The sequence below is a fragment of the Bradyrhizobium altum genome, assembly GCF_020889705.1.
Classification (GTDB): Bacteria; Pseudomonadota; Alphaproteobacteria; order Rhizobiales; family Xanthobacteraceae; genus Bradyrhizobium; species Bradyrhizobium altum.
Genome location: NZ_JACMYP010000043.1, coordinates 1 through 41963, shown reverse-complemented (window position 1 = coordinate 41963; position 41963 = coordinate 1). Strand labels below are relative to the sequence as shown.

At 64.9% G+C, this 41963-nt stretch carries 37 protein-coding genes and 2 pseudogenes; 23 read left to right on the top strand and 16 right to left on the bottom strand.

Going from position 1 to position 41963, the window contains the following annotated elements; all coding sequences use genetic code 11:
- Nucleotides 1-581 precede the first annotated feature (581 nt).
- Nucleotides 582-2024 (top strand): annotated as a pseudogene (locus tag H8B02_RS14190) (catalase).
- Between the two features lie 237 nt (nucleotides 2025-2261).
- Here H8B02_RS14190 and H8B02_RS14185 read toward each other — a convergent pair.
- From H8B02_RS14185 to H8B02_RS14170, 4 genes are all read right to left on the bottom strand, one after another.
- Nucleotides 2262-4601 (bottom strand): Tex family protein, encoded by a 2340-nt coding sequence (locus H8B02_RS14185; RefSeq protein WP_229166812.1) that lies wholly within the window; start codon nucleotides 4599-4601, stop codon nucleotides 2262-2264.
- Nucleotides 4602-4720: 119 nt separating this feature from the next.
- A complete protein-coding gene (locus tag H8B02_RS14180) occupies nucleotides 4721-5575 on the bottom strand; it encodes an amidohydrolase family protein (protein ID WP_229166811.1) in 855 nt (284 codons plus the stop codon).
- Nucleotides 5572-6621 carry an aldo/keto reductase gene (locus H8B02_RS14175; protein ID WP_229166810.1) on the bottom strand — a complete coding sequence of 350 codons (1050 nt, stop codon included), beginning with the start codon at nucleotides 6619-6621 and terminating at the stop codon, nucleotides 5572-5574. The genes H8B02_RS14180 and H8B02_RS14175 overlap by 4 nt, the downstream gene beginning before the upstream one ends.
- A gap of 150 nt (nucleotides 6622-6771) precedes the next feature.
- Nucleotides 6772-7089, bottom strand: a complete 318-nt coding sequence (locus H8B02_RS14170; protein WP_229166809.1) for a monooxygenase — start codon at nucleotides 7087-7089, stop codon at nucleotides 6772-6774.
- A gap of 113 nt (nucleotides 7090-7202) precedes the next feature.
- Here H8B02_RS14170 and H8B02_RS14165 point away from each other — a divergent pair, with 113 nt between their 5' ends.
- Entirely contained in the window at nucleotides 7203-7748 is a 546-nt protein-coding gene (locus H8B02_RS14165; protein WP_229166808.1) for a TetR/AcrR family transcriptional regulator, read from the top strand.
- A gap of 9 nt (nucleotides 7749-7757) precedes the next feature.
- Here the strand turns inward: H8B02_RS14165 and H8B02_RS14160 are convergent, their stop codons facing one another.
- The 9 genes from H8B02_RS14160 to H8B02_RS14125 form a co-directional block, all read right to left on the bottom strand.
- Entirely contained in the window at nucleotides 7758-8354 is a 597-nt protein-coding gene (locus H8B02_RS14160; RefSeq protein ID WP_312000895.1) for a class I SAM-dependent methyltransferase, read from the bottom strand.
- Nucleotides 8287-8598: a methyltransferase domain-containing protein gene (locus H8B02_RS48505; RefSeq protein WP_312000893.1), complete on the bottom strand. Its 312-nt coding sequence runs from the start codon at nucleotides 8596-8598 to the stop codon at nucleotides 8287-8289. The genes H8B02_RS14160 and H8B02_RS48505 overlap by 68 nt, the downstream gene beginning before the upstream one ends.
- A gap of 47 nt (nucleotides 8599-8645) precedes the next feature.
- A complete protein-coding gene (locus H8B02_RS14155) occupies nucleotides 8646-9578 on the bottom strand; it encodes an alpha/beta fold hydrolase (RefSeq protein WP_229166807.1) in 933 nt (310 codons plus the stop codon).
- A 9-nt stretch (nucleotides 9579-9587) separates the two neighbouring features.
- Complete coding sequence (locus tag H8B02_RS14150; protein WP_229166806.1) at nucleotides 9588-10631, bottom strand: hypothetical protein; 1044 nt, start codon at nucleotides 10629-10631, stop codon at nucleotides 9588-9590.
- A 239-nt stretch (nucleotides 10632-10870) separates the two neighbouring features.
- A complete protein-coding gene (locus tag H8B02_RS14145) occupies nucleotides 10871-11992 on the bottom strand; it encodes a branched-chain amino acid ABC transporter substrate-binding protein (RefSeq protein WP_229166805.1) in 1122 nt (373 codons plus the stop codon).
- 234 nt (nucleotides 11993-12226) lie between these two features.
- A complete protein-coding gene (locus H8B02_RS14140; RefSeq protein ID WP_229166804.1) occupies nucleotides 12227-12724 on the bottom strand; it encodes a hypothetical protein in 498 nt (165 codons plus the stop codon).
- A gap of 36 nt (nucleotides 12725-12760) precedes the next feature.
- The gene (locus tag H8B02_RS14135) at nucleotides 12761-13978 is read right to left on the bottom strand and encodes an acyl-CoA dehydrogenase family protein (RefSeq protein WP_229166803.1); all 1218 of its coding nucleotides are present in this window, start codon (nucleotides 13976-13978) and stop codon (nucleotides 12761-12763) included.
- A gap of 169 nt (nucleotides 13979-14147) precedes the next feature.
- Nucleotides 14148-15167 (bottom strand): DUF4424 domain-containing protein, encoded by a 1020-nt coding sequence (locus H8B02_RS14130; protein ID WP_229166802.1) that lies wholly within the window; start codon nucleotides 15165-15167, stop codon nucleotides 14148-14150.
- Nucleotides 15168-15204: 37 nt separating this feature from the next.
- Entirely contained in the window at nucleotides 15205-15645 is a 441-nt protein-coding gene (locus tag H8B02_RS14125; RefSeq protein WP_229166801.1) for a hypothetical protein, read from the bottom strand.
- Nucleotides 15646-15770: 125 nt separating this feature from the next.
- Between H8B02_RS14125 and H8B02_RS14120 the strand changes: the two genes are divergently transcribed.
- Entirely contained in the window at nucleotides 15771-16106 is a 336-nt protein-coding gene (locus H8B02_RS14120; RefSeq protein WP_229166800.1) for a hypothetical protein, read from the top strand.
- 39 nt (nucleotides 16107-16145) lie between these two features.
- On the opposite strand, the gene H8B02_RS14115 is transcribed toward H8B02_RS14120, so the two are convergent.
- Nucleotides 16146-17126, bottom strand: coding sequence for an AraC family transcriptional regulator (locus H8B02_RS14115; RefSeq protein WP_229166799.1), 981 nt, complete (start codon nucleotides 17124-17126; stop codon nucleotides 16146-16148).
- A gap of 370 nt (nucleotides 17127-17496) precedes the next feature.
- On the opposite strand from H8B02_RS14115, the gene paaG reads away from it, so the two are divergent.
- Nucleotides 17497-18288, top strand: coding sequence for a 2-(1,2-epoxy-1,2-dihydrophenyl)acetyl-CoA isomerase PaaG (gene paaG, locus H8B02_RS14110; protein WP_229166798.1), 792 nt, complete (start codon nucleotides 17497-17499; stop codon nucleotides 18286-18288).
- Between the two features lie 115 nt (nucleotides 18289-18403).
- A complete protein-coding gene (gene paaZ / locus H8B02_RS14105) occupies nucleotides 18404-20431 on the top strand; it encodes a phenylacetic acid degradation bifunctional protein PaaZ (RefSeq protein WP_229166797.1) in 2028 nt (675 codons plus the stop codon).
- Between the two features lie 8 nt (nucleotides 20432-20439).
- Here the strand turns inward: paaZ and H8B02_RS14100 are convergent, their stop codons facing one another.
- Nucleotides 20440-21093 (bottom strand): TetR/AcrR family transcriptional regulator, encoded by a 654-nt coding sequence (locus H8B02_RS14100; RefSeq protein WP_229166796.1) that lies wholly within the window; start codon nucleotides 21091-21093, stop codon nucleotides 20440-20442.
- A gap of 174 nt (nucleotides 21094-21267) precedes the next feature.
- A complete protein-coding gene (locus H8B02_RS14095; protein WP_229166795.1) occupies nucleotides 21268-22188 on the bottom strand; it encodes a LysR substrate-binding domain-containing protein in 921 nt (306 codons plus the stop codon).
- A gap of 112 nt (nucleotides 22189-22300) precedes the next feature.
- On the opposite strand from H8B02_RS14095, the gene H8B02_RS14090 reads away from it, so the two are divergent.
- The 18 genes and pseudogenes from H8B02_RS14090 to H8B02_RS14005 all read left to right on the top strand — a co-directional run.
- On the top strand, nucleotides 22301-23062 hold the full coding sequence (locus H8B02_RS14090; protein WP_229166794.1) for an ABC transporter ATP-binding protein: 762 nt from the start codon (nucleotides 22301-22303) through the stop codon (nucleotides 23060-23062).
- A complete protein-coding gene (locus tag H8B02_RS14085; RefSeq protein WP_229166793.1) occupies nucleotides 23059-23781 on the top strand; it encodes an ABC transporter ATP-binding protein in 723 nt (240 codons plus the stop codon). Before H8B02_RS14090 ends, H8B02_RS14085 begins: the two co-directional genes overlap by 4 nt.
- Before the next feature lies 1 nt (nucleotide 23782).
- Nucleotides 23783-24697 (top strand): branched-chain amino acid ABC transporter permease, encoded by a 915-nt coding sequence (locus H8B02_RS14080; RefSeq protein WP_229166792.1) that lies wholly within the window; start codon nucleotides 23783-23785, stop codon nucleotides 24695-24697.
- 3 nt (nucleotides 24698-24700) lie between these two features.
- Nucleotides 24701-25774: a branched-chain amino acid ABC transporter permease gene (locus tag H8B02_RS14075; protein ID WP_229166791.1), complete on the top strand. Its 1074-nt coding sequence runs from the start codon at nucleotides 24701-24703 to the stop codon at nucleotides 25772-25774.
- 30 nt (nucleotides 25775-25804) lie between these two features.
- Nucleotides 25805-26992, top strand: a complete 1188-nt coding sequence (locus H8B02_RS14070; protein WP_229166790.1) for an ABC transporter substrate-binding protein — start codon at nucleotides 25805-25807, stop codon at nucleotides 26990-26992.
- 88 nt (nucleotides 26993-27080) lie between these two features.
- A complete protein-coding gene (locus H8B02_RS14065; RefSeq protein WP_229166789.1) occupies nucleotides 27081-27809 on the top strand; it encodes a LamB/YcsF family protein in 729 nt (242 codons plus the stop codon).
- A 38-nt stretch (nucleotides 27810-27847) separates the two neighbouring features.
- Complete coding sequence (locus tag H8B02_RS14060) at nucleotides 27848-28090, top strand: acetyl-CoA carboxylase (RefSeq protein WP_229166788.1); 243 nt, start codon at nucleotides 27848-27850, stop codon at nucleotides 28088-28090.
- A 14-nt stretch (nucleotides 28091-28104) separates the two neighbouring features.
- Nucleotides 28105-29505, top strand: coding sequence for an acetyl-CoA carboxylase biotin carboxylase subunit (locus tag H8B02_RS14055; protein ID WP_229166787.1), 1401 nt, complete (start codon nucleotides 28105-28107; stop codon nucleotides 29503-29505).
- A 43-nt stretch (nucleotides 29506-29548) separates the two neighbouring features.
- Nucleotides 29549-30424, top strand: a complete 876-nt coding sequence (locus tag H8B02_RS14050) for a 5-oxoprolinase subunit B family protein (protein WP_229166786.1) — start codon at nucleotides 29549-29551, stop codon at nucleotides 30422-30424.
- Nucleotides 30414-31391: a 5-oxoprolinase subunit C family protein gene (locus tag H8B02_RS14045; protein ID WP_229166785.1), complete on the top strand. Its 978-nt coding sequence runs from the start codon at nucleotides 30414-30416 to the stop codon at nucleotides 31389-31391. Before H8B02_RS14050 ends, H8B02_RS14045 begins: the two co-directional genes overlap by 11 nt.
- 210 nt (nucleotides 31392-31601) lie before the next feature.
- Nucleotides 31602-32567, top strand: coding sequence for a LysR family transcriptional regulator (locus H8B02_RS14040; protein WP_229166784.1), 966 nt, complete (start codon nucleotides 31602-31604; stop codon nucleotides 32565-32567).
- 106 nt (nucleotides 32568-32673) lie between these two features.
- Nucleotides 32674-33633, top strand: a complete 960-nt coding sequence (locus H8B02_RS14035) for an AraC-like ligand-binding domain-containing protein (RefSeq protein ID WP_229166783.1) — start codon at nucleotides 32674-32676, stop codon at nucleotides 33631-33633.
- 193 nt (nucleotides 33634-33826) lie between these two features.
- Nucleotides 33827-35851, top strand: coding sequence for a hydantoinase/oxoprolinase family protein (locus H8B02_RS14030; protein ID WP_312000894.1), 2025 nt, complete (start codon nucleotides 33827-33829; stop codon nucleotides 35849-35851).
- 3 nt (nucleotides 35852-35854) lie between these two features.
- Nucleotides 35855-37816 carry a hydantoinase B/oxoprolinase family protein gene (locus H8B02_RS14025; RefSeq protein ID WP_229166781.1) on the top strand — a complete coding sequence of 654 codons (1962 nt, stop codon included), beginning with the start codon at nucleotides 35855-35857 and terminating at the stop codon, nucleotides 37814-37816.
- A gap of 115 nt (nucleotides 37817-37931) precedes the next feature.
- Entirely contained in the window at nucleotides 37932-39038 is a 1107-nt protein-coding gene (gene torT / locus H8B02_RS14020; protein WP_229166780.1) for a TMAO reductase system periplasmic protein TorT, read from the top strand.
- Nucleotides 39039-39105: 67 nt separating this feature from the next.
- Nucleotides 39106-40644 (top strand): sugar ABC transporter ATP-binding protein, encoded by a 1539-nt coding sequence (locus H8B02_RS14015; RefSeq protein ID WP_229166779.1) that lies wholly within the window; start codon nucleotides 39106-39108, stop codon nucleotides 40642-40644.
- Nucleotides 40641-41657 carry an ABC transporter permease gene (locus H8B02_RS14010; protein WP_229166778.1) on the top strand — a complete coding sequence of 339 codons (1017 nt, stop codon included), beginning with the start codon at nucleotides 40641-40643 and terminating at the stop codon, nucleotides 41655-41657. The genes H8B02_RS14015 and H8B02_RS14010 overlap by 4 nt, the downstream gene beginning before the upstream one ends.
- Nucleotides 41650-41963 (top strand): annotated as a pseudogene (locus H8B02_RS14005) (ABC transporter permease); the annotation flags it as partial. The gene H8B02_RS14010 and the pseudogene H8B02_RS14005, both read left to right, overlap by 8 nt.

The window sequence follows — 41963 nt, the reverse complement described above, 5'->3', positions numbered from 1 at the left end:
GCCACCGCCGTGGCCGCCACCGAAGCCACCACCGCCACCATGTCCGCCACCGCCACCGCCGCCGCCTCTGGCCAGGGCTGCGGGTGCAAGCGCGACGCTGACTGCGAGCGTCGCCGCCGTGAGACACGTGAGAAGCCTGTTCTTCATGAAATCCTCCCTGATTGGGACCGCGGCAAAACCTCGTATCGCCGCACGCGAGCACGATCAGAAGACGCAAGCGGACCGCCGACTTCAACTTACAAATGCGCCAGATTCTGACGCAGGATTTAGGATTGGCGAACGGGCGCGGCCATGCGGCAATCACCATGATCGGAGCCAGGATTTCGTTGGCCGAGATCGACGGAAATTTGGCCGGAATCAGCGGATAGCGCTCGTTGAAGCGATCCGCCCGGTTTCTTAATCGTGAAGCTCTCGAGGAATGACGGCGTCCTGGAGAGATCGCAGATCCGGTTCACAATTTGTCGATCAAAGGGTCTCCCCTCCTCGCCGGCCGTAACCCAACCACGATGCAATCGCCTTTCACCCGGCTTCGGGGCCGGCGCCGGGAAGGCGAAGTGCCGACCTTCAGCAAGGGGCTTTCGATGAGCGACGAGATCAAAAGACCGTTTCTGACCCACGCCTCCGGCGCACCTGTTGCCGATAATGTGAACATCCTGACGGCGGGGCCGCGCGGGCCGGCGCTGCTGCAGGACGTCTGGCTGATCGAGAAGCTGGCGCACTTTCATCGCGAAGTGATCCCCGAGCGACGCATGCACGCCAAGGGCGCGGGCGCGCACGGCACCTTCACCGTCACCCACGACATCACGCGCTACACCAAGGCCAGCATCTTCCCGGAGATCGGCAAGCAGACGCCGATGTTCGCGCGGTTCTCGACCGTTGCCGGCGAGCGCGGCGCGGCGGACGCGGAGCGCGACATCCGCGACTTCGCGCTGAAATTCTATACCGACGAAGGCAATTGGGACGTGGTGGGCAACAACACGCCGGTGTTCTTCTTTCGCGATCCCCTGCGCTTCATCGACCTCAACCACGCGATCAAGCGCCATCCGCGCACGGGCGTGCGCGACCCCGACATGAACTGGGACTTCTGGACGCTGCTGACGGAAGCGCTGCACCAGGTCACCATCGTCATGAGCGAGCGCGGCATCCCGAAGAGCTTCCGCCATCAGCACGGCTTCGGCAGCCACACCTACAGCATGATCAACGCGAACAACGAGCGCGTCTGGGTGAAATTCCATTTCCGCACCCGGCAGGGTGTGCAGAACCTGACCGACGCCGAGGCCGAAGCACTGATCGGCAAGGACCGCGAGAGCCACCAGCGCGATCTGTTCTACAGCATCGAGCGCGGCGATTTCCCGCGCTGGACGCTGTTCATCCAGGTGATGACGGACGCGCAGGCCAAGGCCTTCCCGTTCAACCCGTTCGATCTGACCAAGGTGTGGCCGAAGGCGGATTATCCCCTGATCGAGGTCGGCCATTTCGAGCTCAACCGTAATCCGGAGAACGTCTTCGCCGAGGTCGAGCAGGCGGCGTTCACGCCGGCCAATGTCGCCCGGCATCGGCTATTCGCCGGACAAGATGCTGCAGGCCCGCCTGTTCTCCTATGGCGACGCGCAACGCTACCGGCTCGGCGTCAACCACCACCAGATCCCGGTCAACGCGCCGAAATGTCCGTTCCACAGCTATCACCGCGACGGCGCGATGCGCACCGACGGCAATCTGGGCGCACGCTGACCTATTGGCCGAACAGCCATGGCTAGTGGACCGACCAGCCGTAGCCGAACGAGCCGCCGCTCGAGATCTCCGGCGCGGCGGCACATTGGGATCACCGCGTGGACGACGACCACTGGCAGCGGCCGGGCGATCTGTTCCGCAAGATGAATGCCGCACAAAAGCAGGCGCTGTTCGACAACACGCCAGGTCGGCCAAGCGTCGAAGCACATGTTGCGAATTGCAGCAAGGCCGATCCCGCCTACGGCAAGGGCGTGGCGGACACGCTCGCGCGGCTTCCCGACGGAGAGCTGTAGCCGGGACAGCCCATCCGCCCCGTCATCCTCGCGCAATGGCGTAGCGATTGTCGCTGGAGGTGCGAGCTCTTGCGAGCCTCGAAGGATGCACGGCCCCGTCTCCGGCCGATTCATCCTTCGAGGCCCGCTCCGCGGGCACCTCAGGATGACGGGGACGGCTTAGACACCTCGGTCAGACGCGTCACGTGGTCGATTTTCGAACGGGGCCGGCAGCCTTGGCTGCCGCGCTCACCTCGCTCAGGTCGGCTTGCCGCGCCCGCTCTTCTCGGCCGCGCGGCGCAGCGCCTCGGCGAGCGCGCCGCCGCCGGACTGCTCCTGCGGACGGCGCGGAGCCGACGACGTCATCTTGGCCGAGCCGCGCGAGAAGTCGCGCGACGGTCCCGCATTGTCCTTCTTCGGCCCGATCTCGTCGTCAAGCCGCAGCGTCAGCGCGATGCGCTTGCGTGCGACCTCGACGTCCAGGACCTTGACCTTGACGATGTCGCCCGGCTTCACCACCTCGCGCGGGTCCTTGATGAAATTCCTCGACATCGCCGAGATATGCACCAGGCCATCCTGGTGCACGCCGATATCGACGAAAGCGCCGAAGGCGGCGACATTGGTCACGGTGCCTTCGAGGATCATGCCCTTCTTGAGATCCTTGACTTCCTCGACGCCGTCCTTGAACACCGCCGCCTTGAACGCCGGACGCGGGTCGCGGCCGGGCTTCTCCAGCTCGCGCAGAATGTCGGTGACGGTCGGCAGACCGAACGAGTCGTCGACGAACGATTGCGGCCTGAGCCCGCGCACCACGTCGGCATTGCCGATCAGCGCCTTGATGTCGCTCTTGGTCGCCTCGAGGATACGGCGCACCACGGGATAGGCTTCAGGATGCACGCCGGATGAATCGAGCGGGTCCTCGCCGTTGCTGATGCGCAGGAAGCCGGCACACTGCTCGAACGCCTTCGGTCCGAGCCGCGGCACCTCCTTCAGTGCCTTGCGCGACTTGAACGGGCCGTTGGCGTCGCGGTGCTGCACGATGCTCTGCGCCAACCCCTGCCCGATGCCCGACACCCGTGAGAGCAGCGGCACCGAGGCGGTATTGGCATCGACGCCGACCGCGTTCACGCAGTCTTCCACCACGGCATCGAGCGAGCGCGCTAGCTTGGCCTCGCCGAGATCGTGCTGGTACTGGCCGACGCCGATCGCCTTCGGATCGATCTTGACGAGCTCGGCCAGCGGATCCTGCAGGCGCCGCGCAATCGAGACCGCGCCGCGAATGGTGACGTCGAGGTCGGGCAATTCGTTCGAGGCGAAGGCGGAGGCCGAGTAGACCGACGCGCCGGCTTCGGAGACCACGATCTTGGTCATCTTGCGCTCGGGCAGCCGCTTCACGAGCTCGGCGGCGAGCTTGTCGGTCTCGCGCGAGGCCGTGCCGTTGCCGATCGCGATCAGCTCGACGCCGTGCTCGATCGCGAGCTTGCCGAGAATGGCCAGCGCCTCGTCCCAGCGCCGTTGCGGCTCGTGCGGAAAGATTGCCGTATGCGCCACCACCTTGCCGGTGGCATCGATCACCGCGACCTTGACGCCGGTGCGATAGCCGGGATCGAGCCCCATGGTGGCGCGCGGGCCGGCCGGCGCCGCCAGCAGCAGGTCGCGCAGATTTGAGGCGAACACGCGCACCGCCTCGGTCTCGGCCGCGGTCCACAGCCGCATCCGCAGGTCGATGTTGAGATGGATCTGGATCTTGGTGCGCCAGGCCCAGCGCACCGTCTCCGTCAGCCACTTGTCGCCCTTGCGGCCCTGGTTGGAAATCGCAAAGCGGTTCATGATCCTGAGTTCGTAGAGGCCAGGCACGCCGACCACCGGCTCCTGGGCCTCCGGCTTGATCGCGAGGTCGAGGATCTCTTCCTTCTCGCCGCGGAACAGCGCCAGGATGCGATGCGACGGCAGCTTCGGCAGCGGCTCGGAGAAATCGAAATAGTCCTTGAACTTCTCGCCTTCGGTCTTCTTGCCGGTGCGGACGGTCGAGGCCATGACGCCGTTCGACCACATCTCCTCGCGCAGCGCGCCGATCAGGTCGGCATCCTCGGCGAAGCGCTCGACCAGGATCGCGCGCGCGCCGTCCAGCGCGGCGGCGACGTCGGCGACCTGTTTTTCGGCATTGACGAAGGGCGCAGCGGCCTCGTTCGGATCGCTCTCGGGCTGCGTCAACAGCTGATCGGCGAGCGGCTCGAGCCCGGCCTCCTTGGCGATCTCGGCCTTGGTGCGGCGCTTCGGCTTGTACGGCAGATAGATGTCTTCCAGGCGGCCCTTGCTGTCGGCGGCCATGATCTGGGCTTCGAGCGCGGCATCGAGCTTGCCCTGCTCGCGGATCGAGTTGAGCACCGCGGTCCGGCGTTCCTCGAGCTCGCGCAGATAGGTCAGACGCTCTTCCAGTGTGCGCAGCTGGGCGTCATCGAGCGCGCCGGTGAGCTCCTTGCGGTATCGCGCGATGAACGGCACCGTGGCGCCGCCGTCGAGCAGCGTCACCGCCGCCTCGACCTGCTCGTCGCGAACTCCCAGCTCCTGCGCAATCTGATGATGGATCTTTGCCACGCTTGTCTCTCTCACCCCGTTGCGCCGCCAAATCACCGATGGCGCGGACGTCGCTTATGGACCATCCCGGAATGATTCATCAAGGCGCGCTGTGGATCAAATTTGGCGCGCCGCACGCGCTATTTCCGGGATGTTGGCCGTCCGCGGCTTGACAAATAGACCCGCGCCGCATTGCCGCCGAAAATCGCAGCTCTTGCCTCACTTGACAAATCAGCAAGCAAGGCCTCTGCCGCCGCGAACCATTGCGCATAGCCGCCGGCGAGATTGACGACGGGCCAGTCGCTGCCCCACAGCATCCGCTGCGGCCCGAAACATGCCAGCGCATGTTCCACCGCCTCGCGCAAATCGGCGACCTGCCAGTTCGGCGCCGCCTCCGTCGCAAGGCCCGACAGCTTGCAGACGACGTTGGACCGCGCGGCAAGGCTTGCGACGTCGTCCTTCCAGGCCGCAATGTCGCCGGTTGCGAGCTGCGGCTTGCCGAAATGATCGAGCACGAATTGCAGGTCCGGATGGCGATCGACCACCTGAACGAGCCGCGGCAGATGGCGCGGCAGCACCAGTGCGTCGAACACGAGACCGTACTGCGCCATGGCCTCGAGCGGCGCCGCCAGTTCCGGCCGCAGCAGCCAGTCGTCGGCGGCGATGTCCTGCACCATCGGCCGCAGACCGACCAGCAGTTCGCGCCCGGCGATCATATCGACCCGCGTCGCGGCATCGTCGGCATCGAAGTCGATCCAGCCGACCACACCGCGCACCAACTCCGCGCCTTTGGCGACGTCGAGCATGAACGCCGTCTCCGCCTCGGTCGGCGCCGCCTGCACCAGGATCGTGCCCTCGATGGCGGCCGCGGCGAGATGCGGCATCAGGTCGGCCAGGCCGAAGTCGCGGTAGATCGGCCCGCGCTCAGGCGTCAGCCAGCCGTAATCGGCGCGCGCCAAGGTCCACACATGGTGATGGGCATCGATCCGCATCATGCCGGCACCGGCGCGTGCTGATCGAGCAGCCCCTCGGCTTTCAGGTCGCGCCACAGCGCGGCGGGGACGGGCGACGACAAGGCGGCGGCGTTGCGCTCGACCTCCTGCGGCGTCTGTGCGCCGAGCACGACGCTCGCGACCGCCGGATGGCCCAGCGCGAAATGCAGCGCGGCGGTCGCGAGCGCCACACCGTGCACGCGGCAGACGCGCTCGATCGCCGCCACCTTCTGCATCACGTCAGCCGGCGCATCCTTGTAATTGTACTTGGCGCCGGCAACCGCGCCGGTCGCCAGGATGCCGGAGTTGAACACGCCGCCGAGCATCACGCCGATGCCCTGCGCCTGCGCCAGCGGCAGGAACTCGGCGAGCGCCGGCTGCTCCAGCAGCGAGTAGCGGCCGGCGAGCAGCATGGTGTCGAACGTGCCAGCCCTGGCGAAGCGCACACACATCTCGGCCTCGTTGACGCCGATCCCGATGCCCTTGACCACGTGCTCGGCGCGCAATTTGTCGAGCGCGACATAGGCGCCCTCCATCGCCTCGCGGAACCTGGCCTCGATCGCATCAGCACCATGGGTCCAGACGTCGACGTCGTGGATCAACAGCAAGTCGATATGATCGGTGCCGAGCCGCAGCAGCGACTGCTCGACCGAGCGCATGGTGCCGTCATAGGAATAGTCGACCACCGCACAATGCGGCTGGCCACCGACAAAGTTCGAGCCGTCACCGCGGCCATGGAACGCGTCCATCCAGCGCCCGACCTTGGTGCAGACGACGATATCGTCACGCGCCACGCGGCGCAGCGCGGTGCCGCAACGATGTTCGGCGAGACCGTGCCCATAGAGCGGTGAGGAATCGAGCAGGTTCACTCCCAGCGCAAACGCCCGCTCCGCTGCCGCGATCGCTGTGGCGTCGTCGAGCCGCGCGAAGAGGTCGCCGAGCGGCGCGGTGCCAAAACCGAGAATGGAGACATCGAGCCCGGTGCGGCCGAGCCTGCGGCGTGGCAGCGCCGACGCAGGCGCCGGATCTGAGGATGGAGATTGGTTCACCGTGACGGCTCCCTTGCAGTTTTCTTGCTTGCAGGGAGAGTAGCCTCGCAGGCGCGTCGAACACAAGCGGACGCGCGTCACGTGCGGACACGCCGTCAAGCGACGGTCGAAAGTTCCGTGCCACTGTGGATCTGACGTGACGGCGCGATCCTATTCGTCGTCGGAGCTGATCTCCTTGGTCACATTGTCGACCACGACGGGGCTCTCGAAATATGTGACCGTCGGATCGGCGCCGTATTTCTCCCGGGCGCGGGCGCGCCACGTATCGGTGTACAGCGCTTCCGCCTCACCCCTCGAGTTCCAGAAATAGATGCCGCCGGCCGTCATGCCGTCCTCGGACAGCACATAGGTCTTGCGAAACAGCCCCGGCACGTCGCGATAGAGCGGTGCGGTGCTCAGGAAGATGCTGCGCGCTTCCGCGCGGGTGACCGGCTTCGGCAATCTGAACGTCGTGACGGCGGTGATCATTTGGACCTCCTGGGCATCATTCTTGACATGATTGTCAATCTTGACGATAGTGTCAATAATGATCTGCTGGAGCGAATCGCATGGTAGGCGTGCGTCAGTTTGACGAGGACGAGATGATCGCAACCGCGCTCGACGTGTTCTGGCGCAAGGGGCTGCACGACGCGACCATGCAGGACCTCGCTGCGGCGACCGGCGTGCAGCGCGGCAGCCTCTACAACGCCTATGGCGACAAGGAAGCGATCTTCCTACGCGCCTTCGATCAGTATACCGGGCAGTTCCTGGAGGCGGCCGGCAACGCGTTGTCCAACGCCGACGCCGCGGCGGGGCTGAGGCGCTTCTTCGACATGATCATCGTCAACATGACCGACGGTTCGCCGCCACGCGGCTGCCTGACCACACGCACAGCGCTCGACGCGGCCATTTCAAGCACGGATGTGCGTCAGCGGGTGCAGGATGTACTCACGCGGCTTGAGCAGCTGATCGGCAAGGCCATCGGCACGGGGCCGGGTAAGCGCAGCGCGGCCGATGCGAGCCGGCTGGCGCGCGTCATCGTGACGTACACCCGCGGGTTGGCCGTGATGGAGCGCGCCGGATACAGCCGCAAGCAGTTGAGGGAATTGGCCGGGACGTTCATCGACGCGGTCGTTGACAATGCCTGAGGTCGCGGTTCAGCCCGGCTGCCTGCGCGACCATGCGCCGACGAAGGTCGGCAGCGCAAAGACGCCATGCATGGCGACCACCTCGCTGCGCAGGCGCTCGGCAAAACTGTCCAGCGCCAGATCCGCTTCGGTGGCGACGCCGAGCTTGACGATATGCGGCAGATTGCTGCGCAGACCGCTCGCCATGTAATCGTAACCGTCGAAATCCGCCCCGCCTCCGGCCGGCGCAAACAGGCCCATGCGCGGCGCGGGAAGCCCGGCTGCCACGAAGGCGCCGTGCAACGACAATCCCATGCGGTTGTTCAGACCCGCCCGCTTGAACATCTCCTTCACGGTGCCCCACGCCTGCGACAGCAGCGGCGACGGCGGATTGGCGATCGGCCCCTCGCCCCAGTCGAGATCCTGGAACGCCACGACGCCATCGGGCTTGACGTGCCCGAGCAAGTGCCGAATCAGCGCCGCGGGATCCTTCACATAGATCAGCACGAGCCGGCCGACGACCGCGTCGAAATCCCGGTCGAGCTTGATCGTGTTGATGTCACCGACCTGGAACGAGACCTGGCTCAGGCCGAGCGAGCGCGCCGTGCCCGCCGCCTCCTCGACGATGGCGGGGGTTGCTGTCGACCCCGACGACCGCGCCGCTCTCGCCGACCAGGCCAGCGGCGATGAAGGACACGTTGCCGGCGCCGCTTCCGACGTCGAGCACCTTCATGCCCCGCGAGAGCCCGGCCTCTTTCAGGAGTTGCCATGTGGACACATCGTAGAGCTGCGACTGGCGCTTGAGCCTGTCGGTCTCCGCGGTCGAACGCCCCATCACATAGTTCGGATCGTAACCGGACGTCTCTTGCATGGATCTACCCGTCTTCGGTTCGTTAATGGAGGCGGCCGCGCCCGTACTCACTCAGGCTGCAGGTTCGACAGGAAAGCTTGCAGATCCGCCGCGAAGCGTTGCTCGAACGCAATAGAGCGATGGGGTGAATGGCCGCATCCCTCATAGCGAACGATGTCGGCATGCGGATTGTCGTGCGCGAAGCGCGCATCGTGGTCCTCCAGCAACGCCGCCCCACATCCAGGATCGGCCTGAACGATCCTGACGGGACAGAGGAATTCCCGTTCGATCGGAATCGCCGCAAGAACGGAGGTTGCAACGTTTCCGTCCGCCCAGCACCGCCCGTCTTGCCGCTGCAGCGCAGACGCATGGCTCAACAGATGTCGGGAGCCGTAATGATCGCGGCCGATCCCGCCCATGGGTGTCGGAGAGTCTGCAAGGAACGCAAGGTACGTCCCGAGTGGCGCGCGCGCCTGCTGCCACGCAGCCTGACGCGCGCTGACGATCGAAAACAGTTTTGGGAATGCCGATTTCTCCCACTCGCCCGGCTGCCCAAGATACCATGGCGGATCCTCGAGGAAGGCGGCGCGCACATTGGCATCACCGCGCTGTGCCAGCACACCGGCCACGCAGCCGCCGAGTGAATGCCCGACAATCACCGCCGGACGCCCGATTGCCCCCAATGCAGTCTCCGCGTCCGAGACATAATCGGCGAGCGCGTAGCTCGGGGCCCGATCCGAGTGCCCGTGTCCCCGGAAATCCAGGGTCCAGACCCGATATCGGTCCTTCAGCCGGCCGCCGGTTTCCTGCCATGTGTCTCGGCTGAGCGACAGGCCGTGCAGAAACAGGATCGGTTCACCGTCCGGCGGGCCATCGACCGAAGCCGCAAGCCTGACGCCGTCATTGTCGAGCGTAATATCGGTCACCAAACATCTCCGTTGCGAAATAACATCAGCATCAGGCACCGGCCGGCTGGCTTGCAGTTCGGCATGACCTGCCATCCGCCGGTCTCAGCGTCCGATCTGCCGGAACTTGTCTGTGAGGCCGTCGAGATAACCGACCCAGGTCGAATTGATCGGCTGGTTCTCGATCAGCGCGTGAAAGCGGATCATCATGCAGATCAAAAATAGCGGCTGGATGAATGCCGCGCGCACCGTCACCGCCAGCAGGGCCGCGATGAAGACAGTGACCATGGCGCCATATTCCCTGACAGCCTCCGGCAACCAGACCGTCACCACGCCGGCGGGGACCAGCAGCAGCAGGCAAAGCAGGATGCTGAGGATGCGCTCGACGATGACCATCCAGACCGACGTCGCCAGGATCGGCTTGGCGTTCTGGCAATAATAGACCAGTCCGTCCTGGATGTTGCGCTTCGGATCGGCGCCGCCGCGCGCCAGATCGTAGGACAGCACCACCTTGTCCAGATAGCGCGTCGCGGCCGACAGGATAGTGTTGAGCAGACCGACGATCGCCTTCATGCCGGGCGCCGGCAGCCAATCGCCGAGCGTATCGAGCGCATTGTGAAACGCGCGGAGCACGGCGCGGATCAGCGCACCAAGTCCGAACAGGATCGCGACCTCGCCGAACCGGTCCATCACGATCCGGCGGCCGTAGGCGAACTGCCCTTCGCTGCCGTTGCCGATGCGGCCATGCGTGATCAGCTCGGTCAGCACGGCGACATGGCCGCAGGCGATCATGTGAAGCGTGTAGCGCAGGATGGCGCCCCAGATCCATCCGCCGAGCAACAGGATGCCAAGCAGCCAGCAATAGCCGAACACGCTGGCGACATGGGTGCCGAGCCAGACCGCGCCGCCCACGGCGACGATGGCCCAGACCACGCACGCGGCGGCAAAGCCCAGCAACACGCCCCATCGCGCCAGCGCATAAGGCAGGGTCTCGAGCAACAGCTTCAGCGCGGCGCCAAGACCGTGATCGCGCACCAGCAGCGGGTAGGAGTGGGACGGTCCTTGAGACGGTCCTTGGGATTGTCCCGCAGCGTGCCAATCGGCTGAACCGCCGCAGCCGCCGCCATTGCTCAGGCTTATGTCAGACACGTGTTGCCTCTTGGGTTGCCGTGATCGATCGAGATTGGATTCAAAGGGATCGTTGTTGCGGGATCAGCTCGACGCGATGACTGATGCGGCAACCTGCCCAAGGGCAGCTTGTCCGCCGCAGACCAGGCGTCACAGCGCCAACACCTCGGGGCTGGCAGAGGGTTGGTCCGTTGGCGCTGTGAGCCGGCGCTCAGGCCGCGACATCGATCAGGGAGGAGCGCCGATGTCGCGGCCAGCGATCATTGACCGGCCGCAGGCAGCTCGGCGTAGTTGCCGTCCTTGTCGCGGCGGTAGACGACGTAGTCGATCAGGGTGATGTCACCCTTCGGCGTGTAGCTGATGTTGCCGAGCACGGTGTCCCAGTGTCCACTCTTGATGGTCGCCGCGATCTTCTTGGCGTCCGTGGTCTGGGCGCGGGTGACGGCCTGGCTCCAGATCTGGAACGCGGCATAGCTGTAGAGCGTGTAGCCGTCCGGATCGATGCCCTTGTCCTTGAACTTCTTCAAGGTCGCGGCCGCGGTCACCTTCTTGCGCGGATCGGGCGAGAAGGTGAACAGCGAGCCCTCGGCAAGCGGACCCGCGATCGCGGCGAACTGCTTGTCGACCAAGGCGTCGCCGCCCATCAGCACAGCATTGACGCCCTGCTCGCGCATCTGGCGCAGGATCAATGCCGCCTCGGCGTAGTAGCCTCCGACATAGACGAAATCGATCGACTCCTTCTTGAAGCGGGACACCAGCGCGGCAAAATCCTTGTCGCCCTTGGTGTAGGCTTCATAGAGCTTTTCCTTCACGCCCGCCGCGTTGATGGCGTTCTTCGTTTCGTCGGCAAGGCCTTTGCCGTAGGTCGTCTTGTCGTGGATGATCGCGACGTTCTTGGTCTTGTAGTTCTTGATGATATAGGCGGCCGCGACCATGCCCTGCTGGTCATCGCGGCCGCAGACGCGGAACGTGTTCCACAGCCCGCGCTCGGTGAAGAGCGGGTTGGTCGAACCCGGCGTGATCTGCAGCACGTTACCTTCGGCATAGGCGTCCGAGGCCGGAATCGAGGTCGACGAGCAGAAGTGCCCAACCACGAACGGAATCTTCGCGCCTGCCATCTTCTCGGCAACCGAGACCGCCTGCTTCGGATCGCAGGCGTCGTCGCCGACTTCCAGCTTCAGCTTCTTGCCGAGCACGCCGCCCGCCGCATTGATGTCGGCGATGGCGAGGTCAGCACCGTTCTTGAACTGCTGACCGAAGCTCGCCTCCGAGCCGGTCATCGGCCCAACCACGGCAACACTGATATCCTGGGCCATGGCCGCGCTGGACAATGCCAGGCTCGTGCCAAGCGCAAGAAAGTATCCTCGAAGTGCAAACTTCATCATATTCTCCTCGATGGTCTCAAGTCGCCTCAATGCATCGCAATCGACTGGTATCGCCGGCCGCAACGATCACCGGGGCTGCCTTGTATGCGCGCGATGAGCAGCAGGCTCGGACTGAGGCGACGGGGGATTGGACATATGCGACATTAGGCAACAATGTGAAACACGTTGCCGTGCATTGGCGCCTGGAATCGCCCTGTGTGCGCGTCAGCACACAGCTGATGGCTTGTTCGATCACGGCCGCACCAACAGCTCGGACTCCGCCGGCTTGACGTCGGCTCCGACCGGTGGTGCTGCCGCCTCAACATCGCCTTTCAGCTCGATCTCGTAGTAGCCGCCGACCTTGATCGCACCCCATTGCGTCGAGACCGCCAGATTGATTCGTTGTCGCGCCGGCAAATCGGCATCGGTGTGCCGGCGGGCGATGCCGCCCTGCGACAGGACCTCGATGTGGGACAGCCGAACGCCGTCCGCATTCCAGAAGTCGAAGTTGAGATGTTGCGGCAGCGGACGGCCGGCCACGCCCATCTCCTTGAAGGCGAGCTCGACATCGACATGGCCCGGCCCCGCCATGAAGCTGTAGTAATGGCCGCTGATATCATTGGTGATGTTGGCGCGATTGACACCGACGCCGAGCACCGTCGGTTGATGTGGATCGGTGGACTGTGCCGATGCCGGGCCAGCCAACCCGCCGATACAGAAAAGCAGGCGCAGAGCAGGCTTCAGGACCATCCTTGGCATGCTCATCATGTGCGGAACGCGCCGGCGCTAATTCGGGTTGGCAGCTTGGGGGCGCGCTTCCTCGCGGTCATCGGAGAACAGCAAGGGCGTCGACCGCATGTCCGCGCCGAGATACGCCTCACCAGCCATCTGATAGTTGGCCGGTGCCAAAGTGAGGTGCTGGACGGCAGCATGGACGTCCCGCACGCAGCGTTCGAGCCCGCAGCTCACGTCCAGCGCGGACGAGCCGCCGGCACCGAACATCAGCTCGGTCGCCTGCTTGGCCGTGTTCGCCGCATGGGTCGAAGCCAGCCACAGCGTGGCGCGCTCGGCAACGCTGAGCACCTCGCCGGCACTGACGGCCTGCCACGCCTCTTCCAGCTTGCCGTAGAGGAAAGCCTGTCCCGAACCCAGCAAGGCCTCGGCGCGGCCGAAATCGGCCTGGATCAGCGCATCCTCACGGAGCAGCTTGCGCGAGCGCGACGCGATCTTTCGTCCGACGAGCTCGACCAGAATGTCGATCGCGTGGCGGGCGATGCCGAGCGGCACGGCCGCAAGTGCCGCCCCGAACAGCGCGATGGTCGGAAACGCATAAAGCGGCCCCTGCTCCACCGGCGGTTCGCGAAACGAGAGCGAGCGCGCGGATGGCACGAAGGCATCCGCGATCGCATAGTCATGGCTGCCCGTGCCGCGCAGCCCGATACTGTGCCAGGTGTCGATGATCTCGCATTGCGCGGTCGGAAACAGCATGAAGCGCATCACCGGGGTGCCGTCGGGGCGCAAGCGCGGTTGGTCGCCGTCGAAGATCCGGCAATTGCCTATCATCCAGCCGGAGTGTTGGCAGCCGCTTCCGAGCGGCCAGCGGCCTGTGACGCGATAACCGCCATCGACGATCCTGGCGATGCCGAACGGCCGCAAGGCTCCCGCCGTCCGGACCAGCGGATCGCTGCCATAGATGTCGCGCGCGGCGTCCTTCCCGAGATAGCCGCCGAACACGCCATAGGCGCCCCCGATGGCCATGCACCAGCCGGCGGCACCGTCGGCGCGCGAGATCTCCTCGACCACCCGAACGAGAGTCATCGGCTCAGCCTCCTCGCCGCCGATGGCGCGCGGAACCCATAGGCGGAAGAGCCCTGCTTGTGCCATCGCTTCGATCAGCGGGACAGGCAGCCGCCGCGACCGCTCGCTCTCCTGCACGGATGCCTGAACCCGCGGCGCGAGCGCAGCGGCAGCATCGACGAACGATGAAGTGGTGGTGTCAGTCATTGGTGGCCTCGCTGGTTGCTATCGGTGAATCGCCCCGCTCAAGCTGATTGCGCGGGGGCTGCCTTTTAGGCGCCCCAATGATGCGCGGCTCGGACGGATGCGACGGGGAATGGGACGCATGCGACATCATGCAACCACGTTCGTAATCACTGCATTGCTTCCGCCCGCGCTAATTCGGATTCGGAACGAAGATGACAATCTTCAGGTCTCGTGACGGCCTGAAGTTCGAATGGCGGACCTCGAAGCGAGTCGGTCCCGTCTTCTTGACGCCATCGGCACAGAAGCTGACCAAATTGTTGGGCTCGCCCTTGTCGATTGTGAGGTGAAAGTCGCCGATCGGTGCCGCCCAGTTGGCGCCGGTCGAGAGCACATAGGCAATCGACCGCTCGCTGAACGGCGGATAGGGCGCGCGCCTCGTCGCACGCGCCCGCTCGATGGTGCGGATCAGATCATCGTCGATGCAGTATGAAGCAAGGAACGCCGGCGCTTCCGGATTGCTGCGCCAATTGTCGCCGCCGATGATGGTCTGCACCGAGCCGCCGACGCTCGGACGGTAGGTCTGCTCGAACGTGATCTCCCGGCCCGCAGGGAAGCTCTGCGTCCAGGTATAGGCCGAGCGCAACGTCCAGGTCGGCACCAGATGATCCTGCATCGGGCCGCCCGACCCGTAGGTCTCGATGGCGCCGACACCGAGCTTGACGAGCTCCGGCCAGTTCGATTTCGGCAACCGGTCGAGCAGCTCGCCCGCCGGTCCCCTGATTGGCATCAGGGGAATTCCGAGCTTCCGCAGCAGCGCCGTCTGATCCGCATCGTTCGCAAGCGCCGTCTGTTCGAGATGCGGCGCGGCCGCCCTGCCGTCGACCGCGACGTGGAAATCAAAGATGTTCTCGGGATCGTCGGTGGGGAGTCCGATATTCTCGTCCCCCTCTTTGCCGACAATGTCAGGCATCGGGAACGCGATCATGATCGTCTTGTCGGCAGCCGAGGTGTTGAAGAACCGATAGACGATCCGGATCTGCTTCTCGGAGATGAACAGATCCTCGGAGCGCATCACGATATCGGCGTCTTGCTTGAAGCGCAGGCCACCGGTTTCCAGCGCAGCGGACGTGTCGTTCGCCCGCGCGCACCAGGGCATCAGGCCGGCAAGCAGGACTAGAAAGGCCCCTTTGGCTATCGGAGGCATGGTCATTCCTTCTCTCTTGATTGGGGGAGCAAACTCGCGGCAGTCAGTCGCATCCGTCCTTGACCGGGAAGAAATCGGAGACGTCGACGTGCGTCGTCTCGATCGGCAGCACGCCCCAACTGTCCATCTCGAGATGACCGCAAAGCTTGACGACAGCGATCGATTTCCGGCCCTGCCAGGCCGTCACCGTGAATCCGATCGGGACAGCACTGCGCTCGAAAACATGCAGCTTGGCAATGCCGGCGGCAGCGCCGGCCGCAAGCGAGATCGTGATCTCGCCGGCGCTGTTGCCACCAGGCCGGATCGGCGATTGCCGCGGTGGTCCAAACGAGAGTTCGCTGCCGGCCGAGACCGCGACGGTCTGCTGGAACCCGTTCTCGATCCTGAGCACAGGTTTTGCACCCGCGGCCTCGGTGGCGATCGGCGCTATTCCCGCTAGAAGGCAGAGAATCACTGGTGCTGATCGAATGAGTGAAGTCGACATAAGCCCAATCCTTCCTGAATGAGTGCGCCCAACACTCAACAGGTTCGCGATGGCCGCGATCTTTTCTCTTCGACATCACACGTCATGCCGGACGACAGGCTTGCGAGCGCGCCGACGCGCCCTTAATGATCGGCTGCCTCGCACGACTTCCGATCGCCATGAAGATAGACAAGCGCCTTCTCGCACAATTTCGTTGGACGCTTCGATCCGCCGCGCTCGTTGCAATGGCGGTCATCGCGGCAGCAGCGACATCAGCACCCGACAGCGCGATCCGTTGGGATGCGAAGAACGCGTACCTCAAATGCGACGGCGCGATCGACGGCACCATCGCCTGGCCTTCGGGGCCGCAGGCGACATGCGTCGCCATGCTGATGTGCGCGAACGAGCGCGCGCTATCCGCAGAGCGTCATCAGCGGCTCATCGAACAGATCCGGCGGGTGCCCGGTTGCGGAGAGCCGTAAGGAGCGGTCGGACGGCACAAGGGGAATTCAGGCGTTCGGTCAGGAACGCCGCGGCACCGCACGAATATCCGATGGCGTCGCGCCGTAGTGCCGGCGGAAGGTACGGTTGAAGTAGGAAAGATCACCAAACCCGACTTCGAACGCAATCGTGCCGATGGTGCTGCGGCTGTGGCGCGGATCGGTCAGCAAATGATGCGCGCGCGCCAGCCGTTGGCCGAGCACGAATTCCGAGAATGTCGAGCCTACGCCCTCGAACAGCCGCTGGATATGGCGCGGCGTGAGCTTCAGCCGCGCCGCGACCGCGGGCAGTGTGAGGTCGCCATAGCTGAGATTGTCGCTGATATCGGCCTTGACCGCGGCAAGCCGCGCGGCCGCCAGCCCGCCATCCTCCGCGGCAACCGCCGCGTCGCGATTGGCGCCGATGATCAGCGCACCGAGATCGGTCAGATGCTTGACGACCGCGTTCCGCAGCTCGGGAGTCGAAAGCTGATAGCTGTCGTCGAGTTCCCTGATGTAAAGCGCAAGCAGCCGCATCGCTTCGGTGTTCGCCGGCAACGGGCGGATCAGCATGTCTTCGGGATCGTGAACCAGCGAGGCGAGCGCCTTGCGCGGCAACCGGAGGCCGACGAAGCGGCTCGGCGACACCGGGACCACCATGGTGCCGGCTTCCGCGCTCGACTGCAGTACGGCCTGACCCGGGCTAAGCTCGATGTCGCGGCCACGCTGTGATGCGCGCACGTTGCCGCTGGTGATGATCGTCAGCACGAGGTCGTCATTGCCGTCGAGCAATTCGCGCGGCCGCGCGATCTTGAGATTGCTGCACGCCCAGGATCCGATCCCGAGCCCCGACAGTTCGCGCACACTCGCTTCAGCATGGAACGCGCCGTCGTCGAGCGGTTCCGGATCGAGCTTCACGATCATCCGCCCGATCTGCTCGCGAAAAATCGGCAAGCGGTCCCGCTCGCCGAAATGCGCGGTCGAGAATCGAAACCCTGTGATATCGCCCGACTGCATTGTCATCGGCTCGCCCCATGGTGGCGGAAGTCGCCGCTCATATACGGCTGATTTGTGGCGGCGCACAGCGCAGCATGGGCGCCATGCAGCGCGGCTGCAAACGTGAACCTTTCGCGGGTTCCGCCGATGGCTCGATCTGACAAGTGTCAAGCATCGCGCATCAGCTTCGCAAATACGCAGCGCAGCGCGCGCGACGCTCATCTGACGTCGTGCGCGAGATCGCGACCGGGAATAGAATCGTCCTCGATCGATAAACCGGAAGACGCCGTCCATGTCGGAGTGTGGACAATTATAATTGACTGACCGGACGGTCAATAGTAATCCAGACGCAGGTCACGCGACCTTCGGTCATCAGAAGCCGCAACGGGAGGTAATCATGGTCAGCGATTTGGTGTTGACCGATATCCGCGACGGATATCGCGTGCTGGCGCTCAACAGGCCCGATCGCCTGAATTCATTCAGCGCCGAACTGCACACCGCCTTGCTCACCGCGTTGACGGACGCCGAGCAGGACAGATCCTGCCGCGCGCTGATCCTGACTGGAGCCGGACGCGGATTCTGCGCCGGCCAGGATCTTTCGGACGGCGTCTTCACGCCGGGCAAGACGCCGGATCTCTCCGTGCGGATTGAAAAATTCTACAACCCGCTGGTGCGCAAGCTGCGCGGCATCCCGATGCCGGTCGTGTGCGCGGTCAACGGCGTCGCGGCCGGCGCCGGCGCCAACGTCGCCTTTGCCTGCGACATCGTGATCGCGGCACGGTCGGCCAAGTTCATTCAGGCCTTCGCCAAGCTCGGCCTGGTCCCGGATTCCGGTGGCACCTGGTTCCTGCCGCGGCTGGTCGGACCTGCCCGGGCACGCGCCTTGACCCTGCTGGCCGAGCCTGTCTCCGCAGAACAGGCGCAGTCATGGGGCATGATCTGGAAGATGGTTGAGGATGCGGATCTGATGACCGAGGCTCACGCCCTCGCCGCCAACCTCGCGACGCAACCCACGGATGGCCTGGCGCTGATCAAGCAGGCGCTCGATGCGTCTGAGACCAACACGCTCGATGCGCAGCTCGACCTCGAGCGCGATTTCCAGGGCCGCGCCGGGCGGACGTCGGATTTCGCCGAGGGCGTCACCGCGTTCCTCGAGAAACGCGCGCCGCGCTTCGTCGGACGCGCCTAGACGCAGGATTGAACATTCCGCCGCCACGGCAAGACGCAACATAGATCACAGGTCAAAGGGTTCGATTTCAATGACACAGCCTCAATCCGGCGCCGCGCGAGCGGCAGAGCCTGTCATGAAGCTCAACAGCTTCGTCCGTGGACATTGGACCGGTTCCGGCGAACCGGCTGCCGAGATTCACAGTGCCGTGACCGGCGATGTCGTGGCGCTCGCGACCAGGAGCGATCTCGACATGCGCGAGATCCTCGCCTATGGCCTTGCGGTCGGCGGCAGGAATCTCCGGAAACTGTCGTTCCATCAGCGTGCGGGCCTGCTGAAGACGCTGGCCGACTATCTGAGTCAGCACAAGGACCGGCTTTACAAACTGTCGCTCCATGCGGGCGCAACCCGCACCGACGCCATGATCGACGTCGATGGCGGCATTGGCACGCTGTTCGCCTATGCCAGCAAGGGACGCCGCGAGCTTCCGAACACCAGATACCTTCTCGACGGCAACGTCGAGGGGCTCTCCAAGGGCGGCGCATTCGCCGGTCAGCACATCGTTACGCCATTGCACGGCGTTGCCGTGCATATCAACGCATTCAACTTCCCGTGCTGGGGCATGCTGGAGAAGCTGGCGCCCGCGCTGCTCGCCGGCGTTCCCGTCGTCACCAAGCCCGCGACCGTCACCTCCTATGTCGCCTACGAGCTGGTGCGGATGATCACCGAGTCCGGGGCACTGCCGGAAGGCGTGCTACAGTTCATCGTCGGATCGACCGGCGACCTGTTCGACCATCTCACCTGCCAGGATGTGGTGTCCTTCACGGGCTCGGCCGACACATCGCAAAAGCTGCAACGGCATCCGGTCATCGCGCGCGAAGCGGTCCGCTTCATCGCCGAGCGGGATTCGCTCAACGCCGCGATCCTGGCGCCGGACGCCGTGCCGGGAACCCCGGAGTTCGACCTCTTCATCAAGGAAGTGGCGAAGGAGATGACGGTCAAGGCCGGGCAGAAATGCACCGCGATCCGCCGCGCATTGGCGCCGGCAGCGCAGATCGACGCCGTCATCACGGCGCTGCGCGAGCGTCTCACCAAGGTCACGATCGGCAATCCCGAGAACGAGAAGGTCAGGATGGGACCGCTCGTCGGCCTCGCCCAGCGCAGCGATGTGCTTGCTCATGTGGCGCGGCTTCGCACCGAGGCCGAACTGGTGGCCGGCGATCCCGACAACGTCCCGCTCATCGACGCCGACGCCAAACGCGGCGCGTTCGTCCCGCCGCTGCTGCTGCACTGCTCCAAGCCGCTCGCCGCAACCGCGGTGCACGAGATCGAGGCGTTCGGGCCGGTCTGCACCGTGATGGGCTATGACGATCTCGACCAGGCCGTCGCGCTGACCAATCGCGGCGGCGGCAGCCTGGTCGCATCGGTCTACACCCACGACATCCCGGCCGCGACCGAACTCGCGTTCGGCATCGGCAGCTTTCACGGCCGTGTCGCGATCATCGATCGCGATTGCGCGACCGAGCACACCGGACACGGCTCACCGATGCCGCAGATGGTTCACGGCGGACCGGGCCGTGCCGGCGGCGGCGAGGAACTGGGCGGCGTCCGCAGTCTCCAGCACTACATGCAGCGCACCGCGTTGCAGGGTTCGCCGGCGATGCTAAGCGGCGTAACCGGCCGCTGGTTCAAGGGCAGCCCGGTGCTCGAGGGTGACCTGCACCCGTTCCGCTATCACTACGACGATCTCGAGATCGGCCGCACGCTGGTCTCGAAGGCGCGGCAGATCACGCTCGACGACATCGAGCACTTCGCGCATTTCACGGGCGACACCTTCTACGCCCACATGGACGAGGAAGCGACCAAGGGACATCCGTTCTTCCCGGGCCGAGTCGCGCATGGCTACCTGCTGCTGTCGTTTGCGGCCGGCCTGTTCGTCGACCCCGATTACGGGCCGGTGCTGGCGAATTACGGCCTCGACTCGCTGCGCTTCGTGAAGCCGGTCCAACCGGGCGAACAGATCCAGGTGCGCCTGACCGCGAAGGAGAAGACGCCGCGCAACAAGCAGTATGGCGAGGTGCGCTGGGACGTCGAGATCACGACCGGGACCGGCGAGACCGCGGCGACATATGAACTTCTGACGATGAATGCGATGCGGGCGTAACGCGCAGCTCAGAGCAACGCGGCCTGCCGGCTTCGGCCGGCGGGCTTTGCCTTGCTGCGCGGCCGGGTGGCGGCCGCATCCGCAGCACCCGCCAACACCAGTTGCGCGACGAAGTCGGCATATTCAGCGCGGGTCATCGGCCCGCCCTCGCGAAACCACATATAATGCCAATTCAGCATGCCGAACACGCTCATTGTCAGCGGCTTGAGGACGCGCTTCTGCTTCGCCGCCGGCACGGCCGCGGCGAGCACATCTGACATGATCCCGACCAGGATCCGCTCGCTCGCAAGCAGCGGCTGCCGCTTGTCCTTCGGCAGCAGCTTGAGACTTGCGATCTGGACCTGATGCTCGGCGTCGGCATGCCGGTAGAGCTCGAGCAGGGTCGCAACGATCGTTCGGAAGCGCTCGACCGGATCGCCGGCCTGCGCGCTCGCCTTCCGAACTGCCGCCACGAGCTTCTCGAGATGCGAGGACAGGATGTCGAAAAGGATCGCCTCCTTGTCGGGGTAATAGTGATAGAGCAGCGCCTTCGACACACCGCACGCGTCCGCGATCGTGTTCATCGACGTGCCGACATAGCCCGACGCGGCAAACAGCTCGGCCGAGCGATGCAGCATCGAGAGGCGCTTGTCGTCGTAGTCCTTGGCGCGCGATCGGGCCATGTCTTTCCGTTCCATCGGCCGGCTAATCGGCCTTCGTCCAGAGATGTGAATCAAATGACGGCAAAATTCCGGGATCACCGCCCTGCTTGCGCCGGGCCGCGTCCGAACCAGCATTTATTGACCATCCGGTCAAATAATTCCATGGCTGAGTTGGAATGGCGCCTCTCCGGGCCGCTAGTCCAACGTGAACGGCTCCGATCCGGGATAGGAATGGGCGACGAACTCGCAGAAGGCGCGGGCCGCCGGTGAAAGCGTCGCGTTGCCCTTCCAGGCAAGCCCAACATCCATGGTATGGACGTCGTCATCAAGCGTCTTGAGCTCGATGCGATGTCCCTCGAGCGACCAGGGACGGTAGACCATGTCCGACAGGATGGTGATCCCCATCCCGGTCGCGACCATGCTGCGGACGGCCTCCACCGACAGGGTGCGGAAGATGACGTTGGGCACGTGCGCGGTGTGCTGCCAGTAGCGCATTGCGGAGCGCTCGGCTTCGTCGACGGTCAACATGAGATAAGGCTCGCTCGCGAGGTCGGTCAGCTTGATGTTGTCCTTGCGCAGCAGCGGATGATTGACGCATGTCCACAAGCGACGCGCCGAGCGCAACAGCAGTCGCGAGCGAATGGAGTGCCGGTCATGCAGGTTCGCGATCAGCATGATGGCCGCATCGACGCTGCCGCTGATCAGGCTCTGCTCGATCGCATCGCGTTGAAACTCGTGCAGCCGGACCGTGATGCCCGGGAAGGACCGCCAGAACCGCGTCAGCAGCGGCGGCAGGAAATATCCGGCAACCGTATAGCTCACGGCCACGTCCACGGTGCCGTCGACCTGTGTCCCCCAGCGATGCGGCCCCCGCGTCGCATCTGACACGCTCGCCTCGATCGCGCGGGCGCGCTGCAAGAACTCGTGGCCGTCAAACGTCAGCGTCACGCCGTTGGAATGGCGGTCGAACAATTTGCGGCCGAGCTCGGCCTCAAGGGCCTTGATCGACGACGTGACCGCCGATTGCGTCACGTTCAGAGCTGCCGCGGCCGCGGAAACGCGTCCGCTTTCCGCCGTCGCGATGAAGTGCCGAACCTGACGGAACGTCAGAGACATAAAAATTTCCGATATCAGCGAACGATATTTCGAATTTTACAATCACGCGACGGAACGGAAAGATCAATCCGTCGGTTCCGGGTGAGAAGGCGTTGGGATGATGTCCGAAGGTTTGGAATTGGTCGCGCGCGGTGTCAGCGTCCAATTCGAAGGCCTGAAAGCGCTGTCCAACGTTACACTGGCCGTGCCGCGGGGGCATATCGCCGGACTGATTGGCCCCAATGGAGCCGGCAAAACCACTCTTATCAATGTATTGACCGGTTTCCAGCCGGTCGGCGCGGGCACCGTGGAGCTGGAAGGCGAACCACTCAACGGCATTGCAGCGCACATGCTGCGACGCAAAGGCGTGGCAAGGACCTTCCAGTCAGGCCGGCTTTTCCGCGACCTGCCTGTGATGGACAACCTGGAAGTAACCGGCGTCGGCCTCGGTCAAGGCCGTCCCGACGCCATCAGCGAGGCCGAGCGGGTGATGGCCTGGCTCGGCATTTCGCATCTCGCCAACAGCATTGCCGGCGCGCTGCCCTATACGGACGAGCGCCGCGTTGCCATCGGCCGCGCCATCATGGGCACGCCGCGATATCTGCTGCTCGACGAACCGGCGGCAGGCATGTCGGAGCATGAGAGCCACGAGCTCGCCGCCATCATCCGCAGGATCGCATCCGAGCTCAATGCTGGTGTGCTGCTGATCGAGCACAATATCGGCCTCGTGCTGGAGCTCTGTGAGCGCATCTTTGTGCTCGATTCCGGCGAGATCATCGAAGTCGGCCCGCCCGCCCAGATCCGCAACAGCGATGCCGTGCGGCATGCCTATATGGGCACGCAGCGCGACGAATTGATTCCACCGGTCGCAGCCGAAGCGGCCGTGGCGTCATGACCGCACTCGTCGTCGACGACATCACGGTCAGCTATGGGCGCCTCACGGCACTCCGCGGCGTGACATTGACGGTCGACGAAGGCGAAATCCTGTTCGTGACCGGCCCGAACGGCGCCGGCAAGTCGACGCTGCTCAACGCCATCGCAGGCGTCGTGCCGCCGGGCTCCGGCTCCATCATGATCGACGGCGCAAGGATCACCGGTGCCGCGCCCGAAGACATCGCCCGGCGCGGGTTTTCGCTGGTGCCGGAAGGACGCAACGTCTTCGGCGCGCTGACGATCGAGGAGAACCTGAAGGTCGGCACCGGCATGCGCGCCGACCGCAAGGCAATCGCCGGCGACCTGGATCGGGTCTACCAGGAATTCCCGATGCTGGCCGAGCGCCGCCACAGCCCGGCGGGCATGCTGTCCGGCGGCCAGCAGCAGATGCTGGTCATTGGCCGCGCGCTGATGGCCGCGCCCCGCATTATGGCGATCGACGAGCCGTCGCTGGGCCTCGCGCCGAAGATCATCGACCAGGTCTACGAGATCCTGCTGCGGCTGCGGGCCCAGCGCAAGCTCACGCTGCTGATCGTCGAGCAGAGTTCGACGCGCGCCATGATGACGGGCGGGCGGATGGTCCTGATCCGCGGCGGCCGCATCGTGCTCGAGGGCCCCGCGGCCGACATGGTCAGGGATGATCGCCTGAAGCAGACCTATTTCGGCTTCGGAGATCACTGAGATGCGCGAGCTGCTCCAGATCATCTTCGACGCGTTGAGCCTCGGCAGCCTCTATGCGCTGGGCGCGCTCGGCATCGCCTTGATCTTCGGCGTCATGCGGCTCGTCAATTTCGCGCACGGCGATTTCATCGCCTTCTGCGTCTTCGCCATGCTGTGGCCGTCGATCGATGCGGCGGCGATCGTGTTTGCCGGCCAGTTGCCATTTTATCTGCTGATCCCGCTGCTGCTGCTGATCGGCGCCGCGCTGTCCATCCTGTCGGAGGTCGTCGTGTTCCGCCGCTTCCGCAACGCCAATCCGGCGACGATGATGATCGCGTCCTTCGCGCTCGGCTTCGTCATCCGGCATCTCCTGCTGATGCTGTTTTCCAGCCGGCCGAAGTCGATCACGCTGTGGCCGAGCCTCGGCCTGCCGGTCGAAGTCTTCGGCGCCCACATCCCGATGCTTCAGGTGGTGACCATCATCATCACGCTGGCCGTGCTTGTGATCCTCGTCCTGTTCCTGAAGCGCACGCGCTATGGGCTCGAGATGCGCGCGGCGGCCGATAATTTCACCATGGCGCGCATGCTCGGGGTCCGCGCCAACGGCGTGATCCTGCTGGCCTTCGCCATCAGCGGCATGCTGGCGGCGGCGATCGGCCTGATCCTGGCGACCAATTCCGGCACCGCCGACATCGGCATGGGCGCCAATGTAATGCTGATCGCGTTCATCGCGACCGTGATCGGCGGCCTCGGCAGTATTCCCGGCGCCGTTGCCGCCGGCTTCCTGATCGGTGCCGCCAGCGTCGTGTTCCAGGCGACCTTGCCGCACGACGCCCGCGTGTTCCGGGACGCGCTCGTCTACGGCGCCGTCATCGTCGTCCTTCTGGTGCGGCCGCAGGGCCTGTTCGCACCGAAATCCGCCAAGCAGAGGGTCTGATCGATGTCGCAGCGGCCGTCCGTCATCCGGCAAACGATCATCACGCCGATCGTGCTGATCGTGGCGCTGCTCATCATGGCCGCCCTCTCCTATGAGTTCGGCAGCCGGGCCTTCAACCGCACCGTGGTCGAGATGTTCATCAACATCATGGTGGTGGTCGGACTCTACGTCTTCGTCGGCAATTCGGGCCTGCTATCGTTCGGCCATATCAGCTTCATGTGCCTCGGCGCCTACATGACCGCCTGGCTCACCATTCCGCCTGTCATGAAGTCGATCACGCTCAAGGGCCTGCCAGCGTGGCTGCTTCATGCGCAACTGCCGATGTGGGTGGCGACGCCGATTTCCGGCCTGTTCGCCGCATTGTTCGCGCTGATCGTCGGGCGCGTCATCATGCGCCTGTCGGGCATTGCCGCCTCGATTGCGACCTTCGGCCTGCTCGGCGTCATCAACAATGTGTATTCGAACTGGGATTCGGTGACGGGCGGACAAGGTTCGATCGTCGGCATTCCGCCCACCATGAATGTCTGGACCGCATGGATCGGCGGCGCCGTGGCCATCGCGATCGCCTATCTCTATTCAATCTCGCGCTCGGGGCTCGCGCTGCGCGCCACACGCGACGAAGCGGTCGCCGCCAGCGCCTCCGGCATCGACATCGTCCGCGAGCGGCTGATCGCCTTCGTCGTCAGCGCCTTCATCATCGGGCTCGCCGGCGCGCTGTACGCGCATTTCCTGAGCATCGTCAATCCCGGCGCATTCTATCTGCGGACCACCTTCATCACGCTGTCGATGCTGGTGGTCGGCGGCATGTACAGCCTCAGCGGCGCGGTTTCGGGCGTGGTCGCGATATCGGTGCTGATCGAGCTGTTCCGTGATCTCGAGAAGGGCATCAGCCTGGGCGGGCACACCGTCGGCCTGCCGAACGGCGTGCAGGAGATCGCGATCGGGATAATCACCATCGTGATCCTGATGTACCTGCCGACGGGATTGACCCGCAACCGGGAGTTCTCATGGCGCCGATGGCCGTTGCAGCCGCGCCTGACCCGGCCTGTCCAGACCGCACTGAAGGAACTGCTCTGACGCTCGTTTGTAAAATTGGAGGAGTGGCATATGCGCTTTACGACATTACTCGGCATTCTGACCGGAGCATCCGCGCTCTGGTTCACGCCGGCCCAGGCGGCCGACGAGATCGTCGTTGGTTTTGCGACCGCGGCATCCGGATTCATGCAGGCCTATGACAAGCCGGCGCAGGACGCGGCGCTGATCCGGATCGATGAGATCAACAAGGCCGGCGGCCTGCTCGGCAAGAAGATCAAGCCGGTGTTTGCCGACACCAAGACCGATCAGGCCGAAGGCGCCAAAGCCGGCCTTGCGGTGCTCGACCAGGGCGCCGATCTCGTGATCGTCTCCTGCGACTACGATTACGGTGCACCCGCGGCCCTGCAGGCGCAGGCCGCCGGCAAGGTTTCCTTCTTCCTTTGCGCCGAATCGATCAAGGCCGGGATTCCCGGCGTCGGCCCGTTCTCGTTCTCGGCCTCGGTGCTGGCACCGGTGCAGGGCGCAACCATGTCGGAATGGGCGTACACCAAGAAGAACGCGCGCAGCTTCTATCGGCTGCTCGACAGCTGGACCGTCTACAACAAGGGCATTTGCGACGGCTTCGACTGGATGCTGCCGCGCCTGAAGGAGGCCAAGCTGGTCGGCAGCGACACCTTCAAGAACGACGATGCCTCGATCGCTTCGCAGATCACGCGGATCAAGAGCCTGCCGAAGGAACCCGACGCCATCATGCTCTGCACGATGATGCCGGGCGCCGTCTCCGCCATCAAGCAGATACGCGCCGCCGGCATCAAGTCGATGATCCTGAACGGCTCGGGCGTTGACGGCAGCTACTGGATCAACGCCGTTCCGGATCTGTCGAACTTCTATGTTCCCGTGCAGGGCTCGGTCTATGGCGACGATCCGAATCCGAAGGTCAACGAGTTCAACAAGAAGTACAAGGAAGTCACCGGCGGCGATCCGTCCAGCCAGTACGTCTATCCGGGCTACGTCCTGATCGATATCTGGGCCAAAGCGGTCGAACGCGCCAAATCGACCGATGCGGCGCCCGTGGTAGCCGAGCTCGAGAAGATGAAAGACGAGTCCACGCTGTTCGGGCCGCGCACCTTCACCAAGGACATCCACCACCAGAATCAGGGCCGTTACCTGATCGTCGACACCGAGGCCGGCAAGCCGAAGGTGATCGACCAGTGGACGATCTCGGAAAAGATCCCGCTCGATTATCTGGTGTCCAAATAACCCGGCAACGCGCCGCCCCGGGTGCGCCGGACGCACCCCGGGCGGCCGCGACGGTCGTATGCAAAGCCAGTTGGAAGGAAATCAGGAGATGGTCGTGATCAACTGCGACATGGGCGAGGCCTACGGCCTCTACAAGATGGGCGACGACAAGGCATTGATGCCCCATATCGACGTCGCCAACGTCGCCTGCGGCTTTCATGCCTCCGACTTCAACCACATGCGCAAGACCGTGCAGCTCGCCAAGGAGTTCGGCGTCAAGGTCGGCGCGCACCCCTCGCTGCCGGATCTGCAGGGATTCGGCCGCAGGGAAATGAAGATCAGCCGCGAGGAGTTGACCAACTGCCTGCTCTACCAGATCGGCGCACTCAAGGCCTTCCTGGATGCCGAAGGCATGGCGCTCAATCATATCAAGCCGCACGGTGCGCTCTACGGCATGGCGTCGCGCAACGAGGACATCGCCGAGGCCGTGGCGGACGCCGCCGATGTCTACAAGGTGCCGCTGCTCGGCATGAAGGGAACGCTGCACCAGCAGGTCTATGAGCGCCGCGGCCACGCCTTCGTCGCCGAATACTATGCCGACCTCGACTACAATGCCGACGGCAGCCTGATCATCACGCGCGAGCACGAGGCGAAGGATCCGGCCGACGCGGCCATCCGATGCGCGAGAGCCGTCAACGAGGGCAAGACGCGTACGGTGGCGGGAAACGACATCGTGGTCGGCGCCGATTCGATCTGCATTCACTCCGACACGCCGAACGCCGTCGCCATCGCGGAGGCCGTCCGCGAAGCGGTTCGTCCCTATCTCACCGCACGCTGAACCGTCGCGGCAAAAAACCAACGACTCACGAGGACACCATGGCAACGCAGCAGATCTTCTCGCCGCTCCCGGGCATCTTTTACCGCAAGCCCGCCCCCGACAAGCCGTTCTACAAGAACGACGGCGACGTCGTCGCGGAGAGCGACACGATCGGGCTCATCGAGGTGATGAAATCGTTCAATGAGGTGAAGGCCGGCGCCGCCGGCAAGATCGTTCGCTTCCTGGCCGAGAACGAGGATGCCGTGATGGCCGGTCAGCCGATCGCCGAAATCGACGTTTGAGCCCCCGACCAGCCATGGCGATCAAGAAGCTCCTCATAGCCAACCGCGGCGAGATCGCGGTGCGCATCATCCGCGCAGCGCGCGATCTCGGCATTGCGACCGTCCAGGTCTACAGCAAGGCCGACAAGGATTCGCTCGCGGTGAGACTAGCCGACGAGTCGGTCGATATCGGTCCGCCGCAGGCGTCAAAATCCTATCTCAACCAGGCGGCCATCCTCGCCGCAGCGCACGGCGCCGGTGCCGACGCCATCCACCCCGGCTACGGCTTCCTGGCCGAGAATGCCGAGTTCGCGGCCGCGGTCGAAGCCGCCGGATTGATCTTCGTCGGCCCGACCGCGCAATCGATCCGGCTGATGGGCGATAAGGTCGCGGCGCGCGAGGCCGCCGCCTCGGCCGGTGTGCCGACCGTCCCCGGCAGCCAGGGGCGGCTGGAATCGGCAGACGCGGCCTTCGCGCTCGTCGAGAAAACCGGCTTCCCTGTCATGATCAAGGCCGCCGCCGGCGGCGGCGGACGCGGCATTCGCATCGCGCGGTCCGCCGAGGAATTTCATCACCTGATGCCGCAGGCACAGGCCGAGGCGCTCGCAGCGTTCGGCGACGGCGGGCTCTATGTCGAGAAGCTGATCGAAGGCGCGCGGCACATCGAGGTCCAGGTGCTCGGCGATGGACGCAACGTGATCCATTGCTTCGAGCGCGAATGCTCGTTGCAGCGTCGCCGCCAGAAGGTCTGGGAAGAAGCCCCCTCGCCCTCGCTCACCCAGGCGGTGCGTGAAAAGCTCTGCACGTCCGCCGTGGCGCTGGCCAAGGCGGTCAACTACCGTGGCGCCGGGACGCTCGAATATCTCTACGACGACAGGACCGGCGACTTCTACTTCCTCGAGATGAACACCCGCATCCAGGTCGAGCATCCCGTCACCGAAATGGTCACCGGCATCGACCTCGTGCGCGAGATGATCCGGATCGCCGGCGGTGAGCCCTTGCGCATCCATCAGGACGCGGTGCGCGTCAGCGGCCATTCGATCGAGGTCCGCATCAACGCCGAGGACCCCGCCAGGAATTTCCTGCCCAATCCGGGTACGGTGAGTGCGCTCAGCGTCCCCGGCGGCGACGGCGTACGCTTCGACAGCATGCTCTATGCGGGCTATACGGTACCTCCGTTCTACGACAGCCTGCTCGGCAAGCTGATCGTGCACGACAAGGATCGGCCGAGCGCCATCAGACGACTCGAGCGCGCGCTTGCCGAGCTCAGCGTCGAGGGCATTTCCACGACAAAGCCCCTGCACCAGGCGCTGGCGCGCGACGCCGACGTCAAGGCCGGACGCTTCCATACGGCATGGCTCGAGCCGTGGCTGGAGTCCCATGCCGCCGGCCTTGCCACCGCTCAGCCGCCATCGGCCGTGAAGGTCGCGCCATGATGGCGAGAGAATCCGCCCCGTCAGCAACAGGAGGCCGCTAGTCATGCAAACTCGATTTTCCTTCGGCGGCGACGAGCACATTTTCGCCGAGGTCGGCGAAGCGATGTCGCTCGAGGCCTTTTTCAAGAGCCTCTTCATCACCAATGCGGTGCGCGACGCGAAGATCAAGGGCGTCACCGAGATCTGCCCGGCAAACGCGTCCTATCAGGTCAAGTTCGATCCGGATCAGATCAAGCCCGACGATCTGCTGACCGAGCTGAAGCGGCTGGATTCCGCATCCGAGAAATCGGAACCGGTGATCAAGACGCGGATCATCGAGATTCCCGTGCTCTACAACGATCCCTGGACGCATGAGACGTTGATGCGCTTCCGCGAGCGTCATCAGGACCCGAACGGGACCGACCTCGAATACGCCGCGCGCATCAACGGCCTCGACGGCGTCGACGCCTTCATCAAGTCGCATTCCAGCGCACCCTGGTTCGTCTCGATGGTCGGCTTCGTCGCCGGCCTGCCCTTCCTCTACCAGATGGTCGAGCGCAAGCGGCAGCTTCAGGCGCCGAAATATCTGCGCCCGCGCACCGACACGCCGAAGCTCACCGTCGGACATGGCGGCTGCTTCAGCTGCATCTACTCGGTGCGCGGCGCCGGCGGCTACCAGATGTTCGGCATCACGCCGATGCCGATCTACGATCCCAACCAGAACATCAGCTATTTGCGCGACTTCATGTGCCTGTTCCGACCGGGCGACATCGTGAAGTGGAAGCCGATCGACCGGGCGGCCTATGACGCCGCGGTCGCCGACGTCGACGCCGGCCGCTTTGCGCCGGTGATCCGCGACGTCTCGTTCTCGCTGACCGAGTTCAACCGCGACGTTGATGCCTACAACGCCAAGCTCGATGGAGTTCTCCATGGCCGTTAAGGTTTTGAAGCCGGGTCTTGCGACCACCGTCCAGGACCTCGGACGTCCGGGCTACTACCATATCGGCATCCCGCTCTCCGGCGGCATGGACCGTCACGCGCTGGTCGCAGCCAATTTGCTGGTCGGCAACGACGCCGGCGCTGCCGTGCTTGAAGCCGTGTTCATGGGACCCGAGCTCGAATTCACCGAGGACGCAACCGTCGCGGTCACCGGCGCGGAGCTGCCGCCGAAACTCGACGGCGAGCCGCGCGAAACCTGGACCAGCTTCAGGGTGAAGCGCGGCCAGATCCTCTCATTCGACTTCCTCAAGCAGGGTGCGCGCGGCTACATCGCAGTCGCCGGCGGCATCGACGTGCCCGTCGTCCTCGGCTCGCGCTCGACCTACGCGCTCGGCGCGCTCGGCGGCTTCAAGGGCCGCAAGCTCGATGCCGGCGACGAGCTGCCAATCGGCAGTGCCGCCGCAACGGGCAAGGACGGACGAACCGTTGCCAGGGATTTGCGCGGACAACCGGCAGGGATGCCGACGGAACTGCGCGCCATGCCCGGTCTCTACTGGCACCGCATCACCGAGGCGGCCGGCAACGGCTTCTTCTCCGACACCTGGAAGGTGGCGCCGGAAGCCGACCGGATCGGCTACCGCTTCAAGGGCGGCAAGCCGCTCGAATTCGTTCCGCGCGAACCGCCATTCGGCGCCGGCTCCGACCCGTCCAACATCACCGATGCCTGCTATCCCTACGGCTCGATCCAGGTTCCCGGCGGCACCGAGCCCATCGTGCTGCATCGTGATGCAGTCTCCGGCGGCGGCTACTTCATGGTCGGGACCGTGATCGCCGCGGACATGGATCTGATCGGCCAGCTGCAACCCAACACGCCGGTGAAGTTCGTCAAGGTCGACATGAACCAGGCGCTTGCGGTCCGCAAGAGCCGGTCGGAATTGCTGGGCAAGCTGCACAACGCGCTGGCGTAGCCGCCGGCAGCCGCGTCGCTATCCGCCAAAGTCCGCGGCCACCGATCGGGGTGACCGCGCGCATTCCAGGCTTCAGGCCGTCGGTTGCGGCCTCTCGCGCCTGATATTGACGTCACCGCGCGCCCTGCACCTGTCGGCACGAGAGTTGCAACGAATGCAGCCGGGCTGAGAAACATCGCTCATGAGTTAGGCAACATCGGAACAACCGCGATGTCCGTTTCTCTGAAACAGATCCGCTACTTCGTCGCCGCCGCCGAGACCGGGCGCATCAGCCAGGCGGCGATCGACCTCAACGTCTCGCAATCCGCGGTCACCGCGGCCATTCAGCAGCTCGAAGCGACCGTCTGCGCCCGCCTCCTGGAGCGCGCGCCGAACGGCGTGACCGTCACCATGGAAGGCAGCCGCTTCCTGTCGCAGGGCCGTCAAATCCTCGCCGTCGTCGCCGAAGCGGTGCGGAACACGCAGATATCTGCGGGACCGCTGTTCGGCACGGTCCGCATCGGCGTCACCTACACCGTGTCGGGCTACTTCCTCCCGCGCCACCAGAAGCGCTTCCAGGCAAGCTTTCCCGGCATCACGATCGAGCTGTTCGAGGCGCCCCGCGACGTGCTCGAACGCGCGCTCGTCGACGGCGCGCTCGATCTCGCGGTGATGCTGGTTTCGAACCTGCGCGACAACGCCAAGCTCACCAGCGAGACGCTCCTGCGATCGCCGCGCCGCCTGTGGCTTGCGCCCGAGCATCCGCTGACCCGTGCCGAGCGGGTCCATCTCGCTGAGATCGCCACCTATCCTTACGTCATGCTCACCGTCGACGAGGCCAAGCACACCTCGATGCGCTACTGGAGCAACGCCTCGCTCGAACCGAACACGATCTTCCGCACCTCCTCGGTCGAAGCCGTGCGCTCAATGGTCGCGGGCGGCATGGGGATCGCCATTCTCTCCGACCTGATCTACCGACCCTGGTCGCTGGAGGGACAGCGGATCGAGACCCGCGTCATCGAGGACGAGGTGCCCAGCATGGATATCGGTCTTGCCTGGCGGCGCGACACCAAGCCGTCGGAAGCCGCGATGGCGTTCCGCGATTTCATGCGCTTTGCGGTTGCAGGCGTGGGGCCGGCCCGGCCTCCTCTCAGCATGGATCACCGGCACCAGGCCGAAGAGGCGATCGAAATCTAGAATATCTGTTTCCGTTTTATTCGACTTGACGCCGTCCGGCAGTCCTCGCCAAACTTTGGCCGGGGACACGACGACCGGAGGCACAGCCGGCGGCGGGGAGTGAGACATGCAAGTCACCTACACGACCAACGACATCCCGTTGCAGACGCGCCGCCAGTACTGGCAGGAGGTCGTCTCGAAGACTTATTACTCGCTCGACCTGCGCTTTCCGAGCACCCGCGACTTCAATGCGCGCCTCGGCGCCTGGTCGATGGGTCCCCTCTCGGTCTCGCGAAACATCGCCAACGGCCTGCTGTACAAGCGCCATGAACGGCACCTCCTGAACGAGCGCGAGGAATCCTTCCTGATCACGGTGCCCGAACTTGCCGAAATCCGTTTCGAGCAGGACGGCAAGATCGTGCACTGCCGGCCGGGCGCGTTCCTGATCGAGCGCAGCCACCTCCCCTACGAGTTCAGCCATCAGGATCCGACGGCGCTGTGGTGTCTGAAGATCCCGAGCGCGGTGCTGCGCAGCCGGATTTCGCGGCCCGAGCGCCTCGCCACGCTCCAATTCGACGCCAGCCGCAGCGTCGGCGCGCTGTTCGTCGACACGCTGCGCCTCTCCAGTGAGCGGATCGAGGAAATGGACGAGACGGCGCGCGCGATGATGGGCAAGCACCTCGTCGAGCTGCTTGCGATGGCCATCGAATCCGACGACCGCGTGCTGACCGGCCACTCGTCCTCGGTGCGCAACGGCCACCTGCTGCGCTGCGAGCAGTTCATCCGTGCCCGCCTCGACGACATGCGGCTCACGCCACAGATGGTCGCCGACGGCTGCGGCATATCGCTACGCTACCTGCACCAGATCTTCGAGGGCGAGGGCCTGACCGTCTGCGCCTACATCCGCAACCAGCGGCTATCGATGTGCGACGCCCTGCTGCGCGACGCGAGCTGTCGCAAGAGCATCTCCGAAATCGCCTACCAATGGGGCTTTGCCGACCAGGCGCAATTCAGCCGCAACTATCGCGGCCGGTTCGGCTGCACCCCGAGCGAGGCGCGCGCCACCTCGCGCGCCGCCAACGCCTGAACAGGGCTTCGGTACTGCACCCATCTGACCGTCTAGCTGACCGCTTCCGGGGCAGCCCGCCGCCGGTCCGGGCACGCATGGCCCGTCATGCGGTTCGCTCTCTCGCACAAGTTTTCCTGCGCTCAGCGTCAAGAACCCGAGCCGCCGCTCTGCCTAAGATCGGCGAAACGCTTGTTCGAAAGGAAGACGCATGGTGCAGGACCTTCGTGTGGCTGTCGATGTCGGGGGCACGTTCACCGACATCTGCATTATGGACGAGACGACCGGTCTCATCCGCATCGAGAAGACCTCCTCCACGCGCGATCCGATCGAAGGCATCATGGGCGGCGTATCCAAGGCCGGAATCGATCTTTCCAGGGTGGCGCTGTTCTCGCACGGCACGACGGTTGCCACCAACGCGCTGATCACGCGCCGCCTGCCCCGCACCGCCGTGGTCACGACCAAGGGGTTCCGCGACGTCATCGAGATCAGGCGCGCCAACAAGGAAGACCTCTGGGACACCTACAAGGACGTTGTCCCGCCCTATGTGCCGCGGCGCGATCGCCTGACCGTGCCCGAGCGCGTCGATGCCGGCGGCAAGGTGATCGAACCGCTCGACGTCGAGGCCGCACGCGACGTCGCACGCATCCTCAAGCGTCGCGGCGTCGCCGCGGTCGCAGTCTGCTTCATGAACGCCTATCTCAACGGCGCCAATGAGCGCGCGATGCGCGACATCCTGCTGGCGGAGATGCCCGACATTCCGGTGTCGATCTCCTCGCAGGTGCTTCCCGAGATCTTCGAGCATGAGCGGTTCTCGACCACGGTTGCCAACGCCGTCGTGAGCCCGGTCGTCGTCAATTACACGAGCCGGCTCGGCGAACGCCTGGCGCATGAGGGCTACACGCGCGACCTACTGCTGCTGCACACCGGCGGTGGGGTGATGACGCCGGCAAGCGTCAAGGACTTTGCGGCGCGCCTCGCCGGCTCCGGCATCGCCGCCGGCGCCATCGCAAGCCGCTATATCGCCGGCCTGTGCGGCTTTCCCAATTCGATCGGCCTCGACATGGGCGGCACGTCCACCGATGTGTCGCTCGCCTATGAGGGTCGCTCGCGCGTCACCAAGGACTGGCACATCGAATTCGGCTATCCGATCCGCTTCGCCTCGATCGAGGTGCTCACCATCGGTGCCGGCGGCGGCTCGCTAGCCTGGACCGACCCGGCCGGCTCCCTGCGCAACGGCCCGCAATCTGCCGGTGCCCATCCGGGACCGGCCTGCTACGGCAACGGCAACACCCAGCCGACCAACACCGACGCCAACGTGACACTGGGCCGGCTCGGCACCGACCTCGCGGGCGGCAAGGTGAAGCTCGACCCCGAGCTGGCGCGGAAAGCCGTCGAGAGCGGCGTCGCCAAGCCGTTCGGCCTCGGCCTGCACGAGGCCGCAGACGCGATCGTCAAGGTCGCCAATGCCAACATGTCGGATGCGGTGCGGCTGATCTCGATCAGTCGCGGCTACGACCCGCGCGACTTTGCGCTGGTGGCGTTCGGCGGCGCCGGCGCCCTGCATGGCGTCGACGTCGCGCGCGAGCTGTCGATTCCCGTCGTGATCGTACCGCCCAATCCCGGCGTGACCTCCGCGCTCGGCTGCCTGCTCGTCGACATGCAGCACGATTTCTCGCAGAGCTGCATGGTCGACGCGGCCGACGCCGACGCCGACGAGATCGAGGCGCAGTTCGCCGAGATTGAGAAAGCCGCGCTCGCGCGGCTCGCCCATGAGGGCGTCGCGCAGCAGGATATCGTGCTGCAGCGGTCGATCGACATGATGTATCGCGGCCAGTGGCGTTCGCTCGCGGTGAACGCGCCGCAGCCGATCGGCGCGATCGCCGACCTGGTGCAGAGCTTCCACGCCGAGCACCAGCGCGAATACAATTTCCGCCGCGACAGCGCGCCGGTCAGCTTCTTCCGTCTCAATCTGAAAGCGGTCGGAGTGGTTCCCAAGGCCGAATTTGCCGTTCACAAGCCGACCGGCGCTAGCCCCGAGCCGGTTGGCCGCCGCAGGGTCTGGTTCGAGGGCAGCGGGCTCGATACGCCCGTCTATCAGCGCGACGACCTGCCCTGCGGCTTCTCCTTTCAAGGCCCCGCGATCATCGAGCAGCTCGATGCGACGACCGTGGTGCCGCCCGGCGCCGCCGCCGAGGTCGACAAATATCTCAACATCATCATCCGCGTGAAGGAGTGAACCATGACCGGAGCTCTCCCGCTCGACCCCGTAACCTTCGAGGTTCTGAAGAATTCCTTCATCACCAGCGTCGACCAGATGGGCGAGCAGGTGCTGCGGACCTGCTACTCCTTCGTCATCTACAACCGCGACTTCTCGAGTGCGCTGCATGACGCCAACGGCGAATGTGCGGCACAAGGCAACCAGGATATCGCCGTCCACGTCGGCACGCTGCATTTCACCTGCAAGGACGTGATGCGCCATTTCGAAGGCGACATGCATGAGGGCGACGTCTTTGCGATCAACGATCCCTATGCCGGCGGCACGCATTTTTCCGACGTGCGGCTGATCCGTCCGATCTTCGCCGACGGCAAGATCATCGCCTTCAGCCAGTCCAACGGGCACTGGTCGGACGTCGGCGGCAGCGTGCCGGGGTCGTTCGACGTCGCCGCCCGCGAGATGTTCCGCGAGGGCCTGCGCATCACGCCGGTCCGCCTGTTCGACAAGAACGGCTTGCGCAAGGACGTCGCGCATCTGATCGCCTCCAACACCCGCGACCCGGCCTCGATCATCGGCGATATCCAGGCACAGGCCGAAGCAACCGCGGTCTGCGAACGCGAGATCCTGCGTCTGGTCGGCAAATACGGCCGCGATACCGTTGAGACCGGGCTTGCCGCCGTGCAGGACTATGTCGAGCGCTCGGCTCGCCAGCGCATCGCAGCGCTGCCCGACGGCGAATGGGAAACGGTCGACTACATCGACCGCGATCCGGCCGGTGGCGAAGGCATGATCCCGATCCGCATCAAGATGACGATCAAGGGCGACCGCGCGATCTACGATTTCACCGGCAGCCATCCGACCATCGGCTCGATCTACAACTCGGCGTTCGGCGCGACCTTTTCTGCCGTTGCCGCCGGCATGAAGACCTTCTTCCCCGATCTGCCGCTCAATTCCGGCTTCTACCGCTGCTTTGACATCATCGCCCCCGAAGGCTCGATCGTCGATGCCAAATGGCCGATCGCGGTCACCGGCTTCCTGATGCCGTTCGAGAAGATCATGAACTCGATCTACGAAATGTGGTCGAAGCTGATGCCGGAACGCGCGCTCGCCTGCGCCTTCAATCTCGAATACCTGCTCACCGGCGGTCTCGACGCCCGCAGCGCCGACAAGCCGATCTTCATGTTCTACGACTGGTTGCCGGGCGGCTGGGGCGGCCGCAACGGCAAGGACGGCAGCAATGTCACGACCGCCTGCTTCGGCACCGGGCTGATGTCGCAGCCGGTCGAAGGCCAGGAGCGCGCCAATCCGATCCTGACCACCGAATGCGAGATCCTCAAGGACTCGCCCGGCCCGGGCAAATGGCGCGGTGGCGCCGGCGTGGTGAAGACGTCGCGAATGCTGCAGGCCGAGAAGACCGTGATCTCCTATATCTGCGACCGCGAGCGCGCCATCGTGTGGGGCATCGAGGGTGGCCTGCCGTCGATGCCGCACGGCCTGACCTTGAAGCGCGCCGGCAGCGCCGCCGAGGAGCGATTGGGCTCGATCTTCTCGGACGTGCCGATCGGCGAAGGCGACGTCTTTTCTCGTCCGACCGCCGGCGGCGGCGGGTTCGGCGATCCGCTGGAGCGCGATCCGAACCTCGTGATCGAGGACATCAAGGACGACTATGTCTCGGTCGAGCGTGCCGCCAAGGATTATGGCGTCGTGGTGCACACCATCGACGCCGAGCTCTGCAACTACGAAATCGACAAGGTCGCAACCGCGGCGCTCCGTGCCAAGATCCGCTCCGAGCGCGTTGCCAATGCCCGTCTCGATCCGGAGAAGGTGGCACAGCGCTACCGCAGCAGAGAGATCAACGCGTTCGATGTGATCCGAAAGCACGCGGTGATCCTCGACTGGGGCACCGGCGCGCTGCTTCCCGAATCCACCCGCCAGTTCCGCGAAGCATTCGAGCGTCGCTCGGTAGCGATGTGGAAAGCGGGCTGATCGTCAGCGGCAGCCGCGCCGCCGGCAGACGGCGCGGTCCATGCACCAAAGAGGATTCGAGCCGTCGCCTCCCCCGCATCGCCTGCACTTTCATTCAAACCATGAGGATAGCGCTATGACGATCACGACGGGCCTTTCTTCCAATCGACTGTGGCCGATCCGCTCCGTACTCGGCATCGCCGCGGCCCTCGCGCTTGCCAGCACCGCCACGCCGGCGGCGGCCGGGACCGAGACACCTTGGTTTCCAATGAAGGTCTACGACGCGTCATCCGGCACGCCGAAGCCGGCGGACTACACGCCGCTGGCGAAGGCCGAGAAGCCCTACAGGCTGTGCGTGCTGTTTCCGCACATGAAGGACAGCTTCTGGGTCGCCGTCGCGTACGGCCTCGTGAAACAGGCCGAAGCGATGAACGTCAACATGAACCTCTACGAGGCTGGCGGTTACGAAAATCTGCCCAAGCAGCTTTCGCAATTCGATGACTGCATGGCGAGCGGACCGGACGCGATCATCGTCGGCGCGATCTCCGGCGCGGGGCTCAGCAAGAAGTTCGAGGAGGCCAAGGCCAAGGGCGTGCCGGTAGTCGGCGTCACCAATCCGCTGCCGCCGAACGCACTGCCCGCGGCCAACTATGTCGATTTCGTCGCCATGGGCGAGGTCACCGGCGACGGCCTGCTGGCGCAGACCAAGCCTGGCGACAAGCTCAACATCGTGACGTTCCCCGGTCCGGCCGGCTCGGGCTGGGCGGAATCGTTCAATGAAGGATTCAAGAAGGCCATCGCCAAGGACTCGAACGCCAAGATTCTGGCCGAGAAGTTCGGCGACTCCGGTGTTGCTGTGCAACTTCAGTTGATCCAGGACGCATTGCAGGCTTATCCCAGCATGAACGTGATCTGGGGCACCGCCCCCACCGCCGAAGCTGCCATCGGCGCCGTCGCGGAGGCCGGCCGAAGCGACCTGAAGATCGTGTCGTCCTACGAAAACCAGGCCATGCTCGACGCGCTGAACCGCGGCGATATCCTCGCCTTCGCAACCCAATATCCCGTCGGCGAAGGCGCTATCGCGATCGACCAGGCCGTGCGTCTCATCGAGAAGAAGCCGGTCATGAGCCTGGTCCAGCCGGTGGCCACGGTGATCGACAAGACCTCCGCACCGAAATTGCAGATGGATCTCGTGCTGGCGCCCGCAAGCTGGTCGCCGGTCTATTCGGTCAAAGCCAAGTAACCCGCGCCGAACGGTCAAGGCGGGAGCCGTGCTCCCGCCTGCTTGCTCACGGCTCACGGAGAAGCGGATGAACGTCGAGATCGACCCGAGGCCGGCCGAGCCCTTGCTTCAGTTGCGGGGGATATCGAGGCGATTCACCGGCGTCCGTGCGCTCGACCGCGTCGACCTCGATGTCCGTGCCGGCGAACTTCACGTCCTGTTCGGCGAGAACGGCGCCGGCAAATCGACCCTGATCAATGTCGTATCCGGTACGTTTCCACCCGACGAAGGCACGTTCCATTTCGGCGGCGAGGAGATCCGGCATCTGACGCCGCAGCGCGCCCGCGAGATCGGCATCAGTCCGGTGTTCCAGGAGTTCTCGCTGATCCCGAGCCTCACCGTGGAAGAGAACCTGTTCCTTGGTCGCGAAATCGCCCACGGCGGGGTGTTGCGCGCACGCGAGATGCGCAAGCGGGCCAGGGCGCTGATCGACGAGCTCGGCTTCGACCTCGATCCCACGCAACGGATCGACGACCTGTCCCGCGCGCATCAGCAGATGGCCGAGATCGCCAAGGCGCTGCTCGGCCGCGTCCGTCTTTTGATCCTCGATGAGCCGACCGCGTCGTTGACCGAACGCGAAACCGGACGGCTGTTCGAGCTGATCGCGCGCCTGAAGAGCCAAAATGTCGGACTGATCTATGTCTCGCACCGCATGCGCGAAATCCGCGCCTTGGCCGACCGTGTAACGGTACTTCGAGACGGCCGTCACATCCGGACCCTCGATGCCGCAAGGTCGACGGACAGCGAACTCGTGGAGCTGATGACCGGCCGCACCATCGACCTGCTGTTTCCCGCCATCGCCCACCGGCCGGACAAGGTGATGGTCGACGTCGAGAACCTGACGCTCGCCGACGGCAGCGTCAGGGAGGTCAATTTCCATGCCCGGGCCGGCGAGATCACCGGCATCGCGGGCCTCGTCGGCTGCGGCAAGTCAGAGCTGATCCGTGCAATCTACGGCATCGAGCGCGCGTCAGCGGGCGCGATCCGGATCGACGGCGCACCTTACGAATTTCCAACGCCAAGACAAAGCCTCAAGCGCGGCGTCGCCTACTTCCCCGCCAACCGGATCGCCGAAGGGCTCGCGCTGTCCCGTCCGATCCGCGAGAACGCATCGATAACCGGGCTCGACCTGCCCGCCTTCGCCCGCTTCGGCGTCTTACGGCAGGCCGCCGAACGCGTGACGATCGCGGGTATCATGGAGCAGCTGCAGCTGCGGCCGCCGAATATCGAACGGAGCGCCGGCGCGCTGTCGGGCGGCAACCGTCAGAAAGTGATGCTGGGACGCGCGCTGACCCGCGAGCTGACCGTGTTCCTGTTCGACGAGCCGAGCGTCGGCATCGACGTCGGCGCCAAGCTCGAGGTCTACGAGTTCATGAAGCGCCTCGTCGAGGCCGGCGCCGCCGTGATCGTGGTGTCGTCCGAACTGCCCGAGGTGCTGGCGCTGTCGAACCGGCTCTACGTCATGCATCAGGGCCGCATCGCCGCCGAGCTGACGGGCGCCGCGAAGACCGAGCAGAATGTGCTTTCGAGCTTCTTCCGCGATCATCTCGCCGCGGAGGTCGCATGAACACGGCCCTGGTCGCCGCAGCGCCACGGGGCTTGGTCAGCCTCCGGTCGATCGCAGGCCGGATCGGGTTGCTGCCGGCGCTGCTTGTGGTGCTCGTGGCCGGCATGTCGGCGGTCGATGCGCAGTTCTACGGCATCATCAACGTCCTCAACATCTTGCGCAACGCCTCGCTGCTGGCGATCGTCGCCTGCGGCCAGGCGCTGGTCATCATCGCGGGCGGCTTCGATCTTTCGGTCGGCGCAGTGGTCGCCCTGGCGAGCGTCGTCACCGCCAAGACCATGGCGGCCACCGCGGCCGCATTTCCCGGCTCCAACGTCATCATCATCGCCAGCGGGGTCGCGGCCGGACTCGGTTGCGGCGTCGCGGTCGGGCTCGTCAACGGCTTCTGCGTGGCAAAGCTCAAGGTCTCCGGCTTCGTGGTGACCCTGGGCACGATGTCCGCGACCGCCGGTGTCGGCCTCATGATCACCAACGGCATTCCCGTTTACGGCATGCCCGAAATATTCGTGAAAGGCTTCGGACGCGCCCAGGCATTTGGTCTGCCGACCGCCGCCCACGTCGCGCTGATCGTGATCCTGGTGATGGTGTTTGCACAGCGGCGCACGTTGTTCGGCCGCTACGTTTACGCGATCGGCGGCAATGTCGATGCCGCCGTGGTGTCGGGCGTGACGATCCAGCGCCATATCGTTGGCACCTACGTGATCTCGAGCGTCCTTGCGGCATTGACCGGCATTCTGCTGACCGCACAGGTCGGCTCCGGCCAGGCAAGCTTTGGCGGCGACCGGATGATGCTGCAGTCGATCGCCGCCGCCGTCATCGGCGGCGTCAGCTTGCGCGGTGGCGTCGGGCGCGTCGAGATTGTCGCCATCAGCGCGCTGTTCCTCACCATTCTTGGCAACGCACTCAACCTCCTGCACGTCGACTCGCGGCTTCAGCCGGTCTTCCTCGGCGTCATCATGGTCGCAGCCGTGGCGCTCGACGAACTCAGCCGACGGAGCAAGCCGCGTGTCTGATCTCGAATTGACGGTTGCCGCCAAGGACACCGACCGGCCGAAGCTGATGCTGGGCCGCCGACTCTGGAGCGCGGTCCTGCCGGTCGCGCTGGCAGTGCTGCTGCTCGGCTTCGCCGCGGTCGACCGCGGGGTGCTGTCGCCCGCCAATCTGCTCAACATCGCACAGCAGACCAGCTATCTGGCACTGTTTGCGATGGCGCAGACCGTGGTCATCCTGACGCGCGGCTTCGACCTTGCACTTGGCCCGACGGTATCGATGGTCAGCGTCGGCAGCGCGCTCGCGATGGCCGGCGCCACGGCGTCTGG

What these genes read in the sequence shown, in the direction of transcription:
- H8B02_RS48505 (WP_312000893.1), bottom strand. Translation starts at nt 8,598, where the DNA reads ATGCAAGAGACGTCCGGTTACGATCCGAACTATGTGATGGGGCGTTCG.
- H8B02_RS14065 (WP_229166789.1), top strand. Translation starts at nt 27,081, where the DNA reads ATGGTCGTGATCAACTGCGACATGGGCGAGGCCTACGGCCTCTACAAG.
- H8B02_RS14075 (WP_229166791.1), top strand. Translation starts at nt 24,701, where the DNA reads ATGTCGCAGCGGCCGTCCGTCATCCGGCAAACGATCATCACGCCGATC.
- H8B02_RS14010 (WP_229166778.1), top strand. Translation starts at nt 40,641, where the DNA reads ATGAACACGGCCCTGGTCGCCGCAGCGCCACGGGGCTTGGTCAGCCTC.
- H8B02_RS14070 (WP_229166790.1), top strand. Translation starts at nt 25,805, where the DNA reads ATGCGCTTTACGACATTACTCGGCATTCTGACCGGAGCATCCGCGCTC.
- H8B02_RS14025 (WP_229166781.1), top strand. Translation starts at nt 35,855, where the DNA reads ATGACCGGAGCTCTCCCGCTCGACCCCGTAACCTTCGAGGTTCTGAAG.
- H8B02_RS14140 (WP_229166804.1), bottom strand. Translation starts at nt 12,724, where the DNA reads ATGGTCCTGAAGCCTGCTCTGCGCCTGCTTTTCTGTATCGGCGGGTTG.
- H8B02_RS14145 (WP_229166805.1), bottom strand. Translation starts at nt 11,992, where the DNA reads ATGAAGTTTGCACTTCGAGGATACTTTCTTGCGCTTGGCACGAGCCTG.
- H8B02_RS14060 (WP_229166788.1), top strand. Translation starts at nt 27,848, where the DNA reads ATGGCAACGCAGCAGATCTTCTCGCCGCTCCCGGGCATCTTTTACCGC.
- H8B02_RS14040 (WP_229166784.1), top strand. Translation starts at nt 31,602, where the DNA reads ATGTCCGTTTCTCTGAAACAGATCCGCTACTTCGTCGCCGCCGCCGAG.
- H8B02_RS14045 (WP_229166785.1), top strand. Translation starts at nt 30,414, where the DNA reads ATGGCCGTTAAGGTTTTGAAGCCGGGTCTTGCGACCACCGTCCAGGAC.
- H8B02_RS14055 (WP_229166787.1), top strand. Translation starts at nt 28,105, where the DNA reads ATGGCGATCAAGAAGCTCCTCATAGCCAACCGCGGCGAGATCGCGGTG.
- H8B02_RS14130 (WP_229166802.1), bottom strand. Translation starts at nt 15,167, where the DNA reads ATGACCATGCCTCCGATAGCCAAAGGGGCCTTTCTAGTCCTGCTTGCC.
- H8B02_RS14085 (WP_229166793.1), top strand. Translation starts at nt 23,059, where the DNA reads ATGACCGCACTCGTCGTCGACGACATCACGGTCAGCTATGGGCGCCTC.
- H8B02_RS14120 (WP_229166800.1), top strand. Translation starts at nt 15,771, where the DNA reads ATGATCGGCTGCCTCGCACGACTTCCGATCGCCATGAAGATAGACAAG.
- H8B02_RS14035 (WP_229166783.1), top strand. Translation starts at nt 32,674, where the DNA reads ATGCAAGTCACCTACACGACCAACGACATCCCGTTGCAGACGCGCCGC.
- H8B02_RS14115 (WP_229166799.1), bottom strand. Translation starts at nt 17,126, where the DNA reads ATGACAATGCAGTCGGGCGATATCACAGGGTTTCGATTCTCGACCGCG.
- paaG (WP_229166798.1), top strand. Translation starts at nt 17,497, where the DNA reads ATGGTCAGCGATTTGGTGTTGACCGATATCCGCGACGGATATCGCGTG.
- H8B02_RS14125 (WP_229166801.1), bottom strand. Translation starts at nt 15,645, where the DNA reads ATGTCGACTTCACTCATTCGATCAGCACCAGTGATTCTCTGCCTTCTA.
- H8B02_RS14095 (WP_229166795.1), bottom strand. Translation starts at nt 22,188, where the DNA reads ATGTCTCTGACGTTCCGTCAGGTTCGGCACTTCATCGCGACGGCGGAA.
- H8B02_RS14135 (WP_229166803.1), bottom strand. Translation starts at nt 13,978, where the DNA reads ATGACTGACACCACCACTTCATCGTTCGTCGATGCTGCCGCTGCGCTC.
- H8B02_RS14165 (WP_229166808.1), top strand. Translation starts at nt 7,203, where the DNA reads ATGATCGCAACCGCGCTCGACGTGTTCTGGCGCAAGGGGCTGCACGAC.
- H8B02_RS14100 (WP_229166796.1), bottom strand. Translation starts at nt 21,093, where the DNA reads ATGGCCCGATCGCGCGCCAAGGACTACGACGACAAGCGCCTCTCGATG.
- H8B02_RS14170 (WP_229166809.1), bottom strand. Translation starts at nt 7,089, where the DNA reads ATGATCACCGCCGTCACGACGTTCAGATTGCCGAAGCCGGTCACCCGC.
- H8B02_RS14155 (WP_229166807.1), bottom strand. Translation starts at nt 9,578, where the DNA reads ATGGCAGGTCATGCCGAACTGCAAGCCAGCCGGCCGGTGCCTGATGCT.
- H8B02_RS14180 (WP_229166811.1), bottom strand. Translation starts at nt 5,575, where the DNA reads ATGATGCGGATCGATGCCCATCACCATGTGTGGACCTTGGCGCGCGCC.
- H8B02_RS14015 (WP_229166779.1), top strand. Translation starts at nt 39,106, where the DNA reads ATGAACGTCGAGATCGACCCGAGGCCGGCCGAGCCCTTGCTTCAGTTG.
- paaZ (WP_229166797.1), top strand. Translation starts at nt 18,404, where the DNA reads ATGAAGCTCAACAGCTTCGTCCGTGGACATTGGACCGGTTCCGGCGAA.
- H8B02_RS14080 (WP_229166792.1), top strand. Translation starts at nt 23,783, where the DNA reads ATGCGCGAGCTGCTCCAGATCATCTTCGACGCGTTGAGCCTCGGCAGC.
- torT (WP_229166780.1), top strand. Translation starts at nt 37,932, where the DNA reads ATGACGATCACGACGGGCCTTTCTTCCAATCGACTGTGGCCGATCCGC.
- H8B02_RS14050 (WP_229166786.1), top strand. Translation starts at nt 29,549, where the DNA reads ATGCAAACTCGATTTTCCTTCGGCGGCGACGAGCACATTTTCGCCGAG.